Source organism: Kribbella amoyensis (assembly GCF_007828865.1).
GTDB classification, from domain to species: Bacteria; Actinomycetota; Actinomycetes; order Propionibacteriales; family Kribbellaceae; genus Kribbella; species Kribbella amoyensis.
This window is the reverse complement of the sequence record NZ_VIVK01000001.1, coordinates 1,528,059-1,581,912: the sequence shown is the minus strand read 5'-3', so window position 1 is coordinate 1,581,912 and position 53,854 is coordinate 1,528,059. Positions and strand designations below refer to the sequence as shown.

Here is a 53,854-nt window from a genome sequence, read left to right as displayed (position 1 = left end):
ACAACTCCTGCGCCTCGTCGACGATCACGTGCCCGTACGTCCAGCGCCGATCCGCGCCGGCCCGCTCGGCCAGGGTCCGGTCGTCGTCCGCCTCGTACCGCGCGGCCAGCGCCTCGGCGTCCAGGATGTCCTTCGCGGTCAGGATCTCCGACTCGTCCTCGTCGTCGAAGTCGGTCGAACCCGAGCCGCTCAACACGTCGAGCGACCCCTGCGCGTACGCGATCGCGCGCGCCCTCTCCGCCCGCAACCGGGCCGCCTCCCGCCCGTCGTCGCCGAGCAACTCGGCCGCCTCGTCGAGCAACGGCACGTCGGCCGGACTCCAGTCGTCGCCGTACCGGAGCAGGTGCTCGCGGTCCAGCGCGCTCAACTGCGGCGCGGCCAGGGCGAGCCGGTCCTCGTCCCCGTACAGGTCGACGAGCAGTTGCTGCGGGCTGAGGTTCGGCCAGAGTTGGTCGAGCAGCGCCTGGACGGCCGGCTCCGCGACCACCTCGTTGCGCAGTTCCTCCAGGTCGTAGTCGTCGAGCAGGTTCTCCCCGCCGAGCGGATCCGCGCCGATGATGTCCGCGTACTGCGCGGTCAGCGCGTCGATGATGTCGGTCAGGAAGTACGGGCGCGCCTGGTTGTGGGTGAGCCGGCGGGCCCGCGCCCGGTCCCGGGCGTCCGCGCAGACCGCCGGGTCCACGGTCAGTTCGGTGCCGTCGACGACGAGCTTCAGCGGCGTTCTCGGCACCCACTCCCGATCCGCGACCGCCTTGGCGATCACCTCGGCCAGGACGGCCCGGCCCTTCACCTCGGTCACCTCGGCCGGTTCGGGCCGGGTCGCCGTCAGCTCCGGGTACAGCTCGGCGATCGTGACCAGGCGGACGCCGTCCTCGCCCAGCGACGGCAGCACCTGGCCGATGAACCGCAAGAAGGTCGGGTTCGGCCCGACGACGAGGATGCCGCGCTTCTCCAACTGCTCGCGGTGGGTGTACAGCAGGTACGCCGCCCGGTGCAGCGCGATCGCGGTCTTCCCGGTGCCCGGACCGCCCTGGACGACCAGGACGCCGGGCAGGTCGGAGCGGATGATCCGGTCCTGGTCCGCCTGGATCGTCTGCACGATCGACTCCATCGTGCCGGTCCGCCGCGCTTCGAGCGCCTTGAGCAGGACCGCCTCACCCATCACCCCGGTCCCGAGCCGCGACTCGCCGTCCGCGGTCCGGTCCAGGTCGAGCTGCTCGTCCTGGACGTCGACCACCTTGCGGAGCCGGCTCTGGATGTGCCGCCGCCGGACGACGCCCTGGTTGTGGACGGCGGTGGCGATGTAGAACGGCCGCGCGGCCGGAGCCCGCCAGTCGACCAGCAACGGTTCGTACTCGCGGTCGTGCAGGCCGAGCCTGCCGATGTGCAGGACTTCGCCGTCGGCGCTGTCGAGGCGGCCGAAGCACAGCCCCTCCTCGGCCGCGTTCAGCCGCGCGAGCCGGGTGTTCAGGTCACGGACCCGGCCGTCGCGCTGGTGCAGCGCCTGGGCGTTCCGCGTCCCGGCCACCTGCTCGTCCTGCCGGCGTCGCTCGGCCAGCTCCCGCTCGTGGTCGAGCGCGGCGTAGAAAGTCGTCAGGTGAACCTGTTCGGCCTCGACCGGATTCAGCAATTCCAAACCCCTTGTGATAAACTATGCATCGCAGGTTCCCAGAGAGAAATTCCTTCGATTCTCTGGTTGTAGCCACAAATTCCTTAGCTTACCGCATTTCGCCCTTTGCACCTTCTGGCCGACGGGGCACCATCGGAGACCATGACGGTCCATCACATCGTCCCGCCGTACCTGCTCGATCACCTCGAGCGGACCGTGGACGACCCGAACCTGCGGGCGCGCTACCGCCAGTCGCTGGAACGCGACGCGGTCCTGCGGACCCGCCCCGCCGCCACCCCGCGCGGGGAAGCCGCACCAGGTACCTCCGACCAGGGTGCGACGCCGGCGCCCGGTCCGCAACGCACGGTCCATGACGCGGAGCGCGAGACCACCTTGCCGGGCCGGCTGGTCCGGTCCGAGGGCGACCCGGGCGTGGCCGATCTCGCGGTGAACGAGTCGTACGAAGGGCTTGGTGCGACCTGGGCCTTGTTCCAGGAGGTTTTCGGGCGCGATTCCGTCGACGGCGCCGGATTGCCGCTGGTGTCGACCGTGCACTACGGCCGTGGTTACGCGAACGCATTCTGGGACGGCGCACAGATGGTGTTCGGCGACGGGGACGGGGTGATCTTCCGGTCCTTCACCAGCTCCCTCGACATCACCGGTCACGAGATCAGCCACGGCGTCGTCCAGTTCACCGCCGGCCTCGCGTACCGCGGTCAGTCCGGCGCGCTGAACGAGAGCCTGGCGGACGTCTTCGGCTCGCTCGTCAAGCAGCGGCAGCTCGGCCAGACCAGCGCCAAGGCCGACTGGATCATCGGCGCCGGGATCTTCACCCCGGACGTGGCCGGCGTCGGCCTGCGCTCGCTGGCCCGCCCCGGCACGGCGTACGACGACCCGCGGCTCGGCAAGGACCCACAGCCGGCGCACATGTCCGGATACGTCGAGACCGAGGACGACAACGGCGGCGTCCACCTCAACTCGGGCATCCCGAACCACGCGTTCTACCTGGTCGCGACGACCCTCGGCGGCGCCGCGTACGACCTGCCCGGCCGGATCTGGTACCAGGCGCTGACCTCGGGCACGTTGCCGACGACGAGCACCTTCACCCAGTTCGCGGACGCGACGATCGCGGCCGCGAAGGCGCTGGCCGGCGACGAGTCGGCGGAGGTCGGCGCGGTCCAGGCGGCCTGGCGGCAGGTCGGCGTCCTCGGCCAGCACGAGGGGCCGGCCGACGAGGAGGAGTCCAACCTGATGCGGGCCGCGCAGACCACCCTCGACCACCACACGCCGCCCCCGCCGCCCGACGGGGACGACGCCCCCGAGGAAGGGGACGCCGCGGACCGCAGTACGGACTGAGTTGACCTCAAGTGTTGTTGAGGTAATACGGTCGCTCGATGTGACCGTTCATCCTCTCCGGCTGGCCCTGCTGGTCCGCAGTACCGAGCCCGGGCGCTTCGCGACCACCGTGGCCGACTGGTTCGGCGGGCGGGTGGAGCGTCGCGACGACTTCAAGCTCGACGTCGTCGACCTGGCGGTCACCCCGCATGCCGAGTTGCCCGGCCGGATCGCCGAGGCGGATGCCGTGATCGTGCTCACCCCCGAGTACAACCACGCGTACCCCGGCGAGCTGAAGAGCGCGATCGACGCGGTCCGCCGGCCCTGGTACGGCAAGCCGGTCGGGTTCATCGTGTACGGCGGCCGGTCCCGTGGACTGCGCGCGGCCGAACAGCTCCGCCTGGTCTTCGGCGAACTGCATGCCGTGACCCTGCGCGAGACGCTCAGCTTCCACCAGTTGCCGGACACGTTCACGGCGGCCGGTGAACCGACCGAGCCGGGGACGACCGAGGCCGCGGACCAGTTGCTCACCCACCTCGCCTGGTGGTCCCGCGCGCTCCGCGACGCCCGGGCCGCGGCGCCGTATCCCGCCTGAGCACGAAGCGGAGGAATAGGTCGCGCGGCCGGGCTGTTGGCAGTTGAACGTGACTGGTGAACCCATGCCCCTGTCCGTGCTCGACCTCTCGCCGGTGCCGTCGGGGACCCGGCCGTCGCAGGCGCTGCACGCGACGATCGAGCTGGCCCGGACCGCCGAGGCGGCCGGCTACCACCGGTACTGGCTCGCCGAGCACCACAACATCCCGAGCGTGGCCAGCTCGAGCCCCGAGGTGATGATCGGGGCGGTCGCGGCCGCCACCTCGGCGATCCGGGTCGGCTCCGGCGGCATCATGCTGCCGAACCACTCGCCGCTGAAGGTCGCCGAGACGTTCCGCGTCCTGGCCGGTCTGCACCCGGACCGGATCGACCTCGGCCTCGGCCGCGCGCCCGGTACCGACCGGCGGACCGCTCTCGCCCTCCGCCGCAGCCGCGAGGCCCTCAGCGCCGACGACTTCCCCGACGAGTACGCGGAGCTGCGCGCGTACGCGGAGGGGTTCCCGGCCGGGCACCCGTTCGCCCCGATCACCGCGCAACCCGACGACGTCCCGCTGCCGCCGGTGTGGATCCTCGGCTCCAGCGAGTACGGCGGGCAGGCGGCCGCCGCGCTCGGTACCGGGTTCGCCTACGCCGGGCACTTCGGCACCTTGGATCCGGCGCAGGTGATGCACGCCTACCGGGACAACTTCCGCCCTTCGTCCCACCAGGCCGAGCCGCACGCGATCCTCGCGCTGGCCGCGATCGTCGCCGAGACCGAGGAACGCGCCGCGCAGCTGGCCCGCGCGAACGCCCTGTCCATGCTCCGCCTCCGCTCGGGTCGTCCCGGCCCGCTGCCGTCGCCCGAGGAGGCCGCGGAGTACCCGTGGTCCGAAGGCGAGCTGGCCGCCGTCGAGGAGTGGACCGGCCTGGTCTCGGTCGGGACCCCGGACCGGGTCGCCGCCGATCTCGCCCGCCGGGCCGAGGCGGCCGCGGCCGACGAGCTGATCATCACCACGAACATCCACGACCCGGCCGAGCGCCGGCACTCGTTCGACCTGCTCGCGAAGGAGTGGGGCCTCAAGCCCCGCTGAGTACCGCCGCGCCCTCGCCGACCGCGGGGGCCGTTGCCGCGGCAGTGCGTCAGCTGCCGCGGAGATGCTCGAAGATCAGGCTGGTCTCGGCATGGCTGACCGCCGGATCCGCCGTCAGGTGATCGAGCACGAAATCCCGTAACGCGTCGGGCGACTCGGCCGCGACGTGCAGCAGATAGTCGTTCGCGCCGCTGACGTGGAAGAGCGCGAGTACGCCCGGCAGGCTCGGCGCCTGCGCGCGGAACCGCTCCGCCTCGTCGCGCGAGTGCACGCCCAGCCGGACCGCGATCATCGCCTGCAGCGGCCGGCCCAGCGCCGCCAGATCCACGTCCGCGTGGAACCCGCGAATCACGCCCCGGTCCCGCAGTGCCCGGACCCGGGCCAGACACGTGGACGGCGCGATCCCGGTCGCCTCCGCGAGCGCGTTGTTCGGCATCCGGCCGTCCGCCGTGAGCAGCCGGACCAGTTCCAGGTCGACGTCGTCGAGCGCACCCGGCAGCGCCCGAGGGGCCGGGCCGGGCGTCCGACGATCCTTCGGCATGACTCCACTGTAAGACCCGTCCACAGAATCCACAGCGTGTGGATGAGCCTGTGGACGAACTTTCTTCGGAACTCTTGTGGATAACTCGCAGAATATTCCACTCTGTCCACAGCCTCGAGCCGAAGGGAGAGCCCGATGACCCAGCTGGACACCCGCGCCGTGCACGCCGGCCGCGACGACCTCGCCGGCCTCGGCGTGCACGTTCCGCCGATCGACCTGAGCACCACCTACCCGCTCGCCGACGTGGCCAGCGGCGGCGCTGCGTACGACCGGTTGGCACAGGGAAACGCGCCGGAGCAGGCGGAATCCCGCGTCTACCAGCGGCTTTGGAACCCGACGGTGGCGCGGCTCGAGACCGCGCTGGCCGCATTGGAGGCCAGCGAGGGAGCCGTCGCGTTCAGTACCGGGATGGCCGCGTTGTCGGCCTGTCTGCTCGCGACCGTGGCCGCCGGGCGCCCGCACGTGGTCGCCGTCCGGCCGTTGTACGGCGGATCGGACCATCTGCTGTCCACAGGCATCCTGGGGACAACTTCGACTTTTACGGAGTTGTCCACAATCGGCGAGTCGATCTGTGCAGAAACCGGGTTGGTGCTGGTGGAGACCCCGGCCAACCCGACGGTTGACCTTGTGGACATCGCCGCCGTGGTCCGTCAGGCCGGCGACGTCCCGGTCTTGGTGGACAACACCTTCGCGACCCCGGTGCTGCAGCAGCCACGACTCCAGGGCGCGACCATGATGTTGCACTCGGCAACCAAGTACCTGGGTGGCCACGGCGACGTGATGGGTGGCCTGGTCGCGGGGACGACCGAATGGGTCGCGCGGTTGCGTCAGGTACGCGCGATCACGGGCGCTCTGCTGCACCCGCTGGCGGCGTACGAGTTGCACCGTGGCCTGCAGACGTTGCCGACGCGCGTCCGTGCGCAGCAGGCGGGTGCGGCAAAGGTCGCGGAGTGGCTGTGCTCGCATCCGGCTGTGGACAAGGTGCACTACCCGGGTCTGCCCGAGTGCGACCCGCTCGGTCTGGTCGGACGTCAGCAGCGCGGGCCTGGCGCGGTACTGGCCTTCACCACGCCCGACGCGGAGCGGGTACTGACCCGGTTGAAGCTGATCACGCACGCGGTCTCGCTGGGCGGTGTGGACACGCTGATCCAGCACCCGGCCGGGCTGACCCACCGCCTGGTCGCCGACGAGGTGAAGCCCAGCCGGGACCTGCTCCGCCTCAGCATCGGTCTGGAGGACCCGGACGACCTCGTCCGCGACCTCGCCCAGGCCCTCGGCTGACCTGGAACCTCAGGCGGCCGGCACCGGAGCGGGGCGGCTGAGGACCTCGTCGACGATGCCGTAGTCCTTGGCCTGCGGGGGCGTGAACCAGTGGTCCCGGTCGAAGTCGGTCCTGATCCGCTCCAGCGGCTGGCCGGTCCGCGCGCTGAGCAGCTCGGCCAGGTCCTTCTTCGCCAGCAGTGCCTGCTCGGCCTGGGTCTTGATGTCGCTGGCCGTGCCGCCCATCCCGCCGAGCGGCTGGTGCATCATGATCCGCGAGTGCGGGAGCGCGTACCGCTTGCCCGGCGTCCCGCAGGTCAGCAGCACCTGGCCCATCGACGCGACCAGGCCCATCGCGTACGTCGCGACGTCGTTGCTGATGAAGTTCATCGTGTCGTAGATCGCCAGCCCGGCCGACACCGAGCCGCCGGGCGAGTTGATGTAGAGCGAGATGTCCGCGTGCGGGTCCTCCGCGTTCAGCAGGATCAGCTGGGCGCACAGGGCGTTCGCGTTCTCGTCCTTGATCTCGTCGCCGAGGACGAGGATGCGCTGCCAGAGCAGGCGCTGGTAGATGTGGGTGTCGAGGGCATTCGGCTGGGTGGTCTCGCTCATGTCGTCCAGGGTGGTCCGCGACCGCGGCGTCCGCCCGGGAATCTGCCCGTGGCAGATCTGCCCACCGCAGACCCGGATCGAATGGCACACTCGGTACAGGACATCGGGAGCCGAGGAGGGCCGCACGTGTTGCTTCGCCAGGTGATCGGGAACGTCTTCCGCCGGCTGCGCCGGGAGCGGGGTATCACCCTGCGCGAGCTGGCCGAGCTGGCTCAGGTCTCGGTGCCGTACCTGTCCGAGATCGAGCGCGGCCGCAAGGAGCCGTCGTCGGAGATCCTCGCCGCGATCTGCCGCGCGCTCGACCTCGAGCTGACCGACCTGCTGGCGGAGGTGCAGTTCGACCTCACCACCGCGGTCCGCGCCACGCTCCCGGTACGCCTGCAGACCGCGTCGATCCGGGTGGCCGAGCCGGCCCCGCGGCGCGTCGCGTCGTCGCCGCAGTCGTACTCCACCTCGGCCCAGGCGTTCGCCCTCGTCGCCTAAGTGCTCTGGTACGGCAATCCGGCCGCGAGGTCGTGGCGGGCCACGGCCGCGCCCGCTGATGTCCTCGCCTTCCACCAGGGCCTGGCCGACTACCGGCCCACTCCGCTGCACGAGGTGCCTGCGCTGGCGGAGGAGTTGGGCGTCGGCCGCGTGCTGGTCAAGGACGAATCACGGCGACTCGGCCTGCCCGCGTTCAAGGCGCTCGGTGCATGGTGGGCGATCCACCGCGCTCTGCAGGACCATCCGGACACGCAGGTCCTGGTCACCGCCACCGACGGCAACCACGGTCGCGCCGTAGCCCGCCGTGCCGCGATGCTCGGACTGCGGTCCCACGTGTTCGTCCCCGACGTCGTCAGCGCCGCGTCGATCGAGGCGATCCGCGGTGAGGGCGCACAGCTCACGGTGCTCTCCGACTCGTACGACGCTGCCGTGGTGGCCGCCGCTACCTCGGCGACGGGGTCGCGGTTGCTGATCCAGGACTCCGCGTGGCCCGGGTACGAGCTGATCCCGCGGTACATCGTGGACGGGTACTCGACGTTGTTCCGCGAGATCGGCGAGGAGCCGGACCTGGTCGTCGTACCGATGGGGGTCGGCTCGGTCGCCCAAGCCACGGTCACCCACTACCGCAGTACCGCGTCCGCGTCCGTCCTCGGGGTGGAGCCTGCGCGTGCCGCGTGCATCACGACCAGCTTGCTCGCGGGTGAGGCCGTGACGGTCCCGACCAGTACGACCGTGATGGCCGGCCTCAACTGCGGTACGCCCTCCAGCCTCGCCTGGCCCGTACTCCGCTCCGGCCTGGACGCGGCCGTCACGGTCGAGGAGGCGGAGGCGATCCAGGCGGTGGCGGACCTTGCCGCGGTTAGCATCTCCTCTGGTCCGAGCGGAGCGGCGACCCTGGCCGGGTTGCGGGCGGCCCGTACGTCGCTGGACCTGGACCGGGACAGCACTGTCGTACTGATCAGCACGGAGGCCAACTAGTGGAGCTGCGAGTCCGATTCCCCGTCGACGACGTGATCCTGTCGACGTTGCACGGGGTCGCCTTCGGATCGCCGGTGACACTTCTGCCGTGGTCGGAGCGGCTGAATCGGCACGCCCTCACCTGGGTAGGGGCCTTCAGCAACGATGAGCTGATCGGTTTCGTCCAGGTCTGCTGGGACGGCGGCTCGCACGCGTTCGTGCTGGACACCGCCGTGCACCCGGACCACGGCCGCCAAGGGATCGGGCAGCAACTGGTCACAGCCGCCGCCGAGGAGGCTCGCGCGGCCGGTTGCGAGTGGCTGCACGTGGACTACGAACCCCACCTGGTCGATTTCTACGTCAAGGCGTGCGGATTCCGGCCGACCGACGCGGCGTTGCTCAGGCTCCGCGACTGATCCCGGTGAGCCGCTCGGTGGAGACACACGAGATCAGGCACCGCTCCTTGGCATCACCGAGCAGGTCCGCCGTCCACCGCGTGAACCCGCCGTCGCCCAACCCGGCATCACCGATCCCGAGGCCGATCGCCGTCCCCACGTAGTACTGCGATCCCTGTTGGCGTTGGGGATCCTCGTGCAACTCCACATTCAACGCCGGCCGGACCGTGTCGTCGATGCGCTCGCGGACCGCGTCGGCCGAGAACGTGGTGAAGGTGAACCGGGCGTCGTCACCGAGTACGTCGTGCCAGTAGTTGAGGTGGTCGAGCAACATCTCCGCCTCGACCCGTCCCGAGCCCGTGTCCCGCGCACTCGACACCAGCGCGAACAGCTGGAAGTGCGGGAACATCCCCGGCCCGTCCATGGCCTGCGCCCGGACGACTCGCTGACACGCGGCAAGATCCACGCGAGCCTGTCCCGCGCGTCGGCGGACCGCGGCCTCCAGGGTGAGCACGTTGGTCGGGTCGCTGGCGACCTCGGTGCCCCGCATCGTGCTGACCACCTTGTTCTGATTGACCGTGGCGACAGCCGAGCACGTACCGAGCGGTGTGACCGGGGACAGCTCGACTCCGGCGAAGCGCTCAGGGAGTAGTTCCCACAGTCGTGCCTGGGTCCGGACGAGGTCCCGCGGATCCGCGGTCGACGGCTGCACGAACCGGTCGCCCCGCCACCGATCGAGCACGCGGGACGGCGTCACCTTCTCGGCCCGTCGTCGGCTGACTTCCAGCAGAACGGTCTGCAGATCCGACGGACTCAGCCCGTCGACCAGCCCGTCCCGACACCCCGCCGGCAACTTCCCCCAGACCCGCTCACTCGCACCACTCATCCCCCAAGCCTGCCCGGTCCGGGTTTCTCGGCGCTCCCCAATTGATGCTCTGTACCTACTAGTATGCACATGGCGATCGGTCGACGGAGAGGGCGTGGCGTGTGTACGCGATGCAGTACGAGGTGACGTTGCCGGCGGACTACGACCTGGGGATCATCCGGCGGCGGGTGGAGACGAAGGCGAGTGCGACCGACGACTTCGACGGGCTGGGGCTGAAGGCGTACCTGGTGCAGGATCTGGTGAACGGCGCCGCGGTGAACCAGTACGCGCCGTTCTACCTGTGGAACGAGGCGGCGGCGATGGGGCGGTTCCTCTGGGGTGGTGGCTTCTTCAGCGGGATCTGCCAGTCCTTCGGTCGGCCGATCGTGCGGCATTGGACCGGTGTCGACGTGTTGCCGGGGCCGGATCGCGATCGGCTGGCCGTGGCGGCGACCAAGCACACCGAGCAGCTGGCGCCGGACGTGGATCCGGCCGGGCCGGTGGGTGAGGCGCTGGAGGTCTTGAGGGATCGGGTGCGGCTGGCCGGGGTTCACACTTCGGCGGTCGCGGTGGATCCGGCTCGGTGGGAGCTCGTGCACTTCACGTTGTGGAGTGGGGAGCCGGGGATCGTGCCGGGGACGCGGTACCAGGTGCTGCACTTGTCCACACCCGGGACAAAAGAGCTGTTGGCCGAGTGATTCCGCGGTTACCTTCTAGGCATGAGATTTCCCAGTCCACACCTTTGACGCCCTGACCGTTCATCCACCGTTCCGTCGAGCCTGCCAGCGCGCATCATCGCCTTCGAGGCGCTGCAGGACTTCATCCCGCTGTATCCGCTGTACCAGTTGCTGTTCACGGATCACGGGCTGTCGGCCACCGAGGTCTCGACGCTGTTCATCATCTGGTCGACGACGTCCTTCCTGCTCGAGGTGCCTTCGGGTGCCTGGGCGGACGTGTTCTCCCGTCGCAAACTGCTCATGCTCGGCCCGTTCCTGGTCGGCGTCGGGTACGCCGGCTGGATCATGCTGCCCTCGTACGCCGGGTTCGCGCTCGGCTTCGTCCTCTGGGGGACGGGCTCCGCGCTGATCTCGGGGACGTACGAGGCCTTCGTGTACGACGAGTTGGCTGCGCGAGGTGCGACCGCGAAGTACGCGGGGTTGCTGGGTCGTGCGCGGTCGTCCGCGTTGGTGCTGAACCTGGCGGCGACGTTGCTGGCGGCCCCGCTGTACCAGCTCGGTGGCTACCAGTTGGCCGGTGCGGTGAGTGTGGCCAGCTGTTTGCTGCAGGTGGTGATCGCGAGATCCCTGCCGGAGGCGGCCCGGGTGGCCACGGCCGACGAGACCGGCGATTCGTCCCAGCAAGGTGTGCTCAGGCGGTACCGGGCGATGCTGCGGGCCGGGTTGGGCGAAGTGGTGACCAGCCGGACCGTCCGGAAGGCAGTGGCCCTGGTCGCGTTGCTGGGTGGGTTCCTGTCGTTCGACGAGTACTTCCCGTTGCTGGCGAGGGAGTTCGGCGCATCGACGGCGGCGGTGCCGTTGCTGATCGCGGGGACCGTGGCGGCCCAGGCGATCGGCGGGGCGCTCGGTGGCCCGGCGTACCGGTGGCGTGGTGGGGTGTTCGGGATCGGGCTCGCGGTGACGGCCGGGTTGATCGCGTGGGGATCGCTGAGCGGGACGATGCTCGGGTTCCTGCCGATCGCGGTCGGCTACGGGGTGATGCAACTCGTCATCATCGTGGCCGACGCGCGGCTGCAGGACTCGATCACCGGGCCGGCGCGAGCGACGGTCACCTCGGTGTCCGGGTTCTTCGCCGAGGTGTTCGCGGTCGCGGTGTACGCCGGGTTCGCGCTCGGGTCGGTCTGGTTCAGCCTGCCCGTGTTGATGGTCGGCCTGACCGTGCCGGTGCTGCTCGCCGCGCTGATCACCTCGTCGGCCCTGCCGCCGCCGGCCGCCTCCGGTGACGAGCTAGCGGTCGAGGAGAGCGCTCAGTGACGAGGTCATCGCCTGGACGAACCGGTCCCGCTTGGCGTCGTCGGTGTGCTCGAGGGAGAGGAAGGGGTTGAGGTCTTCGAGTTCGACGAGCAGGAGTTCGCCCGAGGCGGTACGGGCCGCGTCGACGCGCTGGATGCCGTACTCGATCGCGTTCCAGTCGACGAACCGCTGCGCGAACGCGAGATCGTCCTCGGTGGGTTCGTACGGCGCGAGCTCCCAGCGATGGGCCGGGTCCGGGGTGTACAGCGCGTACTGGAAGGCGCGACCGACGAAGTAGAAGGAGACCTCGTAGCGCAGGTCGATCAACGGCTGGACGAGGGTCTGCCCGTCCAGCGAGAGGTGGGTGAAGTCGTCGCGGGTGACGGTGCGCAGTCCGATCGAGTCGGAGCCCAGCTTCGGCTTGACGATGTACTTGGTTGCTTCGGGCAATGAGCTCGGGTCGCTGTCGGTGGTCGGGATGACCGGCAGGTCCGAGCTGGTGAGGTCGATCAGGTACTGCTTGCCGACCATGTCGGCCCGGCCGGTCAGCTCGTTGAACACGCGCGTCCCCCGAGCGGTTGCCGCGGTCCGGAACTCGTCGTACTCGGTCTGGAAGTGCAGGACCGGGCCGCAGTTCCGGACCACGACCGCGTCGAACGCGTCGAGCAGGGCGACGGCGTCCAGCGGATGGCAGAGCGCCAGGTCGAAGTGGTCCCGGAGCCGGCGGGTCAGGAACGCGTCCTCGTCCCCGTACCGGCGGCCGCGGGCCGGGTACGTCAGGTCGGTGACGTAGAGGATCTTCGCGCGCATCGAGGACTCCGTGATCGGGAAGCAGCAGGCTATTCGGTGTCCGCCGAGGGCGTGCTCAGGGGCTCGGGTGGCCGCCTTCCGGTTCGAGCCGCGGCGTCAGGTCCAGGTGGTCTCGATGCCGTTGACGAAGACGGTGAGGGCCGACTCGAAGCCGGAGTCGAAGTCGTAGGCCAGACCGTCGTGGCCGAGTTCCTGGGTCACCCGGGCCAGGGTCGGGGCCTTCTCGGGCGGTAGCTTGCCGACCCGGTCGAGCAGGTCGGGTGCCAGCTCGAAGGTGGCGGCGCGGACCGTCGTCTCGCCGAGCAGGAAGCCGTGGACGAAGTCGATCAACGTGTTGACGGCCTCGAAGATCTGCCGCGGGGCGAGCCCGGCCCGGTCCAGGGCCCGGTAGAACGGCTCGACGGTGACCACCACCACGTCCGAGACGGTCGAGGTGTCGGACAGGATCTGCAGGGCGAGGTTCGGGTGCGACCGGAGCGCGTCGCGGTAGGTCCGGGCGGCGTCCTTCAGTTCGTCCTGCCAGGACACGTCGTCGCGGGCCGCGGTGGCCTCCAGGTCGGCGAACACGAGCTCGGCCAGCCCGGCGAACACGGCCGCCTTGTTCGGCAGGTGGTGGTAGATCGACATCGGGTTCACGCCGAGAGTGGCGGCGAGCCGGCGCATCGTCATCGCCTCGACGCCCTCGTCGTCCACGATCCGCAGGGCCGCCCGCAGAATCGCGTCCCGGCTGAGCCGCTCCTCCCCCGTCCGCGGCCGGCCGGACCGATGTGGCTTGCCAGCACTATTCATACGCCGTATGGTACAAAAATCATACAGCGTATGGCTACAACGGGAGGACGATCATGACCGAGCTGCCGCAGGTGGGCGAGAACCCGCGGGGTGAGGGCGCGCAGGAGGGGCGACCGGCGTTCGCCGGACAGCACGCACAGGTCGGCGTGGATCCGCTGGCCGGGCGGGTGCCGTGGGCAGGGGAGAAGCCGCTCGCGGGCAAGGTGGCGTTGGTGACCGGTGGGTCGCGGGCGGCGGGCCGGGGGACCGCGGTGCAGCTCGGGGCGGCCGGCGCGACGGTGTACGTGACCGGGCGGACGACGCGGGCGCAGCGGTCGGAGATGGACCGGCCCGAGACGATCGAGGAGACCGCCGAGCTGATCGACCGCGCCGGCGGGAAGGGGATCCCGGTCCAGGTCGACCACCTGGACCCCGACCAGGTCCGCGAGTTGGTGGCCCGGATCGATCGCGAGCAGGGCGCGCTGCACATCCTGGTGAACGACATCTTCGGGGCGACCACGATCGAGTGGGACGCGACGGTCTGGGAGTCGTCGCTGGACGTGGGACTGAAGATGTTCCGGCTCGCGGTCGAGACGCACGCGATCACCAGCCACTTCGCGCTGCCGCTGCTGCTCAAGGAGCCGGGCGGCCTGGTGATCGAGATGACCGACGGCACCGACGAGTACAACGCGACCAACTATCGGGTCTCGTTCTTCTACGACCTCGCCAAGGCGTCCGTGAACCGGATGGGCTTCTCGCTGTCGCACGAGCTCGGACCCCGCGGCGCGACGGCGCTGTCCCTGACTCCGGGGTGGCTCCGGTCCGAGGCGATGCTGGACGAGTTCGGCGTGAGCGAGGACAACTGGCGGGACGCCGTCGAGCGCATCCCGCACTTCGCGATCGCCGAGTCACCCGCGTTCGTCGGTCGCGCCGTGACCGCCCTCGCGACGGACCCGGACCGCGCGCGCTGGAACGGGCAGTCCTTGTCGAGTGGCCAGCTGGCCAAGGTCTACGACTTCACCGATCTCGACGGCAGCCAGCCGGACGCCTGGCGCTACCTGGTCGAGGTCCAGGACCCCGACAAGCCGGCCGACACCACCGGGTACCGGTGACCCACGCGGGTCGCTTTGTTCAAAGGCGGTGAGGTGGGCACGCGGTCGCGCGGGTCGTCGAGTGCCGTTGAGCGGTGATGGTGCCGTCCGGCTGGGCTGCGAGGGGGACATGGGGATGAGCGGCAGCCAGGGGGAGGCCGGTGGTCCGGGCGAGGGTGAGGAGAGTACGGCGTGAGGTGATGGCGACCGGGACATCTCGTTCATAGACGTACGGGAGCTCCGGCCGGCGGGCTTGGGCCGGGTGGACCAGGGTGTCGCCGGCCAGGATCGCCTGGTCTGTGAGGACCGCCTGGTGTCCGGGGGTGTGGCCCGGCGTCGGGAGGAGCTTCAGGCCGGCGACGGTGGTTTCGCCATCGACCGTACGGAGCTGGCCGGCTTCGGCGATCGGGGCGATCAGGTTGCGGTACGTCGTCCCGGGCCGGGCGTGGTCGGCTTCGGCCTGCTGGACGACGTAGGTCGCGCGGGGGAAGCGGGGCCGGTCGTCGGACGTGGTCCAGCCGGCGTGGTCGAGGTGGATGTGGGTGAGGATCACGGTGTCGATCTCCTCTGGTTCGACGCCCGCCGTCGTCAGGAGCTGCGGCAGCCGGCCCGGCGTACCGAGCCACTCGGCCGCCTCACCACCCGCCGGCCCGATCCCCGTGTCGACCAGGATCGCGTGGCCGTCGGTGGTGACCAGGTAGCTGTGGAAGTGCAGGAGCCAGCCGCCGTCGGGGGCGACGTTGCCGGGGAGGTTGGCCGCCGTCCAGGCCTGGTGCTCGGCGGACCAGCCGGGGAGCGCGTCCTCGATCGGCTCGGGGAAGACCGCCACCGCGTCGCAGAGCACCGTCACGTCCATCGGCCCATCGTCCGCCCTCGGGGGAGCAGCGGGGGCGTGGTCAGTGCAGCCGAGGCCGTGATCAGGCGAGCAGCATCCAGGTGGCGAGGGTGGTCATCAGGAGGGCGATGGCGCCGTCGAGGAACTGCCAGGCGCGCGGGCGGGCGAAGATCGGGCCGAGGCGACGGGCCAGGAAGCCGAGGGCGAAGAACCAGGCGAAGCTGGCGGAGACCGCGCCGAGACCGTAGAGCCAGCGGCCTTCCGTACCCCGCTGGTTGGCGAGCGAGCCGAGCAGGACGACCGTGTCGAGGTACACGTGCGGGTTGAGGTACGTGAAGCCCAGGCAGGTCAGGACGACGGTGCGGAGTGCGGCCGGGGCGTGATCGGCCGGGCTCATCGTGCCGAGGTTGAACGCGCGCTTCGCGGCGATGGCGGCGTACGCGAAGAGGAAGGCGGCGCCGCCGTACTTCGCCAGGTCCAGCGCGAGCTGGCTGCTGGTCAGGAGTGCGCCGAGACCCGCGATGCCGCCGCTGATCAGGAGTGCGTCGGAGAGAGCGCAGGTGAGGACCACGGGCAGGACGTACTCGCGGCGTAGGCCCTGGCGGAGGACGAAAGCGTTCTGTGCACCGATCGCGACGATCAGCGAGAGGGAGGTGGCGAAGCCGGCGAGCAGGGGCATGGGATCGACGGTAGGAATCCTGGGCTGCCGAATCCAGCTAAAGATTCTTCAGCCTGATTAGCAGATCTACACTCGTGGCATGCAGATCGACTCGGCGCAGCTGGAGACGTTCGCCGCGATCATCGACGAGGGCAGCTTCGACGCGGCCGCGCGGCGGTTGAGCGTGACGCCGTCCGCGGTGAGCCAGCGGATCAAGGCGCTCGAGAGCCGGCTCGGCCAGGTCCTGGTGCAACGCGGGAAGCCGACGCGGTGTACCGAGGCGGGCGAGGCGGTGCTGCGGTTGGCGCGGCAGGTGTCGCTGCTGGAGGTCGAGGCGATCGCGGCGGTCAAGGGCAAGGTGGAAGGTCTGCGGCTGCCCATCGCGGTGAACGCGGACTCGCTCAACGGCTGGTTCCTCCCCGCCCTGCTGGCCGTACCGCCGGAGCTGGTCACCGCGTTCGACCTGCGGCAGGAGGACCAGGACCACTCGGCCGAGCTGCTCCGCGACGGCACCGTACTCGCCGCCGTGACCGCGGATCCCCGGCCGGTCCAGGGTTGCAAGGTGCGGTCGCTCGGGCGGATGCGGTACCTGTCGATCGCGTCCCCCGAGTACGCCGAGCGCTGGCTGGCGGGGCGTCCGCTGGCCGAGGCGCTGGCGGTGGCGCCGATGATGGTGTTCAACCCGAAGGACCGGCTGCAGCACCGGCTGGTTCGCAAGGTCACCCGGCGTCGGCTCGATCCGCCGGTGCACTCGATCCCCGCGCCCGGCCCGTTCGTCCGGGCGATCCGGCTGGGGTTGGGCTGGGGGATGATCGAGGAGGAGTTCGTCGAGGCGGACCTGGCCGCCGGCCGGCTGGTCGAGGTTGCCAAGGGCAAGTACGTCGACGTCCCGCTCTACTGGCAGCACTGGAAGCTGGACTCGCCTGTGCTCGAAACCCTCACCGAGGCCGTTCTCCAAGCCGCCCGCGCCGGTCTCCACAGCCCCTGAACCCGTCCGGCTCCGCAGTGCGTCGGCGGACCGACGTGCGGGACTGGCTAGGCTCGGGGGTCTTGAGGGAGGAGGGTGGATGAAGAAGGTTGTGCTGATCGCGCTGGGGGTCCTGCTGAGCGTCGCCGGGGCGATCTGGACGTTGCAGGGGCTGGGCTATCTCGAGGGCAGCTCGATGACCGGTAGCAGCTTCTGGGCGATTGTCGGTCCGATCGTCGCGGCGATGGGTGTGTCCTTGCTCTACGTCACGATTCGCGGACCGAAGCAGCGGTAGTCGTTCAGAGCGGGCGGTGCATCACGTGGAGTCCGACGTACCCGTGGGCCGGGTGCTGGAAGGCCTCCGGGACGGTGCCGATGATCTGGAAACCGAGTTTCTGCCAGAGGTGGACCGCCGGTGCATTGGTTTCGACGACCGCGTTGAACTGGATCGAGCGGAAGCCCTCGCGTGTCGCCCAGGCGATCAGGTCCTCGCACAGGGCGCGGCCGATGCCCTGGCCACGGGCGGCGCCGGCGACCATGAAGCTGCCGCTGGCCACGTGGGAGCCGGGACCGGGCCGATTCGGGTACATATTGGCGCTGCCGAGAACGGTGCCGTTGGCATCTACCGCGACGGTGGTGCGGCTGAGCTTTGCGGTGGCGGGCATCATCCAGCCGGCCGCGGCCTGCTCGGAGGTCAGGGTCGGGTCATAGGCGTACGTCTCGCCGGCCGTGACGATCTCGTGGAAGAACGGCCAGATCTCCGCCCAGTCGTCGTCGCGTGCGTCCCGGATCTGCACAAGTTCTCCGTTTCTCGGTGATCGGCGGCGGGAATCGGCCGGAGTCCGGACCGTTGCCGCTGGTCGGTGCGAAAAGCATCACCTCCGGAGCGCGAGATGCCAACTGGATTGTGCTCCGCGGCCATAGAATCTGTGGGGATGACAAAAACGGTGGTCCATGGGATGCCGCGCTGGACTCTGGCCGTGCCCCCGCTCGCTCTCGTCGTCCTCGTGCTGTCGTGGGGACGCGACCTCGGCACCCTGCTGGTCCTCCTCGTCTGCGCCGGGCTCGGTTCGGCCGTCATTGCCGCGGTCCACCACGCCGAGGTGGTCGCGCACAAGGTCGGTGAGCCGTTCGGCACGCTGATCCTCGCGCTCGCGGTGACGGTGATCGAGGTCGCACTCATCGTGACGCTGATGGCGTCCGGCGGTGACAAGGCGGCGTCGCTCGCCCGGGACACCGTGTTCGCCGCGGTGATGATCACCTGTAACGGCATCGTCGGTCTTGCTCTCGTGGTCGGTTCGCTGCGGCACCGCACCCAGAACTTCCGGGTGCACGCCTCGACCAGCGCGCTCGCCGTGATGACGGCCCTGGTCACGCTCAGCCTGGTGGTCCCGACCTTCACCACGAGCACCCCGGGTCCGACCTTCAGCGGAGCGCAGCTCGCCTTCGCCGGCGTGGTCTCGCTGGTGATGTACGGCATGTTCGTCTTCGTCCAGACGATCCGGCACCGCGACTACTTCCTCCCGGTGACCGACGCCCCCGCCCACGCGACGAAGACCGCCACCACGGGAACCCCGTCGTCGGCCGCCTCGGGCACCGCTGCGCGAGCCACGTCGCCGGCTGCCTCGGGCACCGCTGCGACGACCACCGCGACCCCGGTGGAGACAGCTGATGCGGCTGTAGCCCCCGGGGTGAACGGTCAGCGCAGTGCCGACGGCCAGGTCGCCACCGGCGGGACCGGCGAGACCATCGACGAGAACGGGGACAGCGTCGACGAGGACGGGGAGACGCACGCGGCCGCGCCGAGCGGCAAGATCGCGCTGATCAGCCTGGCCCTCCTGTTCGTCTGCCTGATCGCGGTCGTCGGCCTCGCCAAGACGGTGTCGCCGCAGCTGGAGGCCGCGGTCGAGTCCGCCGGTGCGCCGCTCGGTGTCGTCGGTGTCATCATCGCGCTGCTCGTCCTGCTGCCCGAGACGGTGGCCGCCGTCCGGGCCGCGCTGCGGAACCGGCTGCAGACCAGCCTCAACCTGGCGCTCGGCTCCGCGCTCGCCAGCATCGGCCTCACCATTCCCGCCATCGCGGTCGCCTCGATCTGGCTCACCGGGCCGCTGGTGCTCGGGCTGGACGCCAAGGAGATGGTGCTGTTCTTCCTGACCGTGGTGATCAGCATGCTCACGCTGGCCACCGGGCGGGCGACCCTGTTGCAGGGGACCGTCCACCTGATGGTCTTCAGCGCGTTCATCTTCCTGGCCGTCAGCCCCTGACCTTCCCTGGCCCCCAGCCGGCCGCCTCAGGTGACGGGGTCGAGAGTGCTCAGGTAGTCGACCACCTCCTGCTGGTGGTTGTGCTCCGCCCAGTTGCGCGGCGTGCCGTTGTACATCGGATCGCGCCGCGCCGGATCGGCGCCTAGGGCAACCAGTTCCCGGACGGTGTCCAGGTGCCCGTGGAACGCCGCGTCGTGCAGCGGTGTCGTCAACGCCTGGACGTTGAGGTCGAACCCGAGCTGCTGAAGCAGGCGCAAAGCCGACGTACGTCCCTTCTGGGCCGCGCGGATCGGCAGATACGGGTTCCGCTGGACGGCGCGCCGGGCGAGATCGGGGTCCACCCCGTCGACGGACTCCCCGCGCATCACCGCGGCGAAGAGCTCGTGGACGTCGTCCAGCGGTGCCGCACCCTTCTCCAGCAAGAGGGCCGCGACCTCCTCATGACCGAGCACGGCGGCCAGTTCGTACGCGCGGTGGCCGCAGAAGATCGGGTGCTCCGTCCCGCGTCCCTCCGGATCCACGCCGGCCGCGAGGACGAGCTCGACCCGGTGGAGCAGGCCCTCCGACGAGGCGAAGACCAGTTCGTCCTCCACCAGCTGCCGCGGCGTCGGATGGGCCACGGTCAGCCGCTCGTGCCACGGTCCGCCGTCACCGTGTCCGAGACCGAACTCCAGCAAGAGCTCGAGATGCTCGTCGTCGTACGGCGGTGGGCAGCCGGGCCCGCAGTTGTACATGGTCTGGCTGTCGTTCGGATCGGCGCCCGCTTCGAGCAGCAACTGGGCCAGCTCACCCCGATTCGGATGCGGTGGCTGGTCGCCTTCGCCCCGACCGAACACCCCGGTCACCGCGGTGAACGGTGACGGCAAGCCCTGCCAGAGGTACCCCGCGTTGGGATCCGCGCCATGCTCCAGCAACAACTTCGCGACCTCCACCGCGGCGGTACGACCCACGTCGAGCCGGGAATAGGTGAGGTAGAGCAAGGGTTGCCACCGGTACGGACCACCTTCGCGCACCGCGAGACCAGGAGAGCGCTGCAGTTCGGCGCGGACAGCCTCCACCCGGCCGGCCACGACCAGCGTATAGATGTTGCTCAGAGCAACGTCAGGGTGATCGTCCAGCAACTTGCGGGCCGCATGCTGGCGCGCCGGGTCGTCCTGGCCGTAGTGCAACGTGGCCAGGCGGAGGAACTCGTCCGCGCGTTGGGCCGGGGTGTCGAGCGGGCCGCCGATCGTCTGCCGATGCGGTGAGCGGCTGTACCGGTCGACCAGCTCGAGGTGCCGGACAAGCCTTGGCCAGCTGGGGAATCCGTAGCTCCGGGCGATCACCAGCTGGGCGTCGGCCAGGGTGGCGACCGGGTGGAACTCCTCGGCCAGGGCCAGGGCGCCGGGATCGTCGGCACGGACCTGCTTGAGCAGCGTCTTCGCCTGCTGGCGCAAGTGGTCGAGGTTGGGATCGTCGGGCAGTTTTCGGGTCGGCATCGCGACCTCCTCTCCGGGTGCCTGCTGTCCGCATCGTCAGGCGAGAAAGGAGGTGGGCCTACTACCGCACAACTCGTGACCAGGTGGGCTGAGCCCTTCCCGCGGACCGGTGGCGCCCTGAGCGCCTGCTCCTGATGGTACTTCGCCGTCACCGGGGAAGATAGGCGCGCGGACCGCGGGAATCTCCGCCGACTTCGGAGCCTGTGGACAACCTGGCTCACTCGCCGACGAGACCGTCGATCCGCTCCCGCAGCAGGTCCGCGTGGCCGTTGTGCCGGGCGTACTCCTCGATCATGTGCAGGTAGAGCCAGCGCACCGAGTACTCGGCGTCGCCACGTCCCGGCCGGCGGAAGGTGTGGTCGAGGTCGTACCCGGCGACGATCTTGTCCGACGTCGCGACCATCGCGTCGTAGGCGGCCAGATCCCGCTCCGCCGCTGCGGCCTCGACCAGGTCGAAGTCGCCGTCGGGGTGCTCGTCGGTCCACAGCACCGGCTTGATCGGGCGTTCCGCCAGGCAGATCTCGAACCACTGCCGTTCCACCTCGGTGAGGTGCCGGACCAGGCCGAGCAGGCTCATCGGGGACGGGTCGACGGTCGGCCGGACCAGTTGCGCACTGGTCAGCCCGCTGATCTTCCAGCGGAGCGTGCCGCGGTGGAAGTCGAGGAAGCCCTGCAGCAGTTCGCGTTCCCCGGCGACCTGGGGCGGTTCGGCCCGGAACGCGGAGTCATCGGTCGTCGTCACATCCGCGAAACTACCCGCGATCGAGATCACGCTCCGGAAAGGTCGTCGCGTCACCTATAATCGTTCTCGACGGTCCGCTCCGTTCTGCCGCGGACCATGTGGCAGTCGACCCCCACGCGCCGCGGCCGCGATGCCGCGCCGGGCAGGACGACCCCCTCGACTTTCTTTGGAGTACCCATGGCGGCCAGCCGCCCCACGCCCACTTCCGAACACCAACCCAGCTCCCGCGCCTCCCGGCCGCGCCGTCGCCGGCGCCGTACCGGTGCCGCGGGCAACCAGACCCAGAACCAGAGCAAGACCCAGACTCAGGCGCCCTCCCGGCCCGAGGCGGAGTCGTACGAGCAGATCGCGGTGACGCCGGTCCCGGACGACCTGACGTTCGCCGACCTCGGCGTCCCCGCCGCCCTCGCCGGCGCGCTCGCCGCGACCGGGGTGACCAAGCCGTTCCCGATCCAGGCCGCGACGCTGCCGGACTCGCTGGCCGGCAAGGACGTGCTCGGCCGCGGCCGGACCGGATCCGGGAAGACGTACGCCTTCGTGCTGCCCGTCCTCGCCCGGCTGGCCGCGAGCCAGGCCAAGCGCCGGCCGAACCGGCCGCGGGCGCTGATCCTGGCGCCGACCCGCGAGCTGGCGACCCAGATCCAGGCCTCCATCACGCCGTTGACCGACGCGCTCGACCTGCGCACGATGACGATCTTCGGCGGTGTCGGCCACGGTCCGCAGATCACCGGGCTGCGCCGCGGCGTCGACATCGTGGTCGCCTGCCCGGGCCGCCTCGAGGACCACGTGAACGCCGGTCATGCCCAGCTCGACGCGGTGGAGATCACCGTGCTCGACGAGGCGGACCACATGGCCGACCTCGGCTTCCTGCCGGCGGTTCGCCGGCTGCTCGCGGCGACGCCGGAGAAGGCGCAGCGGCTGCTGTTCTCCGCGACGCTGGACGCCGGGGTGGACGTGCTGGTGCAGCGGTTCATGCACAACCCGGTGACGCACAGTGTGGACTCCGCGCAGTCGCCGGTGGCGAAGATGACGCACCACGTGCTGCACGTGAAGGCCGACACCCGGCTGCCCGTCCTGGTCGACCTGACCGCGGCGCCGGGGCGGACGCTGGTGTTCACCCGGACCAAGTACGGCGCGAAGGCGCTGACCAAGAAGCTGATCGCGCAAGGCGTCCCCGCGGTGGAGCTGCACGGCAACCTGTCCCAGGGCGCCCGCACACGGAACCTGGAGGCGTTCTCGGACGGCTCGGCGAACACGCTGGTCGCGACCGACATCGCGGCTCGCGGGATCCACGTGGACGACGTCACCCTGGTCATCCACGCCGACCCGCCGATCGAGCACAAGGCGTACCTGCACCGCTCCGGCCGGACCGCTCGGGCCGGTGCGGAGGGCACCGTGGTCACGCTGATGACGGACGACCAGGTCCGCGACGTCCGCGACCTCACCCGCAAGGCGGGGATCGCGCCGACCGTCACCAAGCTGATCCCGGGTGATCCGCTGCTCACCGAGCTCGCACCGGGCGAGCGGACCTTCGTGGAGCCGCCCGCCAAGACCCAGCCGGTACGCCGGGCCGCCGGGCGCACCGCGGAAGGTACGTCGGAGCGGGACCGCGCCACGGACGGTGAGTCGGCCCGCGGCTCGGCGGGGTCGCGCGGACGCCGTCGCCGGGGTCGCGCAGGCGGCAACCCGCGAGGCGCCAACTCGCGAGGCACCAACGCGCGAGCCGGCAACCCGCGGGGCGGCGCGTCCAAGTCGGCCGCGGCACCCAAGAGCTACACGACGACCACCCCGGGAGCCACCAGCCGCCCGGCAGGAGCAGCAGCCTTCTCCGCCGGCACCCGAGCCGGCAGCCGCCGCTCCCGCTGACAACATCCCGTAGAGACCACGCCCGCGCCGGGAAGGGCGGGCGTGGTCTCTTGTCGGGGGCCACTGCGCCTCCTCCTGGTGACGGACCCAGGCCGGTACGGTGCGGGAGTGAGCATCGTCGCGCAGATCTTCGTCGGCCTGGCCGGTGTGTTCCACCTCGCCGTCTTCGCGCTGGAGAGCGTGCTGTTCCGCAAGCCGAGCACCTACCGGCGGTTCCTGATCAGGACGCCGGAGGAGGCCGAGGTGGCGCGGCCGTGGGCGTTCAACCAGGGCTTCTACAACCTCTTCCTGGCGATCGGGGCGCTCGGCGGTCTGGTCGCGGGCGGCGACCGGGGTCACGCGATCGCGCTGTTCGCGTGTGCCTGTATGGCCGGGGCCGGTCTCGTCCTGGTTGCCTCGGACCGGCGGATGGTCCGGTCCGCCGCGTTGCAGGCCGTGCCGCCGATCCTCGCGCTGGTGTTCGCCGCCGTGCTCTGATTCAGGATCGCTCGACGTCGCCAGTTGACTTCAAGCGCACTTGAGGCCTGAAGGTTTCGACATGACCACCACCGCGACCGACGAACCGACCCGCGCTCCGGCCCGAACCCCCGGCGTGCTCGCGCCGGAGTACCGCGCCCTGACCGTCGGGATGGTCGCGCTGATCACCCTGGTCGCGTTCGAGTCGCTGGCGGTCACCACCGCGATGCCGACCGTGGCGCAGGCGCTCGACGGGTTGTCGCTGTATGCCCTCGCGTTCGGCGGGCCGCTGGCTTCCGGCGTCGTCGCGATGGTCGTCTCGGGCACCTGGTCCGACCTGAAAGGGCCGACCCGCCCGCTCTGGTACGGCACCGCGTGGTTCCTCGCCGGACTGCTGATCGCCGGGCTGGCTCCCACGATGGAGGTCCTGGTCGTCGGCCGCGTCATCCAGGGCTTCGGCGCGGGCCTGCTGACGGTCGCGTTGTACGTGGTCGTCGGCCACCTGTACCCGGCGGCGCTGCGACCGCGGATCTTCGCGGCGTTCGCGACCGGCTGGGTGGTGCCGTCGTTGGTCGGGCCCGCGATCGCCGGGTTGATCGTGGAGCACACCAACTGGCGCATCGTCTTCCTCGCCGTACCGGTGATGGCGATCCCGGCCGCGCTGATCATGCGGCCCGGTCTGGCTCGCGGTGACGTCCGGGCGACAACCAGTGGCAAGCTCTGGAACAGGCAGGCGTGGTGGGCGCTCGCGGCCGCCGTCGGCGTCGGGCTGCTCCACTACGGTGGCCAGCAGCGGGGCGTACTCCAGCTCGCGCTGATCGTCGTCGGTCTGGCCGCGGTCGCTTCGTTCGCGCCCAGGCTGCTGCCGAAGGGCACGTTCGCGATCGGGGCCGGGCTGCCCGCGGTGATCGCGTTGCGCGGCCTGGTCGCGGCAGCCGGGTTCGTGGCCGAGGTCTTCCTGCCGCTGATGCTGACCCGTGAACGCGGGCTGTCGCCGGCGTTCGCGGGGCTCGTGCTCACCGTGAGCGCGCTGAGCTGGACCGCAGCCTCCTGGTACCGCGGCCGGCCGAACCAGCCGTTCGAGCCGCACGTCTTCCTGCAGGCGGGCATGGTGTCGCTGCTGCTCGGCATCGTGATCGCGGCCGCGACCCTGAACGAGCACGTCCCGGTCGTGATCGGGATCCTCGGCTGGGGTTTGGCCGGGCTCGGGATGGGGACCGTGTTCCCGACCGTCTCGGTGCTGGTGCTGGAGTACTCGAGTCCGGAACAGCAGGGCGCGAACAGCTCGGCCTTGCAGCTGAGCGACTCGTTGCTGACGGCAACCGTACTGGCGGTCGGCGGCTCGCTGTTCGCCGCGCTCGAGCCGCACTCCGCGACGACGGCGTACCTGACCGCGTTCGGTCTGCCCGCGGCCCTCGCCCTGCTCGGTGTCGTCGCGGCCCGGCGGACGCGAGCCTGAGCCGGCCTACTCCTTGGACCCGCTGACCGCGATGCTCGCGCCGAGGCCGATGATCATCAGCCCGCCGGTCCCACCGACCAGTTCGAGCCGCCGTGGCGATCGGGCGAACCACTCCCGCGCCGTCCCGGCGACCAGGGCCCACAGGCTGTCGGTGCACAGGGCGATGAGCAGGAACACCAGGCCGAGGACCAGGATCTGCGCCGTCGCCGGTCCCGCCTTCGCGTCGACGAACTGCGGCAACACCACGGCGAAGAACACGGCCGTCTTCGCGTTCGTGACGCCGACCAGGAACCCTTGCCGCAGAACGCGCCGCGTGCTGCCCGGCTTCACCCCGGTCGCGAGCGCCTCGGCCAGCGACTTGCGGGTGCGGAACGCGTGCACGCCGAGATACACGAGGTACGCCGCGCCGGCCAGCTTCACCACGGTCAGGGCGACGGCGCTGGCCGCGATCAGGGCGCCGAGGCCGAAGGCGACGGCGAGCAGCATCACGGTGGCGCCGAGCGTGTTGCCGACCATCGTGAGCAACGCTTCCCGGCGGCCGACGGCGAGCGCGCGACCGACGATGAACAGCACGCTCGGTCCGGGGACGACGATGATCACCAAGGCGGTGACGGCGAACGCGACCAGGTGATGGGCAGACGGCATCTGCTCAGCGTAGGTGGGTCCGCGACCCGGTGGGAAACATCACCCGGCTCGTCTCGTCCGTTGACCCTTGCCGAACGTGGCCGCTACGGTTCGCAGGACAACCTGCGATGCCATGAGGGAAACCGGTGAGAGTCCGGTACGGCCGCGCCACTGTGAGCGAGCTTGCTCGTGAGTCAGGACGCTCGGGCACCAGCAGACCTTTCGAAGGGGACGCGCACTTCCCCAGGAGGTATTCACGATGCCCGCTCCTGCTCGCTCGGTCGCCGTACCGGCTGTCTCGCCGCGTCTGCTCGCGACCGCCCTGCTCACCGTCGGTCTGCTGCTGACGCTGGCTTACCTGGTCGCGTTCGACCAGGGCGCCGTCTCCCGTTCCGGGATGTTCCTGCACGAGCTGATGCACGACGGCCGGCACCTGCTCGGCGTGCCCTGCCACTGACGTCCTGCTCCACCCCTCACCGGCCCGGGTTCCGGGCTGAACCTCACGGACAGGACTCTGTCATGCGCACTTTCGGCAACCTTGTCGTGCGCGGACTCCTCGTCGGGCTCTTCGCCGGTCTGCTGGCCGGCGCCTTCGCGTACGTGACGGGCGAACCGCACATCGACGCCGCGATCGCGATCGAAGAGGCTGGCGGCGCCGCGCACACCCACGGCGATTCGCACGACACCAGCACGGAGGCGGCACCCGCCGACGAGGAGGAGCCACTCGTCAGCCGGAGCGGTCAGCGGGCCGGCCTCTTCCTCGCCACGGCCCTGTACGGCGTCGCGCTCGGCGGCATCTTCGCCGTCGGATTCACGCTGCTGCGCCGGCGACTGCGGACCACCAACGACTCGTACGCCGCGCTCGGTCTGGCGGCAGCCGGGTTCGTCGGGATCGTGCTGGTGCCGTTCCTGAAGTACCCGCCGAACCCGCCCGCGGTCGGTGACCCGGAGACGATTACCAAACGCACGGTCAGCTACCTGCTCACCCTGGTGATCGGGTTGCTCGCGATCTGGGCCGGCGTGGCCGCGTCCCGCTGGGCGGCGCGGTTCGGCGAGGCGCCGTGGATCCGGCTCGGCGTCGGCGGTGCGGCGCTCCTGGCGACCGTGGTCGCGGCGTACCTGGTGCTGCCCGCGATCAACGAGGTGCCGGGGTCGTTCCCGGCCACGCTGCTCTGGCAGTTCCGGTTCGCCTCGCTCGGTACTCAGGCGGTGCTCTGGACCCTGATCGGATTCGGTTACGCTGCGCTCGTGGATCGTCGCGTTCCGTCGAAGTCCGAGTCTGAGGTGGTGGCCGCGTGACCGCCCTTCGGCTGCTGGCGCATGCCCTGACCCCAGGCCTCCGCGGCCTCGTTCTCGGCGGTGAGCCCGCGCCCGATGCGGCCGGGCTCGACGCTGCCCGCGAGCTCAAGGTGTCCGCCGATCACGCGTACTGCGGTCCCGAACCGGCCGCGGTCCGGACCGCCGAGGTGCTCGGCCTGACCCCGACCGTGGACGCCGCGCTCCGCGATCGGCAGTACGGCGACTGGTCCGGGCGGAACCTCGAGGAGTTGCTCGCGGCCGAGCCGGACCGGGTCGCCGCATGGCTCGACCGCCCGCACACCGCCCCGCCGAACGGCGAGACCGAGAACGACCTGATCACCCGGGTCGCCGACTGGCTCGGCGATCTCGGTCAGCGGCACGACGAGCGCAGTACGGTCGTCGCCGTGGTGCATCCGGCCGTGGTCCGGGCGGCAGTGCTGTACGTGTTGGAAGCGCCGGCCGAGTCGCTGCGGCACGTGGACGTCCGGCCACTTGCGGCGGTGGAGCTTTCCCTGCGCGCCGGCAACTGGTCACTCGCCTTCCACTGAGTTACTACTTCCCGTCAGCCGTTTCCGGTGCCAGACTGCCGGAAGCCCGGTGTGATGCCCGGGTGACCGACTGTCACGGGGAGTCGCGATGCCGGATGCCGAGCAGCTCGAAGAGCGTTACCGCGCCAACCACGCGCGCCTGCTCGCGGCTCGCGACCGGTTGCAGGCCGCGACCGACGAGGGGACCGCGACCGAGGCCGACCGGACCCGGCTGGCCACGATCAGCGAACTGCTCACTCCTGTCGTCTCCACCGAGGTCGGTGCCGACGGCAAGGTTGTCGAGGTCAAGCGGAACCGCCAGTTCCTCTCGGTCGATCCCGAGGGCCAGGGCCGGGCGGTCGAGGTGCACGGCGACCTGGCCGGCGCGCGGAACGTCGCCGTCCTCGTCCCGGGAATGGGCAACAGCCTGGAAACCTTCCGCGGCCAGTCGGACCGGGGTGACCTGATCCGGACCGAGGCCGGGCCCGGGACGGCGACCGTCGTGTGGCTCGACTACGACTCGCCGCGGGGCTTCCCGCAGGCGATCAGCAAGGCGCCCGCATTGGAAGGCGGACCGCGGCTGGCCGGGTTCCTGACCGAGCTCGACGAGATGAAGTTGCCCGACGCAAATACCACACTGGTCGCGCACAGCTACGGTACGGAAGTGGCCGGGCAGGCGCTGCTCGCAGGTGCGCACGCCGACCGGGTCGTCATGACCGGGTCCCCGGGGATCGCCAAGCACGTGGACGAGGCCGCCGACCTGGTCGACCAACCGACCCGGCTGTACGTCGAACGCGCGCCCGGTGACTACGTCGCGTACACCGAGTGGCACGGGCCGGACCCGGCGACCTTCCCGGACGCGATCCGGATGGCCACCAACGACCCACTGGCCAACGACGAGGCGGTCTCGGTGCATTGGCACAACGAGTACTACCGCCCGAACAGCGAGGCCCTGCGCAACATCGGCCGGGTGGTCCGCGGGGACCTGTCGGCCATCACCACCACGGCGACCACCCGCGCGGAGGAGACCAAGCTGGTCCTCGGTGCGTCCTGGGGGCCAGGGATGAACGCGGTCGTGGGGACCGCGGCGAAGGTGTACGACGGGGTCGTGTCCTTGCACAAACCGTCCCGCGAGTCCGCCCGCGCCGCTGCCAAGGACGTACCCGCCGGGCGCTCCGCCGGTACCGACGGAGCGGCCGCTCGTACTCCGTCGCGGCCGGTCGCGCCCGCGCACTCCCGCCGACCGGAAGGACCGGCCCGATGAACAACGCTCGCACCGACCTTCGCCAGGCCCACGACTTCCTCCGGGCCGAGCTGCTCGCCGTCGCCGCCGCGGTCGTCCCGGACCAGGACCCGGTCGTGACCCGGGACTCGGGGCCGATCACCCCGGGCGTCCTGTTCGACGGCCGCGGCGCCGAGACGGTCTGCAGCATCACGGTCCAGACCGGCAACCCAGCTGCCCCGGACCCGGCGGCCGCCGTCCGATCCGCCGCCGAAGCCTTCAGCTCCCGCGGCTGGACGGCCGAGGTCCCCCCGGAGGAGAACGGCCACCACCGAGCCATCGCGAGACGCGACGGCTACGACGTCGCAGTCCACGCCTGGACGACCGATTGGCGCATCACCCTGGTCGGCGAAACCCCACTCTGACCCCACCACCAGCACCACCGCCGGGTACGAGCACGACGAGCGCCCGCCGCCGGGTACGAGCACGACGAGCGCCCGCCGCCGGGTACGAGCACGACGAGCGCCCGCCGCCGGGTACGAGCACGACGAGCGCCCGCCGCCGGGTACGAGCACGACGAGCGCCCGCCGCCGGGTACGAGCACGACGAGCGCCGCCGGCATCACCGCCTCAGCTCCCGCCTAGCCATCGCGTCTTTGTGCGCAGACCAGCCGTCGCGCGTCGTCTTTGTGCGTGGGTCAGCCGTTTTGGGGTGCTCTTGGTGGCTGGTGTGTGCATAAAGTCGCGGTGGCGGTGAGGGGTGGGCGGCGGGGGAGCGAGCGCGGGCGAGGGGGGAGAGCTCCGGGCATCAGCACCTCTGCTTCCCGCCTGGCCGTCGCGTCTTTGTGCGCGTACCAGGCGTCGCGCAGCGTCCTTGTGCGTGGGTCAGCCGTTCTGGGGTGCTCTTGGTGGCTGGTGCGTGCACAAAGTCGCGGTGGCGGCGAGAGGCGGGCGGCGGGAGAGCGAGTGGGAGCGAGGGGCGTGAGCTGCGGGTGCCAGCACGTCAGCTCCCGCCTAGCCATCGCCGTCTTTGTGCGCGTACTGGCCGTCGCGCGTCGTCCTTGTGCGTGGGTCAGCCGTTTTGGGGTGCGCTTGGTGGCTGGTGTGTGCACAAAGTCGCGGTGGCGGTGAGGGGCGAGCGCCGGGGGAGCGGGGGCGAGGGGCTAGAGCTGCGGGTGCCAGCACTTCAGCTCCCGCCTAGCCATCGCCGTCTTTGTGCGGGTACTGGCCGTCGCGCAGCGTCCTTGTGCGCGGATCAGCCGTTTTGGGGTGCGCTTGGTGGCTGGTGCGTGCACAAAGTCGCGGTGACGTGAGCGGCGAGCGGCGAGGTAGCGAGCGGGGGCGAGGCGCGAGGGCGAGACGCCAGGGCGAGGCGCGAGGGGGCGCGCGAGGGCGAGGGGGCGCGCGACGGGGTGGGGCCGCGCGAGGGTGGTGGGGCGCGCGTGGGGTGGTGGGGGATCAGGGGTTGGTGGCTCGTTCGGGGAGGGAGCGGAGGACGCAGAACTCGTTGCCTTCGGGGTCTCGCAGGACGGCCCAGCCTTTGCCGTCGGGTTCGCGGCGGTCTTCGGCGAGGGTGGCGCCGAGGGCGAGTAGGCGCTCGATCTCCTGGTCCCGGGGGATGTCTGGTTCGAGGTCGAGGTGGACCCGGTTCTTGACCACCCGGGCGTCGTCGTTCTGCTCGAACAGCAGCTTGACCGTCGGGGTCGGCACCGCGGCGTACGGCTCCCCGGGGTGGTCGTCGTCGGGCCGCTCCACCCCGAATACCTGGAGCCAGAAGCCGGCCAGTTGGTAGGGATCACGGGCGTCGAAGGTCACGGTGCGGACGAGCGAGGTCATGCGCCGAGGGTGGCGCAGGTGGTCCCGTCGCCGCCACCGGATTTGTGGAAGAGCAGCCGCCCGCCGGGGACTTCGCCGGCCGGGTCGGTGACGAGCTGGGCCTCGACGGTGAACCCGGCCGCGGTCGCCAAGGCGGTGAGGCGGTCCGGGAGCCAGCGGTAGACGTCGACCGACATCGCGTGTCCGCCGTACCCGGAGTCCTTGTGCCGCTGGGTGTCGCCGACGTGGAAGCCGATCAGCAACCGTCCGCCCGGGGCCAGTACCCGGTGGAACTCGGCCAGCACCTGCGGGAGCACCTCGCGCGGGAGGTGCACGATCGACCACCAGGCGACGAGGCCGCCGAGGTCGCCGTCCGGGCAGTCGAGTGCGGTCATCGTGCCGACCTCGAACGGGACGTGCGGGTGGTCGCGCCGGGCGATCTCGATCATCCCCGGCGACAGGTCGACGCCGGACGCGTCGAGGCCGAGCGACCGCAGGATCGCCGTCACCCGGCCGGGCCCGCAGCCCACGTCGAGTACCCGGGCGCCCGGCGGTACGAGGTTCGCGAAGATGCCGAGAACCGGCAGCTCCCAGGCGTCACCGCCGCGCACGAGTTCGGCGTACGAGGCCGCGACGGTGTCGTAGGAGGTGCGGATGTCCTGCAGGAGGGAAGGGTCGGTCATGGCCCGATATCAGGCCTGGGTGAGGGTCTGCCGCTGGCGGCCGAGACCCTGGATCTCGCACTCCATGGTGTCGCCCGCGGCGAGGTACGGGAAACGGCCGGACAGGGCCACACCTTCCGGGGTACCGGTGTTGACCAGGTCGCCCGGGTCGAGGGTCAGGTACTGCGAGAGGTCGCGGACGAGCGCAGCCACGCTGAAGATCATGTCCCGGGTGTTCGAGGCCTGCCGGGGCTCGCCGTTGACCCAGGACTTCAGGTCGAGGTTCTGCGGGTCGCCCACCTCGTCGGCCGGGACCAGCGCCGGGCCGAGCGGGTTGAAGGTCTCGCAGCACTTGCCCTTGGACCATTGGCCGCCGGACACCTCGAGCTGGAACGCCCGCTCCGACACGTCGTTGGACACCGCGTACCCCGCGATGCAGGCGAGCGCCTCCTCGTCCGAGGACAGGTAGCGCGCCTGCTTGCCGATCACGACGGCGAGCTCGACCTCCCAGTCGGTCTTGGTGGAGCCGCGCGGGACCAGCACGTCGTCGTACGGGCCGACGACGGTGTTCGGGTGCTTGAAGAAGACGATCGGGTCCTTCGGCGGCTCGGCCCCGGACTCGGCGGCGTGGGCCGCGTAGTTCTGCCCGATGCAGACCACGGCGGCCGGCTTCGCAATCGGCGCTCCCACCCGCAGACCCTCGACGTCGGCGGCCGGCAGTGACCCGGCGTCGAGCGCGGCCCGGGCCCGGGCGATCCCGTCCGAACCGAGGAAGGCGCCGTCGATGTCGGCGGTGACGGAGCTGAGGTCGAAGACGGTGCCGTCGGCGGCGCGCACGTACGGGCGCTCGGCACCGACCGCCCCGAGGCGGAGCAGTTCCACAGATTTTCTCCTAGCGGCGAGAGGTCATTCCTTGTCGAACACCGGACGCAGGCGGGCCCGGGACGCTTCGATGTGGGAACGCATCGCGGCGGCGGCCTCGTCCGGGTCGCCCTTGCGGACGGCGGCCACGATCGCCTTGTGCTCGCGCAGGGCCTTGGTCGCGATGCCGCCCCCGTAGTACAGCCGGAAGAGGTGCAGGTGACAGTGGGTCCGGGCGAAGGACAGCCGGGCCGTCTCGTTGCCGGAGAGCTTCAGGACCAGGTCGTGGAAGCGCTGGTCGTGCGCGGCCATCGCCTTGTAGCTGTCGTAGTCCGGCCGGTCCGGGACGTCGGTGTAGCTGAGCATCTCGTCCTTGAGCCGGGCCAGGTCCGGCGGCGCGGTCCGCTCGGCGGCGCGGCCGGCCGCCCACGGTTCGATCAGCAGCCGGTACTCGAACAGGTCCTCGAACTCGGACCGGGTCAGCGTCGAGGACACCCGGTACCCGCGCAGCGGCTCCTTGATCACCAGGCCGTCGGACTCGAGCCGGGCCAGCGACTCGCGGATCGGGGTCTGGGAGATGCCGAGTTCCCGGGTCAGCGCGTCGATGTTCAGCCGGGTGCCAGGCTCGACCACGCTGTCCATGATCAGGCCCTTGACCGTCTCGTAGACGTCGTCGCTCAGGACCTGACGCTGGGGCAGACGTGTGAGCTGCCCCGCCAGGCCCACATGCGCATCGGTCACGTCGCCTCCTCTGAAGCACCATACTGCCCAGGTCCGGCCATCGACGTGGCCGTTACCGGAGCAAGTCTTGACGCCACCAGTGTGAGGCGGCAGCATCAGGTTCGCAATATCCTATAGGATCTTTGAGGAGGCGTGCCGATGAACTCGTCCTGGTACCGCAGGACCGCCGCCGGGCTGGCCGTCGTCGCGCTGGCAGCGACGGGCTGCACCACCAAGAGCGGGACCGACACCGCCGGAGGCACCGCTGGTGACGACGCCTCCACCGGGACGTCGGGCGGACCGGTCGAGCTGAAGGACGGCTCCGGCGTGAAGCTGGCGCTGATCCCCGGCGGCGCACACCCGTACTTCCAGCCCTGGAAGACGACCGCCGAGCAGGACAAGGCGGACTTCAAGCTCGGTGACGTCACCTTCAACGAGACCGGCGAGTGGGACCAGGGCAAGCAGAACAACGTGGTCAACTCGCTGGCCGCGCAGGGGTACAACGCGTTCGGCATCTTCGGGGTCTCGCCGACCGACATCAACACCACCTTCGAGGACCTGAAGGCGAAGGGGTTCGCGGTCGGCTCGCTGGCGTCCTGCCCGGCCGGGGACACCAACTCGGCCGACTTCTGCCTGTCCACCGACGTCGAGGCCGCGGCGTACAAGGCGGCGAAGGCGACCATCGACGCGATCGGCGGCGAGGGCACGATCGTGCACCTGACCGGGAACAACGTCGACTCCAACACCCAGCGCCGGATCGCCGGGGTGAAGAAGGCGGTCGGGGAGACCAACGGCAAGGTCACCGAGTTGCCGGTGATCACCGACATCGACAAGGACCTGCAGACCGCGCAGAAGGCGGTCGCCGACCTGCTCGCCTCGAAGGGCCAGGACATCAAGGGCATCGTCACCACCGCGTACAACCCGGCGGTGGCGGCCGCGGACGGTGTGATCAGCAGCAAGCTCCCGATCAAGGTGGTCGCGATCGACGACGACGCCAAGATCCTGACCGGGATCAAGTCCGGCGGGGTCGCCGCGACCGTGGCGCAGAACCCGGTCGGCCAGGCGTACGTCGGCGGCTGGCTGCTCGCCCTGCTCGGGTCGAAGCAGTGCACGATGAAGCAGCCGGGCGTCATCGTCGACTCCGGGTCGTTCGTGGTGACCAAGGACACCGTGGACAGCTACGACGAGGAACGCAAGGCCAAGACCAAGGCGTTGCAGACCGAGTTCGCGTCCCAGCTGAGCTGCCAGTGAGTACGCCGGCGATCACCAGGGCCGAGGCGTTCCTGGTCGACCTCGAGGTCGAGACCGTCCGGACCGACGCGGTCCAGGCCTTCCTCAAGCAGGAGACGCTCTTCGTCGAGCTGGAGACCTCCGACGGCCGGACCGGGCTGGGCTACTCGTACACGATCGGTACCGGGGGGACCTCGGTGCTGGCGATGTTGCGCGATCACCTGCTGCCGCGGTTGATCGGGGCGGACGCGCGGAACGTGGAGGGGTTGTGGTTCGACCTGTTCGCCTCCACCCGGGCGACCACGGTCGGCGCGATCACCTCGTTGGCGCTGGCCGCGGTCGACACCGCGTTGTGGGACCTGCGCTGCCGCCGGGCCGGTGAACCGTTGTGGCGGCTGGCCGGTGGCTTCCGGCAGCGCGTCCCGCTGTACGACACCGAGGGCGGTTGGTTGCACCTGACAACGGACCAGCTGGTCGCGGGCGCACTCGCGTCGCAGAAGGCGGGCTGGCCCGGGGTCAAGCTGAAGGTCGGCAAACCCCGGGTGCACGAGGACCTCGAACGCCTGCAGGCAGTCCGGGACGCGGTCGGACCCGGGCTCGACATCATGGTCGACGCGAACCAGTCGATGACGTACGCCGAGGCGAAGCGCCGGGCCAGGGCGTTCGAACCGATCGACCTGAGCTGGTTCGAGGAACCGTTGCCCGCCGACGACCTGACCGGCCACGTCCGGCTGGCCGAGTCCACGGCGATCCCGATCGCGGTCGGCGAGTCGATGTACTCGGTGTCGCAGTTCCGCGAGTACGTCGCCGCCGGTGCGGCCGGGATCGTCCAGGTGGACGTGGCCCGGATCGGCGGGATCACGCCGTGGCTCAAGGTGGCGCACCTGGCCGAGACGTTCAATCTCGAGGTCTGCCCGCACTTCCTGATGGAGCTGCACGTCAGCCTGACCGCGGCGGTGCCGAACGGGCGGTACGTGGAGCACATCCCGCAGTTGCGGGCGATCACGCACACCGAGATGGAGATCGCCGACGGGCACGCGGTCGCGCCGGACGCGCCGGGGCTCGGGATCGACTGGAACCGCGACGCGATCGACGACCGGCGGGTCTCGTGAGCGCTCCGGTTTCGGAGACGGCCACCGCCGCGCTGCAGGAACCGGAGACCCCCACCGAACCACCGCGCGGCAGCCGGACCCCGTGGTGGGCGAACCAGCGGATCGGCCTGCTGATCCTGGTGGTCGCCCTGGCCACCGTGTTCGGACTGCTGCGGCCCGCGTTCTTCAACCAGCAGCTGGTGATCTTCCCGTTGCTCCGGGACATCGCCATGTTCACCGTGGTCGGGCTGGCCCAGCTGTGCGTGCTGTCGATCGGCCACATGAACCTCGCCGTCGGCCGGATGGCGGCGTTCTCGATGATGCTCACCGGCATCTCGTACGACCTGTGGCACTTCGGCCTGTACGCCGGGCTGCTGGTCGGCCTGATCGCCGGCACCGCGATCGGCGCGCTGGCGGGCTGGGTGATCGCGCGGACCGGGGTGAACTCGTTCGTGGTCACGCTCGCCCTGGACTTCCTGCTGCTGGGCCTGATCCCGCTGGTCTACACCGCGCTGACCGAGAACGCCGCCTTCGTCACCAAGCCGGCCGGGATGCGGGAGCTGCGCAACTACTCGCTCGCGGACGTGTGCGTCGGGAACGTCTGCGGCTCACCGGCGATTCCGCAGCTGGCAATGTTCGCGGTGATCGCGATGGCCGTGGTCGGCTGGATCTACAGCCGGACCCGGCTCGGGCGTGAGCTGCTGCTGACCGGCACCTCGGTCAAGGCGGCCGAGCTGTCCGGGATCCCGACCGCGCGCCGGGTGATCACGGCACACGCGATGTCGGGCTGCCTGGCAGCGCTGGCCGGGTTCATGCTCGCGGTCAGCACCGGGTCGATCAAGGCGACGATCGGCGAGGAGTTCATGCTGCCGTCCTTCCTCGGCCCGATCCTCGGCGGCACGTTGCTGGCCGGCGGGTTCATCTCGGTCTGGGGCACCCTGCTCGGGACCGCGCTCACGTCGGTGATCCGCAAGGGCCTCGACCTGCTCGGGGTCGGCCTGGAGAGCCTGAACATCTACCTCGGCCTGATCCTGCTGCTCGCGCTGTCCACCGACCGGATCAGGACCGTGTTGTCGGATCGGCGGGCGTTGTCGCCGGGACGAGGAGGGCGGCGCCGATGAAGCGGTTCGTGAAGACGACCGAGATGACGTTGCTGGTCATCTGCGGGGTGTTCTTCGTCGGTCTGGTGATCGCTTCCGGCGGTGACCTGCTCACAGCGAATTCCCTGCGAGTGCTCCTTCAGTTCCTGGCGGTGCCGGTCCTGATCGGATTGGCTCAGATGGTGGTTCTCGCAGTGGGACAGCTGAACTTGGCCGTGGGCGCGATCGGTGGATTCGCCGCGGTCGCGATGGGCGTGCTGATGGCCGATCACGGAGTACCGGCGCCGCTCGCGTTGCTGAGCGGGTTCCTGCTGGCGAGTGCGGCCGGCGCGGCGAACGGACTGCTCGTGGTGCTGACCCGGATCAACGGGTTCATCGTGACCCTGGCGACGATGACGGTGCTGCTCGGCGTGCAGTACAGGCTGGTCGGGACGCGGACCGTCGACGCGTATCCGGCGGCGTTGAAGACGTTCGGGTCGTACGCGCTGTTCGGGGTGCTGCCGTTGATCTTCCTGGTGGCGCTGGCCGTGGCCGGGTTGCTCGCGGTGATGCTGCGCCGGACCGTCCCCGGTCGGCAGTTGCTCGCCTCCGGTGGGAATCCGGTGGCCGCCAAGTTGTCCGGGATCTCCACGGACCGGTCGGTGATCATCGCGCACACCACCTCGGGGGCGATCCTCGGCGTGGCCGCGATCCTCACCGTCGCGTCGTCGCCGGGGGTGAACAAGAGCATCGGCGGGGACTGGCTGCTGCCGAGCTTCGCGGCCCCGATCATCGGCGGCGCCCTGCTCACCGGTGGATCCGCGGTCGTGCTCGGGACGGTCCTGGCCGCGTTCGTGGTGCGCTTCGTCGACACCGCCCGGGCCGAGTTCTCGCTCGAGCCGAGCTGGGTGAACTTCGTGGTCGGCGCCGTCGTGCTCGGCTCGGTGGTGCTCGGCCAGGTCCGTACCCGGCGGCAGCAACGCCGGACGGTCGTGAAATCACCGGACGCGGTGGTGGCGGGAGGTGTCTCGTGACGCTGTTCCGGGCGGACCAGGTGGACAAGCTGTTCCCCGGCGTCCGCGCTCTCGACGGGGTGACGCTGAGCCTGGAGGCCGGGTCGGTGCACGCGCTGCTCGGCGAGAACGGCGCGGGCAAGTCGACCCTGATCAAGGTCATCACCGGGCTGTACCGCCCCGACGGTGGCCGGCTGCTGCTCGACGGCGACGAGGTGCGGTTCGGCTCGCCGCACGAGTCCGCGTCGGCGGGGATCGGCGTCGTCCACCAGGAACGCAACCTGATCCCCGGCTTCACCGTCGGCGAGAACATCCTGCTCCAGGCGTTGCCCACCGCGCGCGGGCTGGTGGACCGGGCCGCGATCCGGGCCGAGGCGAAGCGCTGGCTGGCCGAGCTCGACCTCGACCTCGATCCGGACCAGCCGGTCACCGAGCTGTCGGTGGCCCAGGCTCAGCTGGTCGAGATCGCCAAGGCGCTGTCGGTCCAGAGCCGGGTGCTGCTGCTCGACGAGCCCACCGCCTCCATCACGCCGAACGAAGCCGACCGGCTGTTCCACGTGGTCGGCAAGCTGAAGGACGCCGGCTGCGCGGTGCTCTTCGTCAGTCACAAGCTGGAGGAGGTCTTCCAGATCTGCGACACCGTCACGGTCCTCCGCGACGGCACGTCGGTGCTGGAGTCCGGTGACCTGACCGAGCTGACCCGGGACGAGGTGGTCGACCTGATGGTCGGCCGGGTGCACGAGGCACTCACCCTGCCACCGCGGACCGTCGACACCGAGGCGGCGCCCTTGCTCGAGCTGTGCGGGGTCGGGACGGCGACCGGGCATGCGGACGTGGATCTCCAGGTCCGGCCGGGCGAGATCGTCGGGTTGTACGGGCTGGTCGGCGCCGGCCGGAGCGAACTGGCGAAGGCGCTGCTCGGGCTGGACCGGATCACCGCCGGCGAGGTCCGGGTCCGCGGCCAGGCGGTCCGGATCCGCAACGTCCGCGACGCCCTGCGGAACCACCGGATCGGCTACGTCACCGAGAACCGCAAGGAAGAGGGCGTCTTCCTCGACCAGCCGGTCAGCCGGAACATCGCCGTCACGGTGTGGGACCGGCTCCGCAAGGCGCTCGGGTACGTCCCGGCCAAGGCAGAGGCCGCGCTGGTCGCCGAGTACGTGGAGCAGCTCGGGATCCGGATCGCCTCGCCCGCGCAGTACGCCGGGACGTTGTCCGGTGGGAACCAGCAGAAGGTGTCGCTGGCGAAGTGGCTGGCGGCGAAGACCGAGATCCTGATCATCGACGAGCCCACGGTCGGCATCGACGTCCGGACCAAGGACGCCTTCCACACCCTGATCTGGGACCTGGCCGCGCACGGGCTGGCGATCCTGTTGATCACCTCGGACCTGCCGGAGATGATCACCCTGGCCGACCGGGTGGTGGTGATGCGCGACCACCGGGTCTGCGGCGAGGTACCGAACGACCACGACTACGACCGGATGAGCCAGCAGGTGATCCGGCTGATCCACGCGGAAGGGACGACGGCCGCATGAGCAGAGTCGACGCACACCACCACGTCTGGGACCTGTCCGTCCGGGAGCAGTCCTGGATGGTCGGCCCGGAGCTGGACCCGATCCGGCGCGACTTCGGCATCGACGATCTGGCGCCACTGGCGGCCGCGGCCGACATCGGTCGGACCGTGCTGGTGCAGACGGTCGGGCTGGCCGCCGAGACACCCGAGTTCCTCGCCATTGCCGAGAGCAACGACCTGGTCGCCGGGGTGGTCGGTTGGGTGGACCTGACCGCTCCCGACGTCGAGGCCGCCCTCACCGGACTCCGGGAGCGCCCCGACGGCCAGTGGTTGAAGGGCATCCGGCACCAGGTCCACGACGAGCCGGACCCGGAGTGGCTGCTGCGTCCCGACGTACGGCGTGGGCTGGCGGCGGTGGCCGAGGCGGGGCTGGTGTACGACCTGCTGACGAGGACGCCGCACCTGCCGGCCGCGATCGAGAGCGCCCGGGCGTTGCCGGAGCTGTCGTTCGTGGTCGACCACATCTCCAAGCCGGCCATCGGCGGTGACCTGGAGCCCTGGGCGAGCGGGATCCGGTCGCTCGCCGAGCTGCCGAACGTGTCCTGCAAGCTGTCCGGCATGGTCACCGAAGCGCCCTGGACCGACTGGAAGACCGACGACCTGAAGCCGTACGCGGACGTGGTGCTGGACGCGTTCGGCCCGGACCGGGTGATGTTCGGCTCCGACTGGCCGGTCTGCCTGCTCGCCGCGACCTACGCCGAGGTGGTGGAGGCCGCCGAGCAGCTGACGGCCGGCCTGGCCGCCGCCGAACGCGACCAGGTCTTCGGCGAGACCGCCCGCCGGATCTACCACCTCTAGCGCGGCCGGATCAGGGCAGGCGGATGTAGTCCTCGGTGGCCTTGTCGGTGATCGCGGTCAGGGCGGCTCGGTCCTCGGGGCGGCCGCCGGCGCTGATCTCGAGGTTCGTGCTGGTCGGTTCGTAGACGGCGACGAAGCGGTCCACGACAAGGCGGGGACCACGGGCCGGATCGTCGTACGAGTAGGTGATCGTGGTGTGGTGGTACGTCGCGGCCGGGAAGTGCGGGTTGGCGAAGCGGGTGGTGCCGTCGACGCGGGCGAGGATCCGGATCCCCGGCGTCGCCCGCAGCCCGGCGATCTTGGCGTCGGCGGCCGCCTGCGTGGTTCGCCCGCCCGACACGGCACCGTTGACGCGCAGGTTCCACAGCTTGTTCGGGCTGGTGAGCCGCGCCTCGAACGTCGACACCTTCGCCAGCTGCCAGTCCTTCGGCGCCCAGATCCGGATGCCGGCCTCGGTCTTCGGATCGCCCCAGACCCGGTGCTCGTACTTCACCTGGCCGGGCGTCAACGGCGCGACCGCCGGCTGCTGATCCGCGGCCGCGACCGAAGGCGTCTGAGTAGCGGTGGTAGTGGCGGGAGCGGTGGGAGTGGTAGCGGTGGTCCCTTGGCCGGTCGCCTCGCTGTCGCGACGCGAGACGACGGCGGTCGCGGTCGCCGCGGTCCCAGCCAGTCCGGCGACGAGCAGGGCGATGACGGCGGTACGGGTGAGCTTCATCGAGGTGTGGCCTTCCACAAGTGAGGGGTGCCTGCTTTGACGACGGCCGGCCCCGGAAAGTTGTCAGTCCGGTGGGGGAGCGAATTCCGCGCGTACTCCGAGCAGCCGGACCGGCCGGCGGAACTCGAACTTCGCCAGCACGGTCAGCGCCGCATCCGCGACGACCTCGGGATCCTGGGTCGGCGCGGGCAGCTTGCGGCTCTTGATCGGAGTGTAGAAGGAGGTGAACCGGACCTTCACGTGCACCCGCTGGATCCATCGGTCGTCCGCGACCACCTCGTCGGTCAGCGCGACCGCCATCGCCCGGACCTTGGCCTGGATCTCGGCCGGGTCGGACAGGTCCTCGGGGTACGTCATCTCGTGGCTGCGGGAGACCGGTTCGCGCGGGACGTCGGTCACCTCGGTGTCGCCGAGCCCGCGGCCGAGAGCGAGGTACCAGGTCCCCATCCTCGGGCCGAACCGCTGCTGCAGTGTCTCCAGGTCGGCCGCGGCGAGGTCGGCCACGGTCCGGAGGCCTAGCTCCTCCAGGTTCTGCGACATGCGGGCGCCGATGCCCCAGAGATCGCGGACCGGGCGGTGGTCCATCACCTCGGCCCAGTTCGCCGCGGTGAGCCGGTACGTACCGCCGTCGCCCGCGCGTTGGGAGGGACCCGGCTTGGCGAACCCGGTGGCCAACTTCGCCCGGGTCTTGTTGTCGCCGATCCCGATCGAGCAGGTCAGCCCGGTCGCGGCGAGGACGGCGGCCCGCAGGTCGGCGGCGAGCCGCTCCGGGTCGTCGGTCCGGGCGCCGACGAAACACTCGTCCCAGCCCCACACCTCGACGATCACCGGGAACGTCCGGAGCGTGTCCATCACCTCGGCCGACGCCGCCTCGTACGTCGCCGGGTCCGACGGCAGGTACACCGCGTCCGGGAGCTTCCGGTACGCCGTCCGCAGCGGCATCCCCGAGCGCACCCCGTACTCCCGGGCCTCGTACGACGCGGTCGCGACCACCTGGCGCGCCTGCTGGGGGTCACCGGACCCGCCGACCACGACCGGCAGTCCGCGCAGCTCGGGCCGTCGGCGGATCTCCACCGCGGCGATGAACTGGTCCATGTCGACGTGCAGGATCCACCAGCCAGGCTCGGTCATCGGCGGCTCGCGCTCACAGGATCTTCCGCATCTGCTGCGAGGTCACGGTGTAGCCGAGCGAGGTGTAGAGGTTGATCGCGGTGGTGTTCAAGCCGAAGACGTTGAGATCGATGGTCCGGTGGCCGAGTCGCCGGCACTCGTCCTCGCAGGCCAGCATGATCGCCCGGCCGTATCCCTTGCCACGGTGCTGCTCGTCGACCTCGACGCCGAACACGAACGGCTTGGGATCGGTGTTGATCCACAGGTGACCGATCGTGGCCGAGCCGTCCTGGGCGGCCCAGAACAAGTGGCCCGCGGTCCGGCGGCCGTCGGGCAGGATCCTTGCGAAGTCCTCCTTGGCGGCGCGCGCGGCGTCCTCGGGGGTGAGGTCGCGCGCCGGGCCGATCGAGGCGGCGAAGCTCGTGATGCTGTGGGCCAGGAAGACCTCGAACTCGGCGTCGGTCAACGGGTTCAGGGTCAGGGCGGACGCGGTGGTCATGGCTCGAGGATAGGTGCGTCGCGCGCAGATGGCGATCGTGTTGCAGAGGGGTCGCAGCCGGTGCACGACGCTTCCGGTGGTCGCGCCGGCTCGCTTAGGGTCGGGCCCGGATAGTTGCCGATGGCCACTGTCCGGGATGCTGCCGCGCCGGGGCTCGCCGGCGGACCTCAGGAGGAGGAACCGTGCGCTTGAAGTCCGCACGTACGACCGCAGTCGGCGTCCTGGTGGTGGCCGTGGCCGCCGGCGTCGGCCAGCTACCGCCGTCGACCGCCAGCCCGGTGCCCGTCGAGCCGCAGCCGGCCGCGCACCAGGCCCAGGCCGACGAACTCGCGAACCCGCTGGAGGACAAGCGCCGCGACCTGCGCCGGCAGGCGTTGTCCGACGTGCTCAGCGGTTCCGCGAAGGTGGAGCAGCGCGGCGCGAGCAAGGTGGTGAAGGTCGGCCAGGGGATCGCCGGCCCGGCCACCCGGGACGCGCTCGGCCGCTCGACCGACGCGGGGAAGCGGAAGGACCAGTACGTCGAGCTGGCCCGGGAGAAGACCGACAAGATCTTCGTCATCCTGGCCGAGTTCGGCAACCAGCGGCATCCCGACTTCCCGGACGTGGACACCAACGCGGACACGGCCGGGCCCAGCACGTACGACGGGCCGCTGCACAACAAGATCCCGCAGCCGGACCGCAAGGTGGACAACGCGACCGTCTGGCAGGCCGACTATTCCCCGGCCCACTACCGCGACCTCTACTTCGGCAGCGGCGAGTCGGTGAAGACGTACTACGAGAAGCAGTCGTCCGGCCGGTACAGCGTCGACGGCCTGGTCTCGGACTGGGTCAAGGTGCCGTACAACGAGGCCCGGTACGGCCGGTCGAACGGGACGCCGTGCCCCGACAACATCTGCAAGAACACCTGGAACCTGATCTCCGACGCGGTCGAGCGCTGGGTCGCCGACCAGCGCCGGGCCGGCCGGACCGACCCGCAGATCCAGCAGACGCTGCGCGGCTACGACCAGTGGGACCGCTACGACTTCGATGCCGATGGCAATTTCAACGAGCCGGACGGGTACATCGACCACTTCCAGATCGTGCACGCCGGGGGCGACCAGGCCGACGGTGATCCGCACCAGGGCGAGGACGCGATCTGGTCGCACCGCTGGTACGCGTTCCAGAACACCAGCACCGGACCGGCCAAGAACAAGCTCGGCGGCACCCAGATCGGGACCACCGGGCTGTGGATCGGCGACTACACGATTCAGCCGGAGAACGGGGGGCTGAGCGTCTTCGCGCACGAGTACGGCCACGACCTCGGGCTGCCGGACCACTACGACACCTCCGGTCAGCCGAGTCAGAACCCGGTGAACTGGTGGTCGGTGATGGCGCAGTCCCGGTCCGGCGCGAAGGGTGCGCTCGGGATCGGGCTGAAACCACAGGACCTCGGCACCTGGGACAAGCTGCAGCTCGGCTGGCTCGACCACGTCACCGTGCAGGCCGGGAAGACCAAGACGATCGAGCTCGGCCCGCACGAGTACAACTCGAAACGGCCGCAGGGAGTCGTGGTCGTGCTCCCGAAGAAGAAGGTCACCACCGAACTGGTGAAACCGGCGGCCGGGGCGAAGTCGTGGTGGAGCGGGACCGGGGACGAGCTCGCCAACACGCTGACCCGGAAGGTCACACTGCCGGCCGGCTCGGCGAAGCTGGAGTTCCAGGCGAACTGGAGGATCGAGGACTGCGGTCCCGACGCGTGCGACTACGCGTACGTCGAGGTGAACGACGGGTCCGGCTGGAAGGCGATCCCGGGCACCATCACCAAGGCCGGCGAGGCGAACGGGATCGACGGCGACAGCGGCGGGTGGAAGCCGGCCACGTTCGACCTGACCGGGTACGCCGGCCGGGCGATCGACCTGCGGTTCCGGTACGCCACCGACGCCGCCACCCACGAGCTCGGGTTCTTCGCCGACCAGATCCGGATCACGGCCGGCGGGGCGACCCTGGTCGACGACGGCGCCGAGGCCGGGGCGAACGGCTGGACGGCGTCCGGGTTCCAGGCGGCCGGGGACTCGGTCACCACCGAGCACGACCACTACTACCTCGCGTCGCACTACACGTACTCGTCGTTCAACCGGTACCTGCAGTACGGGCCGTACAAGTTCGTCGGGACGTCCCGGCCGAACTGGGTCGAGCACTACCCGTACCAGAACGGCCTGCTGGTCTCGTACTGGGACACCTCGCAGAAGGACAACGAGACGGCCGTGCACCCCGGTGAGGGCCAGTGGCTGCCGATCGACGCGAACCCGGAGCTGCGGAAGAACCAGGCCGGCGTGTACTGGGGGACCTCGGTGCAGAGCTACGACTCCACCTTCGGCCTGGAGCGGTCCGACTCGTTCGACCTGACCGTGAACGGGAAGAAGAACCCGGTTCCCGGCGCGGCCGCGGTCCCGGTGTTCGACGACCGGCGCGAGTACTGGTCGAAGGAGGTGCCGTCGTACGGGGTGAAGGTTCCTCACGTCGGGGTCCGGATCCAGGTGCTCACCCAGCGCGGGACCGCGATCCGGGTGCTGATCGGGACGTAGCCGTTCGACCGACAGGGCCCGGGGCAAGTGGTTGCCCCGGGCTCCTTTTTGGAGGGGTTCGGCGCAGTCGCTCGCCGTGGTCGTGACGCAGGGTGAACCAGGTGTGGGGACGTTTGCGCCGGGGTACTGGGATCGATGCCGCGGTTATGCAGACAGCCGTGCCGGAAACCGACCACTCCGAGGTGTCTGGGATGGCTCTCCTGTGCAGGATCCGCTCATGAGCCGGCGCAAACCGCCCGCCGGGGCGGTCACCAAGGCGCCCGACGGTCTGCCCGCTCCGTTGTTCGACAACTGGGCCTGGCAGGACCGGGCTGCCTGCCGGGACGTGAACCCGGAACTCTTCTTCTCCGGCGAGTCCGAACGCGGGCTGCGCAAGCACGCCCGCGAGGTGCTGGCCAAGTCCTTGTGCGGCACCTGCCCGGTCCGGCGCGAGTGCCGGCAGCACGCCCTCGTCGTCGGCGAGTCGTACGGCGTCTGGGGCGGCACCACCGAGGAGGAACGCGAACCGGCGCTGCACGCCCGGACGCACTGAGTTAACTTGACCGGGTGGAGCTGACCCTCGAACTGGCCGAGAAGATCCTCGCGTCGCAGCCGTTCAGCGTCCTGCTCGGCACCCGGGTCACGACGTTCGGTGACGGGGCCGCGACGCTCGAGCTCGATATCCGCCCGGACCTGCTGCAGCAGAACGGCTTCGTCCACGGCGGCGTGCTGAGCTACGCGGCCGACAACGCGATCACCTTCGCCGGCGGCGCCGCGCTCGGTCCGGCCGTGCTGACCGGTGGCTTCACGATCAGCTACCTCCGCCCCGCGGTGGGCCGGCTCTTGCGCGCGCAGGCCAAGGTCGCCCACGCCGGCGGCCGCCAGGCGACTTGCACGTGCGAGCTGAGCACGCTGGACGAGAACGGCGAGGCGACGCTGTGCGCAATCGCCCAGGGCACCGTCATCGCCCAGCGTGGCTGATCAGTCGAACAGCTCCTCGAGGAACGACTTCTTCTTCTTTTTGTGGTGGTACTGGTTGTCGTAGCGACGGTCGCCCTCGTACTTGCGGTCGCCCTCGTACCGGCGGTCGTCGTAGCGCTTGTCCTCGTACCGCTTGTCGTTGTCGTAGCGGCGGTCGTCGTACCGCTTCTCCTCGCGGCGCTGCCCACCCCCGTTGAACTGCTGCTCGGCGTCGACCAGGCGTTCCAGCTCGCCGCGGTCCAGGAAGATGCCACGGCACTCGGTGCACTGGTCGACGGTGATGCCGCTGCGCTCGTAGGTGCGCATCGCGCCCCGGCACTTGGGACAGGTCAAGGTCTCCATCGCACCACCCTAAGTGACCGAATCCCCGGAACGGCGGGAGTTCAGGGAACTCTCAGGGAGCCCTGAATCAGGAAGCCCCGAACCGGTCAGTTGTCCCCGGCAGCCGCTCGACCAGGTGCTCGCGGCCCGTGGGCGGCTCGTACGGCTCCGGCCAGAAGTCGGTCACCCGGCGGACCAGCCCGTCGCCGACCTCGAGGAACACCAGCCCGACCAGCTGCTCGGCCCCGACGGTGAAGTTCATCGACGCGGCCGCGGTGTCGCCGTCGACCAGCAACCGGGTCACCTCCAGCCGCCAGTCGCCCGGGTACTCCCGGTTGAACCGGACGTAGTCGTCCCGGCCGGTGATTCGCTCGCTGGTCTGCGGGAGCTCGTAGACCACGTCCTCGGCGACCAGGGCGGCGAAGGCGTCCCAGTCCCGGGCCGCCATCGTCGCGAAGTACCGGCCGGCCAGGGCGCGGGTCTGCTCGGTGTCTGCCATGAAACCGACCGTAGACCGCCGGACCGACATCCTGTGATGAGAGGATGCTCGACGGTCGTGGAGGGAGTGGAGATGGCTGAGCAGTCCGCAGGGTTGCTGGCGCGGCGCCGGGCCCGGGGCCTGTGGGTCCGCGGTGCCAAGCAGCTCGGGTTCGCCAAGACCGGCGAGGAGGCGGCGACCCCGGACAAACCGGCGGCGCTGGAGACCTTCACCAAGGCACTGGAACTGGATCCCGGGATGGCCGACGCCTGGCTCGGGTTCCACGCGGCCGGCGGCGACTCAGACACGGCGCTGGACAAGCTGGTCGGCGGGATCGGCCGGTTCGGCGAGGAACGGGACGCGGACAAGCGCCGGCTCAGCTCGAACTTCCGGGCCGGCTGGTGGTTCACCCACCCGCTGGAGACCACCGACCACGTCTGGCACGCCGAGACCCTGCGCCGCCTAGACGCGGGCGACCCCGACGGTGCGGCCGAGGCCGTCGAGCAGGTGATCGAGGACGTCCGCGGCCGCTTCCTCCGGGCCGCGGTCGCGATGGTCCGCCGCGACTACGACCGTGCGATCGGCGAGCTCCGCCGGATTCCCGCCGACGGCCACCTAGGCACCGAGTCGGTGCTTCGGCTCGGCATGCTGCTCGCCACGGTCGAGCAGTGGGGCGAGGCGGAGACGATCCTGCGGCAGGCGGCCGGCCAGCAGCAGAACGGCTTCGTCGCCGTCGACGCGGAGTACTACCTCGGTTTCGTGTACCGCGGCACCGGCCGCGAGGAGAACGCGATCCGCCAGTTCGAGTGGGTCTACAACCGGGACAACTCGCACCGCCAGGTCGCCGAGGCGCTGGCCAACCCCGACCTCAAGCTGGAAACCCGCCCGTCCGAGCGCCGGCCGAACACGGCCCCGGCGATCCGTCGCGGCGCACCGTCGAAGCCGACCCTGCACCGGCAGCCGGACTGGGGCGCGGTGCAGGGCATCCTGAACGAGCTCGACCGCAACGTCGGCATGGAGGACGTCAAGCGTCAGGTCTCCGCCGTCGCGGCCCAGGTCCGGGCCGGCCTGATGCGGGCCGAACGCGGGCTGCCGACGGCCAAGCTCGGCGGCCACCTGATCTTCGCCGGACCCCCCGGGACCGGCAAGACGACGGTCGCCCGCGTCGTCGCCCGGCTGTACTGCGCGCTGGGGCTGCTCGCCGCCGACACCGTGATCGAGACGGACCGGTCCGGACTGGTCGCCGAGTGGATCGGCCAGACCGCGGTGAAGACCAACGAGGTGGTCGACTCCGCGCTCGACGGCGTGCTGTTCATCGACGAGGCGTACGCCCTGCGCAAGAAGCAGAGCGGCAACGACTTCGGTACCGAGGCGATCGACACGCTGCTGAAGCGGATGGAGGACGACCGGGACCGGCTGGTGGTGATCGTGGCCGGGTATCAGGAGCCGATGGCCGAGTTCCTGGAGGCGAACCCGGGGCTGCGCAGCCGGTTCTCCAGCCGGATCGACTTCCCCCGCTACACCGCCGACCAGCTTCGCGAGATCGCGACCCGGCTCGTGGAGAGCCGTGGCGACCACATGACCGACTCCGCGATGGCCAGCCTGACCGCGGTCCTGGACCAGGTCTGCTCCAACGGCCGGATCGACGAGCTCGGCAACGCCCGCTTCATCCGGACCGTGCTGGAGTCGGCCGGCAAGCACCGCGACCTGCGACTGTTCAACTCCCCGGGCTTCCCGAGCGACCTCGACCTGGTCACCCTGGACGGCCCGGACCTGCGCACCGCGATCGAGGAGATCCTCAGCTTCTGACCCGCGGCCGGGTGGCCCGGCTCACTGGAACCGGCCGAGGAAGTTCTTCAGGATCGGGCCGGCCGCCTTGCCGCCGGACTCGCCGCCCTCGACGATCGCCGCGAAGGCGACGTCACCGCGGAAGCCGACCATCCAGCCGTTGGTGATGACCTTGCCGTTGGACACGACCTCGGCGGTGCCGGTCTTGGCGGACACCGCGCCGTTGGCCGCGAGGATGTGCGCGGTTCCGCCGGTGACGGTGGTCCGCATCATCGTCCGGAGCGCGTTGGTCGTTGCTGGGGGCAACGGCGACGCGGCCGGGCCGGCCTGGTCCTTGGCCGGCACCAGGACCGGCTTCAGCGCGGTGCCGTGCTTCACGGTGGCGCCGATCATCGCGACCTGCAGCGGACTCGCGGTGACGGTGCCCTGGCCGATCATCGACGCGGCCTCGGCGACGGCGTCCTTGGGCGCCGGCACCTGCCCGCCGTACGCCGGGATGGACAGGTTCAGGTCGCGGCCGAAGCCGAACAGCGCGGCCGCCTTGGTCATCCCGTCGGCGGGCAGCCGGCCGTGCTGGGAGATGAACGCGGTGTTGCAGGACTCGTTGAACGCCTTCTGCATGGTGCCGGCGCCGTACGGGGCCAGGCCGTCGTAGTTCTTGAACGACTTGCCGAAGACGTTGATGGTGTTCGAGCAGGTCAGCGGCGTGTTCGCGGTCTCGCCGATGCCCATCAGCGCGGCCGACGTGACCACCTTGAAGGTCGAGCCGGGCGCGTAGTGACCCTGGAACGCGCGGTTGTAGTTGGTCGCGGTCGGACCGTTCGCGGCGGCCAGGATCTGCCCGGTGGACGCCTGCACGGCGACCAGCGACGCGGGCAGCTTGCTGGTGGCGAGCGCGGCCTCGGCGGCCCGCTGCAGGCTGGTGTCCAGCGTGGTCCGGACCGGTGCGCCGGCCTTGCCCTCCTGCTTGAACACCTCCTTGATCGCCATCTTGGTCTTGCCGTCCCGCAGCGTCACGGTGCCGCCGGGCGTCCCGGCGAGCTGCTGCTGGAACGAGTACTGCAGTCCGGTGGTACCGACCTGGTCCTGGCTGGATGCGGTCGGGCCCGCGTTCTTCAGCGTCTCCGCGGTCGCGGTCTTCATCGTGCCGATCACCGACCGGGCGAACGACGAGCTCTCCGGCAGCGACTGGGTGCCGCCCATCGTGAGCACACCGGGCAGGTTGGCGAACTTCGGCCGGAGCTTGTCCCACTCCTCGGCCCGCAGCGTGATCGCGTCGACGAACTGGCCGGCCGGCGACGACTTGGCCCGGTTCCACAGCTTGGTGCCGTCGACCTCGAGGAACTTGGTGAACGCCGAGTAGGTGGCCGCGGTCGCCGTGTTCCCGGAGGCGACACCGACGATCACGACCGGCCGGTTCGAGGTCAGCGGCTTGCCGGTGCGGTCCTGGATCGACGCGCGCGCCGGCAGGGTACGGACCCGCTTGAGGTAGTTCGCCTCGCCGAGTCCCGGGTAGATGGTGTCGCCGGAGGCCTTGATCTTCCACCCGCCGTCGGTCTTCACCACCGCTGCCGTACTGGTCCACTTCATCGTGCCGATCCCGCGCAGCACGGTCTCGACCTCGAGGTTCTGGGTGCAGTTGCTGTCGTCGGCGCAGTCCGGCTCACCCTGCGGCGTGACCTTCGCGGACTGCGCGACCAGGGCGCTGTCCACGTCGTCGAGCCGCTTGCCGAAGGTGGTCGGCGAGTCGGTGAGCGCGGCGGCCTCGGTCGGTTTCCCCTCCGGGGCCCACGCCTTCACCCACCCGGCCGCGAACGCCTTGACGACTTCGGCGGACGCCTGCTTCTCGTCGTTGGGGTCGGCCTTCCCGCCGTCCGACTTGCTGTCGGAACAACCCGCGGTGATCAGCAGGGCACTCAGACTGACGATCGCAGCAGTTCGCTTCACGGGCTCCACTCTCGCACGGCGGCAGTTGGCAGTTCCGAACCGGTCTTCGGCGTGCCCAGCCTGCCATGCGGGCCAAGGTCCGCGACCGGGCACGACTACTACGACGCCTGCCGGGCCCCAGGAGTTGACCTCGATCTAGGGTTCTTGGTCAGCCGAGCTCGATCACCGCGAAGACGGCCGACTCGGGATCCTGGAGCACCGCCATCCGGCCGAAGTCGGTGTCCAGCGGATCGCCGATCAGCTTGCCGCCCATCCGCTGGACCTGATCCGCGATCGCGTCGGTGCCGGCCACCGCGAAGTAGGGCAGCCAGTGCGGCGCGGTCCCGGCCGGCATCCCGGGATGCAGCTCGCCGGCCCCCGCGACCGGGTGGTCGGTGACGTAGAAGGCGGCGTACCGGGCGTCGTCGAACTGTTCGCCGGGGGAGTAGTTCGAGCCGATCTCCTCGACCCGGTAGCCGAAGACGGCCGGGTAGAACGCCTTCGCGGCGTCGTACCCGTCGCTCAGCGCCTCGCTCCAGACCAGCGTGCCGGGCACCGCGCGCTGGGTCGAACCGATGTGCTCGCCGGCCTGCCAGATCCCGAAGATCGCGCCGTTCGGGTCGGCGGCGATCGCCATCCGGCCGTGCACGGCGACGTCGGTCGGCGGGACCAGGAGCTCGCCGCCCCGGTCGACGATCCTGGCCGCGGTCCGGTCGACGTGCGGCGCGGCCAGGTACGTGGTCCAGCGGCTCGGCCGGTCCTCGGTCCCGGGGTGCTTCGGACCGATCCCGCCGACGTCCTCACCGGCGAGCTTGCAGACCCAGTAGTCCCGGGAGCCCTGGTACTCGCAGTCCCAGCCGAACAGTCCGGCGTAGAACACCGCGGCCGCCTCGGCGTTGTCCGCGGCCAGGTCGACCCAGTTCGGCGTTCCCGCCGGCCACGGGGTGTTCCGCTCGACCATCCACGCTCCTGGAATCCGGTTGCCAGAACAGCTCCCCAAACCTGCCAGCCGGATACCGTCCGCGTCGAGACGATCACAGCAGGATCGCGTAACGGTTCGATCACTGCGGGGGTAGGGTGCGGCGGTGTGAATCGCCTAGCCCTGCACAGCCGGCTGCTGCCCGGGACCGAAGAGTCGTACGAACGCGAGCACGCCCGCGTCTGGCCCGAACTGATCGCGGTGATGCGCGCCGCCGGGATCCGGGACTGGAGCATCTGGCGCAGCGGTCGCGACCTGTTCCACCTGGTCGACTGCGACGACTTCGAGGCCGCCGTCGCGGTCCTCGCCACCGACCCGGTCGACCAGCGCTGGCAGCAGCACATGAGCCAGTTCGTCGAGGGCTTCGCGGCGAACCCGGACGGCGCGGCCGGACAGGCCCTGCGGCACGTCTGGACGATGTCCGAGCAGGACCAGCTGGGCAGCTAGCGCATCTCCCAGACCAGGACCTCGGCGCCGTCCGGACCGGCCGTGACCCGCTGACCGTCGGCGGCGACCACCCGGGCGGCGTCCCCGTCCCGCAGCTGCCCGGCGCCCTCCAGCTCAATGGTGCCCACAGCAACAAAGAGATGGACGTACGGCGCCACCGGCAGCTGGATCGAGGAGTCCGGCCGCAACCGGGCCACCGACATCCCGGCGTCGCGCTGGTTGATCCGGATCGCGGTCGTGTCCCGGTGCCGCGGCAACCCGGACGCGATCGGGACCAGCTCGCCGGTCGCGAGGACGTCGTCCACCTCGGCCTGCTGGTACGACGGGACCAGGTCGACCTCGTCCGGGCGGACCCACATCTGCACGTAGTGGACGGGTTCGCCCGCGTCGTTCTTCTCCGAGTGCCGGACCCCGGATCCCGCGCTCATCCGCTGCGCGAGCCCGGGCCGGACGATGCCGCTGTTCCCCTCGGAGTCCTCGTGCACCAGGGCCCCGCTCAGGACCCAGGTGACGATCTCGAGGTCCTGGTGCGGATGCGGGTCGTACCCGGTGCCGGGCGCAACCACCTCGTCGTTGTGCACCAGCAACGCGCCGAAGCCGACGTTCGCGGGATCGTAGTACCGGCCGAACGAGAACGAGTGCCGCGCGTCGAGCCAATCGTACGTCGTCCGGAACCGGTCACCGGCCCGGCGGATGTCGGCAGTCACCCGACCAGTGTCCCGCGTCGGCGCGGCCTAGAAGTACCCCGTCTCACCGTCGAGGAGTTCGCGGATCGTGTCCAGGTGGCCGACGTGCCGCGCGGTCTCCTCGAGCATGTGCAGCACCATCCACCGCAGGGTCGACTGCCCCGAGGCGAAGTCCGGGTGCTTGCCGGTCTCGTCGAGGGAGTGCGCGGCGATGATCTCGTTGGACCGCGCGCACTGGGCCTCGAACTCGTCCAGCAGCTGCGCGAGTGGCGCGTCCACCATCATGTCCGCGTCCTCGGGCTCCTCCTGGAACTGCGGATTTCCCTCCGAAGACCCGCCGAGGAACAACACCTCGAACCAGCAGTGCTCGGTCCATCGCATGTGCGAGACCAGGCCGCTCGCCGTCATCAACGGCGACGTCGGCAGGACCACCCGCCGCTCGTCCTCCGGCTTCAGCCCTTCGCACTTCCATCGGACCAGGGCCCGCTGCATGTCCAGCCAGCCGACCAGCTGGGTCCGTTCGTCCGCGACGAAGGGCGGTCGTTCCCGAGATAGCGTCATGCCCGCGCACGCTAGCGCCTCGACGGGCCGGGCCGCACGGTAATTACCGCGCAGAAGAGAGCGACTGCGGCCGCTCGGTGGGTCGTCGCACAGTCGTTCGGGCGGATTCAACTGTGGCTCGCCAGGCCTGATGGAAGGAAGGAGTGGACCCCAATGAACGGCTACGGACGGAGGTGGATGAGACCCGTTTTGAGACCCAGCTCCTCTGCAGTCGGCGGCCAGGGCGTTCCAGCAGGTTCACGAGGCGTATGGGTGATGGCTAGCCGCCGATGGGGGACCAGAGGCGGGTCCTTCGGGTTGTTGGACCCGCTTCTAGATGATGAGCACACCCCTACAGCCCAGTTGTGTAGTGGAGCACGGTCGATTCGAGAGCTTCTTCGTCTCCGCATCGCGGGACCGGTGCTCCTCAATGCGAGCGTGCAGCGGCCGCTCGACGTGAACCTAGGCGCCTGGCCATATTCAGGCGGCCTCGCTATTTGAGCAATGGAGGAATAGCCAATCCCAGTATCATAAGCGCAAAAGGGATGGCGATTTCGACCGCTAGAAATCTGAGCTTCCTGCGACCCGACTCCTCGGGGCTTTCCGAATCCCTTCCCGTGCGCATCTCAACTGCGGGCCATATCTCTCTCAGCTTATCTGGAGCATTGGTTGCCATCCAGAGTCCCGCGCCGAGCCCGAGAGCCCCGACTACTCCGACCGCGAGTCCTGTCACCGTCCGCCCAGTTGAACCCGGAGGGTAGTCGAATATCTGCAACAAGCGCCAGCCGAACACAGCGGCAAATCCTGCGAAAGACACGAAGACACTGACGGCGGCACCAATCAGTAGCCATCGAGACGGCACGTACTGCCGCTTAAGATCGGCCACCCATTCTTCGATCCGCGCCATCGTCGAGGCGACCCATGCTCGATCATTGCCGGATACCTGCGCTTCATTCGAGTAACTAGAATCGCCATGCTGGATAGTGACGGAAATGCGCGCATTGGTCGAATAGTTCGACATGTCCGCCTCAAATTCGCTGACCCACGCTCGGCTTAGCACCCCATCTGGAGCAAGAAGTGCTGACGACGTGTCACTCGAATATGTGCGTCCCCCCGTCGCCTTGACGGTGAATCTAACGCGAGCCATGACTTCGTCCGGCGGGGTGTCGCCGTTTAGACTCTGAGACGCGTCTTCGATTATCCTCCCCAGCATGCGCCCCCGGTGGGATCGCTGCCGTGGATC

At 70.2% G+C, this 53,854-nt stretch carries 59 protein-coding genes and 1 riboswitch (2 of these 60 only partly in view); of the genes, 33 read left to right on the top strand and 26 right to left on the bottom strand.

Features of this window, described 5'->3' with window-relative positions; translation table 11 throughout:
* Window positions 1-1,636 carry the 5' portion of a HelD family protein gene (locus tag FB561_RS07590; protein WP_238334697.1) on the bottom strand. The gene continues 617 nt to the left of window position 1, outside the view, so the window shows 1,636 of its 2,253 coding nt (coding positions 1-1,636); it begins with the start codon at window positions 1,634-1,636; its stop codon lies off the left edge, out of view.
* Window positions 1,637-1,771: 135 nt separating this feature from the next.
* Between FB561_RS07590 and FB561_RS07585 the strand changes: the two genes are divergently transcribed.
* The 3 genes from FB561_RS07585 (at window position 1,772) to FB561_RS07575 (ending at window position 4,608) form a co-directional block, all read left to right on the top strand.
* Window positions 1,772-2,965, top strand: coding sequence for a M4 family metallopeptidase (locus tag FB561_RS07585; protein ID WP_145804429.1), 1,194 nt, complete (start codon window positions 1,772-1,774; stop codon window positions 2,963-2,965).
* 40 nt (window positions 2,966-3,005) lie between these two features.
* Entirely contained in the window at window positions 3,006-3,539 is a 534-nt protein-coding gene (locus tag FB561_RS07580; protein WP_145804427.1) for an NADPH-dependent FMN reductase, read from the top strand.
* 64 nt (window positions 3,540-3,603) lie between these two features.
* Window positions 3,604-4,608, top strand: a complete 1,005-nt coding sequence (locus tag FB561_RS07575) for an LLM class flavin-dependent oxidoreductase (protein ID WP_145804425.1) — start codon at window positions 3,604-3,606, stop codon at window positions 4,606-4,608.
* Between the two features lie 49 nt (window positions 4,609-4,657).
* Here FB561_RS07575 and FB561_RS07570 read toward each other — a convergent pair whose 3' ends face one another.
* Window positions 4,658-5,149 (bottom strand): Lrp/AsnC family transcriptional regulator, encoded by a 492-nt coding sequence (locus tag FB561_RS07570; protein ID WP_145804423.1) that lies wholly within the window; start codon window positions 5,147-5,149, stop codon window positions 4,658-4,660.
* Window positions 5,150-5,284: 135 nt separating this feature from the next.
* Between FB561_RS07570 and FB561_RS07565 the strand changes: the two genes are divergently transcribed.
* On the top strand, window positions 5,285-6,430 hold the full coding sequence (locus FB561_RS07565) for a trans-sulfuration enzyme family protein (RefSeq protein ID WP_145804421.1): 1,146 nt from the start codon (window positions 5,285-5,287) through the stop codon (window positions 6,428-6,430).
* A gap of 9 nt (window positions 6,431-6,439) precedes the next feature.
* Here FB561_RS07565 and FB561_RS07560 read toward each other — a convergent pair whose 3' ends face one another.
* The gene (locus tag FB561_RS07560) at window positions 6,440-7,021 is read right to left on the bottom strand and encodes a ClpP family protease (RefSeq protein WP_145804419.1); all 582 of its coding nucleotides are present in this window, start codon (window positions 7,019-7,021) and stop codon (window positions 6,440-6,442) included.
* A 126-nt stretch (window positions 7,022-7,147) separates the two neighbouring features.
* On the opposite strand from FB561_RS07560, the gene FB561_RS07555 reads away from it, so the two are divergent.
* The 3 genes from FB561_RS07555 to FB561_RS07545 are packed head-to-tail and all read left to right on the top strand — an operon-like array spanning window position 7,148 to window position 8,877.
* On the top strand, window positions 7,148-7,504 hold the full coding sequence (locus FB561_RS07555; protein ID WP_145804417.1) for a helix-turn-helix domain-containing protein: 357 nt from the start codon (window positions 7,148-7,150) through the stop codon (window positions 7,502-7,504).
* The gene (locus tag FB561_RS07550; protein WP_145804415.1) at window positions 7,505-8,482 is read left to right on the top strand and encodes a pyridoxal-phosphate dependent enzyme; all 978 of its coding nucleotides are present in this window, start codon (window positions 7,505-7,507) and stop codon (window positions 8,480-8,482) included. It abuts the gene before it with no gap.
* A complete protein-coding gene (locus FB561_RS07545; RefSeq protein ID WP_145804413.1) occupies window positions 8,482-8,877 on the top strand; it encodes a GNAT family N-acetyltransferase in 396 nt (131 codons plus the stop codon). The genes FB561_RS07550 and FB561_RS07545 overlap by 1 nt, the downstream gene beginning before the upstream one ends.
* Here the strand turns inward: FB561_RS07545 and FB561_RS07540 are convergent.
* Window positions 8,861-9,742, bottom strand: coding sequence for a hypothetical protein (locus FB561_RS07540; protein WP_170284595.1), 882 nt, complete (start codon window positions 9,740-9,742; stop codon window positions 8,861-8,863). The genes FB561_RS07545 and FB561_RS07540 overlap by 17 nt on opposite strands.
* 110 nt (window positions 9,743-9,852) lie before the next feature.
* Between FB561_RS07540 and FB561_RS07535 the strand changes: the two genes are divergently transcribed.
* Window positions 9,853-10,419, top strand: a complete 567-nt coding sequence (locus FB561_RS07535) for a DUF4865 family protein (protein WP_202880819.1) — start codon at window positions 9,853-9,855, stop codon at window positions 10,417-10,419.
* Window positions 10,420-10,500: 81 nt separating this feature from the next.
* Window positions 10,501-11,712, top strand: coding sequence for an MFS transporter (locus tag FB561_RS07530; RefSeq protein WP_202880818.1), 1,212 nt, complete (start codon window positions 10,501-10,503; stop codon window positions 11,710-11,712).
* Here FB561_RS07530 and FB561_RS07525 read toward each other — a convergent pair.
* Together FB561_RS07525 and FB561_RS07520 are read right to left on the bottom strand one after the other, a co-directional pair.
* Window positions 11,686-12,501, bottom strand: coding sequence for an ATP-grasp domain-containing protein (locus FB561_RS07525; protein WP_145804406.1), 816 nt, complete (start codon window positions 12,499-12,501; stop codon window positions 11,686-11,688). The two genes, FB561_RS07530 and FB561_RS07525, sit on opposite strands and share 27 nt — an antisense overlap.
* Before the next feature lie 96 nt (window positions 12,502-12,597).
* Window positions 12,598-13,290, bottom strand: a complete 693-nt coding sequence (locus FB561_RS07520) for a TetR/AcrR family transcriptional regulator (RefSeq protein ID WP_145804404.1) — start codon at window positions 13,288-13,290, stop codon at window positions 12,598-12,600.
* Between the two features lie 53 nt (window positions 13,291-13,343).
* On the opposite strand from FB561_RS07520, the gene FB561_RS07515 reads away from it, so the two are divergent.
* Entirely contained in the window at window positions 13,344-14,381 is a 1,038-nt protein-coding gene (locus FB561_RS07515; RefSeq protein ID WP_145804402.1) for an SDR family oxidoreductase, read from the top strand.
* Between the two features lie 19 nt (window positions 14,382-14,400).
* Here FB561_RS07515 and FB561_RS07510 read toward each other — a convergent pair whose 3' ends face one another.
* Together FB561_RS07510 and FB561_RS07505 are read right to left on the bottom strand one after the other, a co-directional pair.
* The gene (locus FB561_RS07510; protein ID WP_145804400.1) at window positions 14,401-15,216 is read right to left on the bottom strand and encodes an MBL fold metallo-hydrolase; all 816 of its coding nucleotides are present in this window, start codon (window positions 15,214-15,216) and stop codon (window positions 14,401-14,403) included.
* A 61-nt stretch (window positions 15,217-15,277) separates the two neighbouring features.
* On the bottom strand, window positions 15,278-15,874 hold the full coding sequence (locus FB561_RS07505) for a LysE/ArgO family amino acid transporter (RefSeq protein WP_145804398.1): 597 nt from the start codon (window positions 15,872-15,874) through the stop codon (window positions 15,278-15,280).
* A 79-nt stretch (window positions 15,875-15,953) separates the two neighbouring features.
* On the opposite strand from FB561_RS07505, the gene FB561_RS07500 reads away from it, so the two are divergent.
* A complete protein-coding gene (locus FB561_RS07500) occupies window positions 15,954-16,841 on the top strand; it encodes a LysR family transcriptional regulator ArgP (RefSeq protein ID WP_145804396.1) in 888 nt (295 codons plus the stop codon).
* Between the two features lie 79 nt (window positions 16,842-16,920).
* Window positions 16,921-17,115 carry a hypothetical protein gene (locus tag FB561_RS07495; protein WP_145804394.1) on the top strand — a complete coding sequence of 65 codons (195 nt, stop codon included), beginning with the start codon at window positions 16,921-16,923 and terminating at the stop codon, window positions 17,113-17,115.
* A gap of 4 nt (window positions 17,116-17,119) precedes the next feature.
* On the opposite strand, the gene FB561_RS07490 is transcribed toward FB561_RS07495, so the two are convergent.
* Window positions 17,120-17,617, bottom strand: a complete 498-nt coding sequence (locus tag FB561_RS07490; RefSeq protein WP_145804392.1) for a GNAT family N-acetyltransferase — start codon at window positions 17,615-17,617, stop codon at window positions 17,120-17,122.
* A 138-nt stretch (window positions 17,618-17,755) separates the two neighbouring features.
* Between FB561_RS07490 and FB561_RS07485 the strand changes: the two genes are divergently transcribed.
* Window positions 17,756-19,084, top strand: a complete 1,329-nt coding sequence (locus tag FB561_RS07485) for a calcium:cation antiporter (RefSeq protein ID WP_145804390.1) — start codon at window positions 17,756-17,758, stop codon at window positions 19,082-19,084.
* 26 nt (window positions 19,085-19,110) lie between these two features.
* On the opposite strand, the gene FB561_RS07480 is transcribed toward FB561_RS07485, so the two are convergent.
* The gene (locus FB561_RS07480) at window positions 19,111-20,562 is read right to left on the bottom strand and encodes an ankyrin repeat domain-containing protein (protein ID WP_145804388.1); all 1,452 of its coding nucleotides are present in this window, start codon (window positions 20,560-20,562) and stop codon (window positions 19,111-19,113) included.
* A gap of 217 nt (window positions 20,563-20,779) precedes the next feature.
* Entirely contained in the window at window positions 20,780-21,304 is a 525-nt protein-coding gene (locus FB561_RS07475; protein WP_145804386.1) for a DinB family protein, read from the bottom strand.
* 177 nt (window positions 21,305-21,481) lie between these two features.
* On the opposite strand from FB561_RS07475, the gene FB561_RS07470 reads away from it, so the two are divergent.
* From FB561_RS07470 to FB561_RS07460, 3 genes are all read left to right on the top strand, one after another.
* Complete coding sequence (locus FB561_RS07470; RefSeq protein ID WP_145804384.1) at window positions 21,482-23,170, top strand: DEAD/DEAH box helicase; 1,689 nt, start codon at window positions 21,482-21,484, stop codon at window positions 23,168-23,170.
* A gap of 108 nt (window positions 23,171-23,278) precedes the next feature.
* The gene (locus FB561_RS07465) at window positions 23,279-23,647 is read left to right on the top strand and encodes a DUF1304 domain-containing protein (RefSeq protein ID WP_145804382.1); all 369 of its coding nucleotides are present in this window, start codon (window positions 23,279-23,281) and stop codon (window positions 23,645-23,647) included.
* Between the two features lie 61 nt (window positions 23,648-23,708).
* The gene (locus tag FB561_RS07460) at window positions 23,709-25,085 is read left to right on the top strand and encodes an MFS transporter (protein ID WP_145804380.1); all 1,377 of its coding nucleotides are present in this window, start codon (window positions 23,709-23,711) and stop codon (window positions 25,083-25,085) included.
* A gap of 6 nt (window positions 25,086-25,091) precedes the next feature.
* On the opposite strand, the gene FB561_RS07455 is transcribed toward FB561_RS07460, so the two are convergent.
* Window positions 25,092-25,730, bottom strand: coding sequence for a LysE family translocator (locus FB561_RS07455; RefSeq protein WP_145804379.1), 639 nt, complete (start codon window positions 25,728-25,730; stop codon window positions 25,092-25,094).
* A 69-nt stretch (window positions 25,731-25,799) separates the two neighbouring features.
* Window positions 25,800-25,950: riboswitch (cobalamin riboswitch) on the top strand.
* An 18-nt stretch (window positions 25,951-25,968) separates the two neighbouring features.
* On the opposite strand from FB561_RS07455, the gene FB561_RS07450 reads away from it, so the two are divergent.
* The 5 genes from FB561_RS07450 (at window position 25,969) to FB561_RS07430 (ending at window position 29,182) form a co-directional block, all read left to right on the top strand.
* Window positions 25,969-26,166, top strand: coding sequence for a CbtB domain-containing protein (locus FB561_RS07450; protein WP_202880560.1), 198 nt, complete (start codon window positions 25,969-25,971; stop codon window positions 26,164-26,166).
* Window positions 26,167-26,228: 62 nt separating this feature from the next.
* Entirely contained in the window at window positions 26,229-27,008 is a 780-nt protein-coding gene (locus FB561_RS07445) for a CbtA family protein (RefSeq protein ID WP_145804377.1), read from the top strand.
* Complete coding sequence (locus FB561_RS07440; RefSeq protein ID WP_145804375.1) at window positions 27,005-27,556, top strand: histidine phosphatase family protein; 552 nt, start codon at window positions 27,005-27,007, stop codon at window positions 27,554-27,556. The genes FB561_RS07445 and FB561_RS07440 overlap by 4 nt, the downstream gene beginning before the upstream one ends.
* Before the next feature lie 88 nt (window positions 27,557-27,644).
* Window positions 27,645-28,799, top strand: a complete 1,155-nt coding sequence (locus tag FB561_RS07435; RefSeq protein ID WP_145804373.1) for an alpha/beta hydrolase — start codon at window positions 27,645-27,647, stop codon at window positions 28,797-28,799.
* Window positions 28,796-29,182 (top strand): hypothetical protein, encoded by a 387-nt coding sequence (locus FB561_RS07430; RefSeq protein WP_145804371.1) that lies wholly within the window; start codon window positions 28,796-28,798, stop codon window positions 29,180-29,182. The genes FB561_RS07435 and FB561_RS07430 overlap by 4 nt, the downstream gene beginning before the upstream one ends.
* A gap of 1,032 nt (window positions 29,183-30,214) precedes the next feature.
* On the opposite strand, the gene FB561_RS07425 is transcribed toward FB561_RS07430, so the two are convergent.
* The 4 genes from FB561_RS07425 to FB561_RS07410 are packed head-to-tail and all read right to left on the bottom strand — an operon-like array spanning window position 30,215 to window position 32,835.
* Window positions 30,215-30,592: a VOC family protein gene (locus FB561_RS07425; RefSeq protein ID WP_145804369.1), complete on the bottom strand. Its 378-nt coding sequence runs from the start codon at window positions 30,590-30,592 to the stop codon at window positions 30,215-30,217.
* Entirely contained in the window at window positions 30,589-31,254 is a 666-nt protein-coding gene (locus FB561_RS07420; RefSeq protein WP_145804367.1) for a class I SAM-dependent DNA methyltransferase, read from the bottom strand. Before FB561_RS07420 ends, FB561_RS07425 begins: the two co-directional genes overlap by 4 nt.
* Window positions 31,255-31,263: 9 nt before the next feature.
* The gene (locus FB561_RS07415; protein ID WP_145804365.1) at window positions 31,264-32,115 is read right to left on the bottom strand and encodes a fumarylacetoacetate hydrolase family protein; all 852 of its coding nucleotides are present in this window, start codon (window positions 32,113-32,115) and stop codon (window positions 31,264-31,266) included.
* Between the two features lie 24 nt (window positions 32,116-32,139).
* Window positions 32,140-32,835, bottom strand: coding sequence for a GntR family transcriptional regulator (locus tag FB561_RS07410; RefSeq protein WP_145804363.1), 696 nt, complete (start codon window positions 32,833-32,835; stop codon window positions 32,140-32,142).
* A 138-nt stretch (window positions 32,836-32,973) separates the two neighbouring features.
* On the opposite strand from FB561_RS07410, the gene FB561_RS07405 reads away from it, so the two are divergent.
* The 6 genes from FB561_RS07405 to FB561_RS07380 are packed head-to-tail and all read left to right on the top strand — an operon-like array spanning window position 32,974 to window position 39,598.
* Complete coding sequence (locus tag FB561_RS07405) at window positions 32,974-34,065, top strand: sugar ABC transporter substrate-binding protein (RefSeq protein ID WP_145804361.1); 1,092 nt, start codon at window positions 32,974-32,976, stop codon at window positions 34,063-34,065.
* Complete coding sequence (locus FB561_RS07400; RefSeq protein ID WP_238334695.1) at window positions 34,062-35,156, top strand: mandelate racemase/muconate lactonizing enzyme family protein; 1,095 nt, start codon at window positions 34,062-34,064, stop codon at window positions 35,154-35,156. Before FB561_RS07405 ends, FB561_RS07400 begins: the two co-directional genes overlap by 4 nt.
* Window positions 35,153-36,256 (top strand): ABC transporter permease, encoded by a 1,104-nt coding sequence (locus FB561_RS07395; RefSeq protein ID WP_202880559.1) that lies wholly within the window; start codon window positions 35,153-35,155, stop codon window positions 36,254-36,256. Before FB561_RS07400 ends, FB561_RS07395 begins: the two co-directional genes overlap by 4 nt.
* Complete coding sequence (locus FB561_RS07390) at window positions 36,253-37,248, top strand: ABC transporter permease (protein ID WP_145804359.1); 996 nt, start codon at window positions 36,253-36,255, stop codon at window positions 37,246-37,248. The genes FB561_RS07395 and FB561_RS07390 overlap by 4 nt, the downstream gene beginning before the upstream one ends.
* Window positions 37,245-38,762, top strand: a complete 1,518-nt coding sequence (locus FB561_RS07385) for a sugar ABC transporter ATP-binding protein (RefSeq protein WP_145804357.1) — start codon at window positions 37,245-37,247, stop codon at window positions 38,760-38,762. Before FB561_RS07390 ends, FB561_RS07385 begins: the two co-directional genes overlap by 4 nt.
* A complete protein-coding gene (locus FB561_RS07380) occupies window positions 38,759-39,598 on the top strand; it encodes an amidohydrolase family protein (protein ID WP_145804355.1) in 840 nt (279 codons plus the stop codon). The genes FB561_RS07385 and FB561_RS07380 overlap by 4 nt, the downstream gene beginning before the upstream one ends.
* Before the next feature lie 10 nt (window positions 39,599-39,608).
* Here FB561_RS07380 and FB561_RS07375 read toward each other — a convergent pair whose 3' ends face one another.
* The 3 genes from FB561_RS07375 to FB561_RS07365 all read right to left on the bottom strand — a co-directional run bounded on the left by FB561_RS07375 (window position 39,609) and on the right by FB561_RS07365 (window position 41,922).
* Window positions 39,609-40,313 carry a hypothetical protein gene (locus FB561_RS07375; protein ID WP_145804353.1) on the bottom strand — a complete coding sequence of 235 codons (705 nt, stop codon included), beginning with the start codon at window positions 40,311-40,313 and terminating at the stop codon, window positions 39,609-39,611.
* Window positions 40,314-40,376: 63 nt separating this feature from the next.
* Window positions 40,377-41,444, bottom strand: a complete 1,068-nt coding sequence (locus FB561_RS07370) for a DNA polymerase IV (RefSeq protein ID WP_145804351.1) — start codon at window positions 41,442-41,444, stop codon at window positions 40,377-40,379.
* Between the two features lie 13 nt (window positions 41,445-41,457).
* Window positions 41,458-41,922, bottom strand: a complete 465-nt coding sequence (locus FB561_RS07365) for a GNAT family N-acetyltransferase (RefSeq protein WP_145804349.1) — start codon at window positions 41,920-41,922, stop codon at window positions 41,458-41,460.
* A gap of 182 nt (window positions 41,923-42,104) precedes the next feature.
* Here FB561_RS07365 and FB561_RS07360 point away from each other — a divergent pair, with 182 nt between their 5' ends.
* The 3 genes from FB561_RS07360 (at window position 42,105) to FB561_RS07350 (ending at window position 45,446) form a co-directional block, all read left to right on the top strand.
* Window positions 42,105-44,486, top strand: coding sequence for an immune inhibitor A domain-containing protein (locus tag FB561_RS07360; protein ID WP_145804347.1), 2,382 nt, complete (start codon window positions 42,105-42,107; stop codon window positions 44,484-44,486).
* A 217-nt stretch (window positions 44,487-44,703) separates the two neighbouring features.
* Window positions 44,704-45,018: a WhiB family transcriptional regulator gene (locus FB561_RS07355; RefSeq protein WP_145804345.1), complete on the top strand. Its 315-nt coding sequence runs from the start codon at window positions 44,704-44,706 to the stop codon at window positions 45,016-45,018.
* Window positions 45,019-45,032: 14 nt separating this feature from the next.
* Entirely contained in the window at window positions 45,033-45,446 is a 414-nt protein-coding gene (locus FB561_RS07350) for a PaaI family thioesterase (RefSeq protein ID WP_145804342.1), read from the top strand.
* Here FB561_RS07350 and FB561_RS07345 read toward each other — a convergent pair whose 3' ends face one another.
* Window positions 45,447-45,788: a TFIIB-type zinc ribbon-containing protein gene (locus tag FB561_RS07345; protein WP_145804340.1), complete on the bottom strand. Its 342-nt coding sequence runs from the start codon at window positions 45,786-45,788 to the stop codon at window positions 45,447-45,449.
* 67 nt (window positions 45,789-45,855) lie between these two features.
* Window positions 45,856-46,266, bottom strand: coding sequence for a nuclear transport factor 2 family protein (locus tag FB561_RS07340; protein WP_145804338.1), 411 nt, complete (start codon window positions 46,264-46,266; stop codon window positions 45,856-45,858).
* A 72-nt stretch (window positions 46,267-46,338) separates the two neighbouring features.
* Here FB561_RS07340 and FB561_RS07335 point away from each other — a divergent pair, with 72 nt between their 5' ends.
* Window positions 46,339-48,054, top strand: a complete 1,716-nt coding sequence (locus FB561_RS07335) for an AAA family ATPase (protein ID WP_145804336.1) — start codon at window positions 46,339-46,341, stop codon at window positions 48,052-48,054.
* 21 nt (window positions 48,055-48,075) lie between these two features.
* Here the strand turns inward: FB561_RS07335 and FB561_RS07330 are convergent, their stop codons facing one another.
* Together FB561_RS07330 and FB561_RS07325 are read right to left on the bottom strand one after the other, a co-directional pair.
* Window positions 48,076-49,980, bottom strand: coding sequence for a penicillin-binding transpeptidase domain-containing protein (locus FB561_RS07330; protein ID WP_145804334.1), 1,905 nt, complete (start codon window positions 49,978-49,980; stop codon window positions 48,076-48,078).
* Window positions 49,981-50,128: 148 nt separating this feature from the next.
* Entirely contained in the window at window positions 50,129-50,920 is a 792-nt protein-coding gene (locus FB561_RS07325; protein ID WP_145804332.1) for a VOC family protein, read from the bottom strand.
* Window positions 50,921-51,046: 126 nt separating this feature from the next.
* On the opposite strand from FB561_RS07325, the gene FB561_RS07320 reads away from it, so the two are divergent.
* A complete protein-coding gene (locus FB561_RS07320) occupies window positions 51,047-51,385 on the top strand; it encodes an L-rhamnose mutarotase (protein WP_145804330.1) in 339 nt (112 codons plus the stop codon).
* On the opposite strand, the gene FB561_RS07315 is transcribed toward FB561_RS07320, so the two are convergent.
* The 3 genes from FB561_RS07315 to FB561_RS07305 form a co-directional block, all read right to left on the bottom strand.
* Window positions 51,382-52,092, bottom strand: a complete 711-nt coding sequence (locus tag FB561_RS07315) for a pirin family protein (protein WP_145804328.1) — start codon at window positions 52,090-52,092, stop codon at window positions 51,382-51,384. The two genes, FB561_RS07320 and FB561_RS07315, sit on opposite strands and share 4 nt — an antisense overlap.
* A gap of 27 nt (window positions 52,093-52,119) precedes the next feature.
* Window positions 52,120-52,632, bottom strand: coding sequence for a DinB family protein (locus FB561_RS07310; protein ID WP_145804326.1), 513 nt, complete (start codon window positions 52,630-52,632; stop codon window positions 52,120-52,122).
* 472 nt (window positions 52,633-53,104) lie between these two features.
* Complete coding sequence (locus tag FB561_RS07305; protein ID WP_145804323.1) at window positions 53,105-53,632, bottom strand: hypothetical protein; 528 nt, start codon at window positions 53,630-53,632, stop codon at window positions 53,105-53,107.
* A gap of 201 nt (window positions 53,633-53,833) precedes the next feature.
* On the opposite strand from FB561_RS07305, the gene FB561_RS07300 reads away from it, so the two are divergent.
* Window positions 53,834-53,854 carry the start of a hypothetical protein gene (locus tag FB561_RS07300; RefSeq protein ID WP_238334694.1) on the top strand. 705 nt of this gene lie beyond the right edge of the window, so only the first 21 of its 726 coding nucleotides appear in the window; the start codon lies at window positions 53,834-53,836; the stop codon falls past the right edge of the window.

What these genes read in the sequence shown, in the direction of transcription:
- FB561_RS07495 (WP_145804394.1), top strand. Translation starts at nt 16,921, where the DNA reads ATGAAGAAGGTTGTGCTGATCGCGCTGGGGGTCCTGCTGAGCGTCGCC.
- FB561_RS07515 (WP_145804402.1), top strand. Translation starts at nt 13,344, where the DNA reads ATGACCGAGCTGCCGCAGGTGGGCGAGAACCCGCGGGGTGAGGGCGCG.
- FB561_RS07585 (WP_145804429.1), top strand. Translation starts at nt 1,772, where the DNA reads ATGACGGTCCATCACATCGTCCCGCCGTACCTGCTCGATCACCTCGAG.
- FB561_RS07405 (WP_145804361.1), top strand. Translation starts at nt 32,974, where the DNA reads ATGAACTCGTCCTGGTACCGCAGGACCGCCGCCGGGCTGGCCGTCGTC.
- FB561_RS07575 (WP_145804425.1), top strand. Translation starts at nt 3,604, where the DNA reads ATGCCCCTGTCCGTGCTCGACCTCTCGCCGGTGCCGTCGGGGACCCGG.
- FB561_RS07435 (WP_145804373.1), top strand. Translation starts at nt 27,645, where the DNA reads ATGCCGGATGCCGAGCAGCTCGAAGAGCGTTACCGCGCCAACCACGCG.
- FB561_RS07460 (WP_145804380.1), top strand. Translation starts at nt 23,709, where the DNA reads ATGACCACCACCGCGACCGACGAACCGACCCGCGCTCCGGCCCGAACC.
- FB561_RS07455 (WP_145804379.1), bottom strand. Translation starts at nt 25,730, where the DNA reads ATGCCGTCTGCCCATCACCTGGTCGCGTTCGCCGTCACCGCCTTGGTG.
- FB561_RS07420 (WP_145804367.1), bottom strand. Translation starts at nt 31,254, where the DNA reads ATGACCGACCCTTCCCTCCTGCAGGACATCCGCACCTCCTACGACACC.
- FB561_RS07480 (WP_145804388.1), bottom strand. Translation starts at nt 20,562, where the DNA reads ATGCCGACCCGAAAACTGCCCGACGATCCCAACCTCGACCACTTGCGC.
- FB561_RS07335 (WP_145804336.1), top strand. Translation starts at nt 46,339, where the DNA reads ATGGCTGAGCAGTCCGCAGGGTTGCTGGCGCGGCGCCGGGCCCGGGGC.
- FB561_RS07565 (WP_145804421.1), top strand. Translation starts at nt 5,285, where the DNA reads ATGACCCAGCTGGACACCCGCGCCGTGCACGCCGGCCGCGACGACCTC.
- FB561_RS07540 (WP_170284595.1), bottom strand. Translation starts at nt 9,742, where the DNA reads ATGAGTGGTGCGAGTGAGCGGGTCTGGGGGAAGTTGCCGGCGGGGTGT.
- FB561_RS07340 (WP_145804338.1), bottom strand. Translation starts at nt 46,266, where the DNA reads ATGGCAGACACCGAGCAGACCCGCGCCCTGGCCGGCCGGTACTTCGCG.
- FB561_RS07365 (WP_145804349.1), bottom strand. Translation starts at nt 41,922, where the DNA reads ATGACCACCGCGTCCGCCCTGACCCTGAACCCGTTGACCGACGCCGAG.
- FB561_RS07305 (WP_145804323.1), bottom strand. Translation starts at nt 53,632, where the DNA reads ATGTCGAACTATTCGACCAATGCGCGCATTTCCGTCACTATCCAGCAT.
- FB561_RS07445 (WP_145804377.1), top strand. Translation starts at nt 26,229, where the DNA reads ATGCGCACTTTCGGCAACCTTGTCGTGCGCGGACTCCTCGTCGGGCTC.
- FB561_RS07485 (WP_145804390.1), top strand. Translation starts at nt 17,756, where the DNA reads ATGACAAAAACGGTGGTCCATGGGATGCCGCGCTGGACTCTGGCCGTG.
- FB561_RS07355 (WP_145804345.1), top strand. Translation starts at nt 44,704, where the DNA reads ATGAGCCGGCGCAAACCGCCCGCCGGGGCGGTCACCAAGGCGCCCGAC.
- FB561_RS07525 (WP_145804406.1), bottom strand. Translation starts at nt 12,501, where the DNA reads ATGCGCGCGAAGATCCTCTACGTCACCGACCTGACGTACCCGGCCCGC.
- FB561_RS07325 (WP_145804332.1), bottom strand. Translation starts at nt 50,920, where the DNA reads ATGGTCGAGCGGAACACCCCGTGGCCGGCGGGAACGCCGAACTGGGTC.
- FB561_RS07375 (WP_145804353.1), bottom strand. Translation starts at nt 40,313, where the DNA reads ATGAAGCTCACCCGTACCGCCGTCATCGCCCTGCTCGTCGCCGGACTG.
- FB561_RS07310 (WP_145804326.1), bottom strand. Translation starts at nt 52,632, where the DNA reads ATGACGCTATCTCGGGAACGACCGCCCTTCGTCGCGGACGAACGGACC.
- FB561_RS07345 (WP_145804340.1), bottom strand. Translation starts at nt 45,788, where the DNA reads ATGGAGACCTTGACCTGTCCCAAGTGCCGGGGCGCGATGCGCACCTAC.
- FB561_RS07560 (WP_145804419.1), bottom strand. Translation starts at nt 7,021, where the DNA reads ATGAGCGAGACCACCCAGCCGAATGCCCTCGACACCCACATCTACCAG.
- FB561_RS07570 (WP_145804423.1), bottom strand. Translation starts at nt 5,149, where the DNA reads ATGCCGAAGGATCGTCGGACGCCCGGCCCGGCCCCTCGGGCGCTGCCG.
- FB561_RS07510 (WP_145804400.1), bottom strand. Translation starts at nt 15,216, where the DNA reads ATGGACGTGACGGTGCTCTGCGACGCGGTGGCGGTCTTCCCCGAGCCG.
- FB561_RS07470 (WP_145804384.1), top strand. Translation starts at nt 21,482, where the DNA reads ATGGCGGCCAGCCGCCCCACGCCCACTTCCGAACACCAACCCAGCTCC.
- FB561_RS07505 (WP_145804398.1), bottom strand. Translation starts at nt 15,874, where the DNA reads ATGCCCCTGCTCGCCGGCTTCGCCACCTCCCTCTCGCTGATCGTCGCG.
- FB561_RS07430 (WP_145804371.1), top strand. Translation starts at nt 28,796, where the DNA reads ATGAACAACGCTCGCACCGACCTTCGCCAGGCCCACGACTTCCTCCGG.
- FB561_RS07380 (WP_145804355.1), top strand. Translation starts at nt 38,759, where the DNA reads ATGAGCAGAGTCGACGCACACCACCACGTCTGGGACCTGTCCGTCCGG.
- FB561_RS07425 (WP_145804369.1), bottom strand. Translation starts at nt 30,592, where the DNA reads ATGACCTCGCTCGTCCGCACCGTGACCTTCGACGCCCGTGATCCCTAC.
- FB561_RS07390 (WP_145804359.1), top strand. Translation starts at nt 36,253, where the DNA reads ATGAAGCGGTTCGTGAAGACGACCGAGATGACGTTGCTGGTCATCTGC.
- FB561_RS07520 (WP_145804404.1), bottom strand. Translation starts at nt 13,290, where the DNA reads ATGAATAGTGCTGGCAAGCCACATCGGTCCGGCCGGCCGCGGACGGGG.
- FB561_RS07370 (WP_145804351.1), bottom strand. Translation starts at nt 41,444, where the DNA reads ATGACCGAGCCTGGCTGGTGGATCCTGCACGTCGACATGGACCAGTTC.
- FB561_RS07535 (WP_202880819.1), top strand. Translation starts at nt 9,853, where the DNA reads ATGCAGTACGAGGTGACGTTGCCGGCGGACTACGACCTGGGGATCATC.
- FB561_RS07500 (WP_145804396.1), top strand. Translation starts at nt 15,954, where the DNA reads ATGCAGATCGACTCGGCGCAGCTGGAGACGTTCGCCGCGATCATCGAC.
- FB561_RS07450 (WP_202880560.1), top strand. Translation starts at nt 25,969, where the DNA reads ATGCCCGCTCCTGCTCGCTCGGTCGCCGTACCGGCTGTCTCGCCGCGT.